We start from the raw sequence: 55,925 nt of genomic DNA on the forward strand, positions 1-55,925 counted from the left end.
GGGGGGGGCGTGGGGGGTGGGCTGGCGGCCGGCCCCCCCCCCCCCCCCCGCCCCACCGCACGCCGGGCGCACGCGCCGAACGCCGCTCCTTCTCCCACGGAGATCCATCAGAAGGGCCCTGGTCGTCGGCACGGTCGACCCGCTCTGCATCGAGCACAGCCCGTCCGGCGCGCGGCTGACCTTCTCCTCGCCCGCGAACGACCCGTCGTACGTGTCGATTCCGCTGCGCGAGCAGTGATCTCCGGCCGCTGCCGGGCGGATACGGCTCTGCGACATCTCCGCCGGCCCCGCTGACCCGACAGGACCCGACGGGACCCGACAGGACCGGTCAGGCCCGGTCAGGCCCTAGGGTCCGTGCGGGAACTCCCCGCCGGGCAGCAGCGCCCGCGGTTCGGCCCCGGGCCTGCGGCGGCGCGCGGCCGGGGGCGGGTCGTCAAGGAACATGGCGGCACTCCCCCGTCAGTGCGTGCGGAACCCGGTGTTCCGCAGCTCGATCAAAGGATCGATGACCATACGCAGCCCTACTCCGCTCTCCGCTGAGTCGTGGTTGCCGCAAACTATCCAGACACGATCGGAGTTGACTGACGACACGCACTTTTCGGGCATAAGCCGTATTTAACTCGATCTTAAGGCCAGGGCTTCACGCCTCCGCGACCTCCGCGTACAGCTGGGACAGTTCCGGGACCCCGCTGGCCGCCCACTCGTGCCCATCGGTCACGACGTCGAACTCCCGGCCCGAGGCCAGCCGTACCACCGGCTGACCGCTCGGCCAGAGGTTCCAGGCCGCGCCCTCGACGGTCCGCACGATGACCGTGCCCAGATAGAGACCGGCGTCGGTGCCGAGCCAGATCAGGGTCTCCTCGTCGTCACGCCAGCGCGGCAGCAGCTGATCGAGCGCCGCCAGCGACTCCGCGGAGTCGTCGAGGGTCACCCCCGCGTAGGCGGCCTGGCGGCGCAGCAGCTCGCATTCGGCGAGCAGATCACTGAGCCCCGCGAGATCCCGCACCCCCTCGCCGCCGGAGGCCACCGCCACCGAGCCGGAGTCGCCCTGGCGCTTGCGGTGCCTGCCGCTGAGGAAAGGGATGTTCATACCGCCAGCGTGTCATTCGTACCCCCGTACGCACCACAGGCGCGCGGATCCTGGCGACCGGTCGATTTCCCGCGCGCCCGGGGCATGGCGCGTTGACGCGTCCCGGACCGCTGCCTACGGTCGCGTTGCGCAGCCCGTCGCACCGCCTCCGACATGGCCGGAGGGGTGGCGCGGGGCCGGTCGCACAGTGCTCGGGAGGGTCGGTTGGCGGACCAAGAGGGTCGGTTGGCGAACCAAGGTGGGCGGCGGCCGGTGCCCCGGCGGGGACCGGCCAGGGCGTACGGAATCCCGCGCGGCGCGGCGCGGGGCGTCGCCGCCGCGCTGATCCTGGCCGGCGCCCTCGGGCCGCTGTCCCCGGCGTCCCCCGCGCGCGCCGCGAACGCGACCGGCTGTGCGACGACCGGTTCGCGGTGGACCACCGCACACCGTGACACGGGCGCGCTGCCCCTCGCTGAGCTGTTCGACAACGTCGCCGTCAGCGACGACGCCCGCCCCGCCGACGCCGACCTCGACGGCTCGGGCGCCTCCCTGTCCGCGCCCGACCTGGCGGCGGCGGGCTGGACGCCGGGCGCTGCGCTGACCGTGCAGGGCGCCCGGCTGACCTGGCCCGCGCGGGCACCGGGCACGCCGGACAATGTGCGCGCCGACGGCCAGTGGGTGCTGGCGGGGGGCCGCGGGGACGCCCTCGCCTTCCTGGTCGCCGGGACCGGCGGCGCCGACGTGAGCGGCAGCGGCCTGGTCGAGTACGCCGACGGCACCCGCGCCCCGTACGACCTCACCGCCCCCGACTGGCGCACCGGCCCGCTCGCCACCAAGGCCGTCGCCCTGCCGCACATCAACACCCCCGCCGGCCGGCTCACCGAGCAGGCCCGGCTGTACGTCGTGACCGTGCCGCTCGCGCCGGGTCGCGAGGTCGCCTCGGTACGGCTGCCGCAGGCGCCCGGCCTGCATGTCTTCGCCCTGTCGGTACGGGCGGCGGCGGACGGCTGGACCGGCTCCTGGGCCGCCGCGCCCTCCGGCCGGCCGGCCGTCGGCCCCTGGACGGACCGGACGCTGCGGCTGGTGGTGCACACCTCGGCGGGCGGCCCGCGCGTGCGGCTGCGCTTCGACAATGTCTTCGCGAGCACGCCGGTGCGGATCGGCGCGGCCACGGTGGCGGTCCAGGCGGCGGGCGCCGAAGCGAAGGGCACCCCGACGCCGGTGACCTTCGGCGGATCGCCGGATGTCTCGCTTCCGGCCGGAGCGCAGGCGTACAGCGACCCGCTCCCTTTCACCGTCCCCGCGGACACCAACCTCCTGGTCAGCTTCCATCTGCCCGGCACGGTGAGCGCGGCGCCCGGTCACCGGCTGGCCGTACAGCGGTCGTACGTCGGCGGCGGCCCCGGCGACCGCACGGCCGACGGGTCGGGGGCGGCGTACACCGCGGCGATCAGCAGCTGGCCGCTGCTGACCGGGGTGGAGGTGGGCGGCGGGCCGGGGTCGCTGGTGCTGCTCGGTGACTCGATCACCGACGGCGACCGCTCCACGGCCGACGCGAACCGCCGCTGGCCCGACGCCCTGGCCGACCGGCTGCTGGCACAGGACGAGGTGCCGCGCTTCGGCGTGCTCAATCAGGGCATCGCGGGCAACCGGGTCGGCTCCGACCGCTATCCCGGCGACGGGATCTCCACGGACGGGGCCGGGGTCAGCGCGCTGCACCGGCTGGACCGCGATGTGTTCGCCCAGCCGTCGGTGCGTACGGTGATCGTCCTGCACGGCGTGAACGATCTGCTGTCCGGCGGGAGCGCGGCACGGCTGACCGCCGGGCTGCGGGAGATCGCCGACCGGGCGCACCGCCGGGGGCTGCGGGTGCTGGGGGCCACGCTCCTGCCGTGCGGTGGCCGCAGCGGCTGCACGGCGGCCGTGGACGCCGAGCGGGCCGCCGTCAACGACTGGATCCGCGGCGGCGGGGTCTTCGACGCCGTGCTCGACTTCGACGCGGTGATCCGGGACCCGCTCCGGCCGGAGGCGATGCTGGCCGCCTACGACAGCGGGGACCATCTCCACCCCGGCGACGCGGGGCTGGCGGCAATGGCGGAGTCGGTGGATCTGGGGCTGCTGTGACGGCCGGGGCGCGCGTCGGGCGGGCTTGGCGGGCGCGTCGGACGGGCCGACCGGGCACTAAGACGGCTGGACATCGAGGTCCACCACGACCGGGGCGTGGTCGGAGGCGCCCTTGCCCTTGCGCTCCTCCCGGTCGACGTAGGCGTCGGTGACGGCCTTGGCCAAGGGCTCGTTGCCGTAGACCAGGTCGATGCGCATGCCGCGGTTCTTGGGGAAGGCGAGCTGGCGGTAGTCCCAGTACGTGTACGGGTGGTCGTACTTCAGGGGGCGCGGGACGACATCGGACAGGCCCGTCTCGCGCAGGGCGGTGAGGGCGGCGCGCTCGGCGGGGGTGACATGGGTGGCGCCCTCGAACGCGGCCACGTCGAAGACGTCGTCGTCGGCCGGTGCCACGTTGTAGTCCCCGAGGACGGCGAAGGGGCGGCTGCCGTGGGCGTCCTGGGTGACGGCGGCGCGCAGGGCCTCGAACCACTGGAGCTTGTACGCGTAGTGCGGGTGGCCGACCTCGCGGCCGTTGGGCACGTACACCGACCAGACGCGGACGGGGCCGCAGGTCGCGGAGATCGCGCGGGGTTCGTGCTTGCCGTCGTAGCCGGGGTCGCCGGGGAGTCCCCTGACGACGTCCTCGATGCCTACCCGGGAGAGCACCGCCACGCCGTTCCATCTCCCGTCGGCGTGCACCGCCGCCTCGTAGCCCAGCTCGCGCAGCCGGTCGAACGGGAACTGGTCCTCGGCGAGCTTGGCCTCCTGGAGGCACAGCACGTCGGTGCCGCTGCTCTCCAGCCAGGCGAGGAGCCTCGGCAGGCGGGCGGTGATCGAGTTCACGTTCCAGGTCGCGATGCGCATGTTCCACAACCTACCGGGCGGGTCTGACAACGCCGTCCCGCCCGGCGCGCGGCCCGCCCGGCCGGGGAGCACGGCTCACAGGTCGGCGAAGGCCCCCGACGCCAGCCGCAGATGCTCGGAGCCGCCGAGCCGGCCGATCTGGTTGTCGTAGATCGGGCGGGCGAGGTCGGTGAGCAGGGCGTCGTGGATGTCGTAGACGCGCCGCGGCCCGACCTCGCGGACGTAGTCGATGACCTCGGAGATCTTGTTCCAGGGTGCCTGCACCGGGGCGAGGAGGGTCTCCACGGCGTGGTCGGGGACGGTGAGGGCGTCGCCGGGGTGGAAGATCCGTCCGCCGTCCACCAGATAGCCGACGTTGGTGATGCGCGGCAGGTCGGGGTGGATCACGGCGTGCAGTTCGCCGTGGACCTGGATGTCGAACCCGGCGGCGGTGAAGGTGTCGCCGTGTCCGACGGTGTGCACCCGCCCGGGGAACGCCGCCGACAGCTGCTCCGCGACCGATCTGAGCGTCCAGATCTCCGTGCCGGGACCGGTCTCCAGGGCGGCCCTGAGCCGTCCCTCGTGGAAGTGGTCGGGATGCTCGTGGGTGACCAGGATCGCGTCCGCGCCGACGGCGGCGTCCTCCTCGCTGAACCCGCCCGGATCGAGGACGAGCGTCAGCCCGTCCTTCTCCAGGCGGACACAGGAGTGCGACTTCTTCGTGAGCCTCATGCGGCCATCCTGCCGCCGGGCGCCGACGGCCGCACAAGGGCCCGCTGATTTCCGCCCTCCCTACTCCGAGGGGGTCGTCTCCTCCCGGATCACCTGCTGGGCCACCTTGAAGGCGCTGTTGGCGGCGGGGACCCCGCAGTAGACGGCGGCCTGGAGGAGGACTTCCTTGATCTCGGCCGGGGTGAGGCCGTTGCGCAGGGCGGCGCGGGTGTGGAAGGCGAGTTCGTCGAGGTGCCCGCCGGCCACGAGCGCGGTGAGCGTGATGCAGCTGCGGGTACGGCGGTCCAGGCCCGGCCGGTCCCAGACCTCGCCCCAGGCGTAGCGGGTGATGAACTCCTGGAAGTCGCCGGAGAACTCGTCGGCCCGGGCCAGCGCCCGGTCCACGTGCGCGTCCCCGAGCACCTCGCGGCGCACCTTGATCCCGGCGTCGTACGGGTCCGGCCGGCCGCCCGCGCGCGGGGCGGGTACGGGGGCGGGGGCGATCTCGGCGACCGGCGCGCTCGGCGCGGGCGCGGCGAGCGCCGGTTTGACGGGGGCCGCCGGGATGGCGGTCTGCCCGGTGTCGTGCGGGTGCTGCCAGGCGGTGGAGAAGTGCCGGACCAGCAGATCGGTCACGGCGGCGGGCTGCTCGACCGGGACCAGGTGCGAGGCGCCGGGGACGACCGCGAGGCGCGCGTCCGGGATCCCGGCGACCAGCGTGCGGGCCTCCGCGGGGCCGGTCACCTGATCGTCGGAGCCGACCAGGACCAGCGTCGGGACCCCGACCCGGCCCAGCTCGGGCCGTACGTCGAAGGTGGCGAGCGCCTCGCAGGCGGCGATGTAGCAGCCGGGGTCGGTGGTGCGGACCATCTGTACGGCCCAGTCGGTGATCGCGGGCTGCGCGGCGGCGAACCCGCCCGTGAACCACCGGTCGGGCGAGGTACGTGCGATCGGGTCGAGCCCGTTCGTCCGTACGATCACCCCGCGCTGACGGAACTCGTCCGCCGTACCGAACCGCGGGGACGCGGCGATCAGCGCCAGCGACGCCAGCCGCTCGGGATGGCGCAGCGCCAGCTCCACCCCGACGGCACCACCGAGCGCGCAGCCCGCGTATCCGAACCGCTGCACGCCGAGCCCGTCGAGCGTGGCGAGGAGCCGGGCCGTCAGCTCGGTGACGGAACCGGCGGGATGGGCGGGGGCACCGCCGTGACCGGGCAGGTCGTAGCGGAAGACCCGCCACTGCTCGGCCAGCTCGGGGACCTGGCGATCAAACATGTGCCACGTAGTTCCCAGAGAGGGTCCCAGGATCAGGACCGGCGCCTCCTCCGGCCCGTCAAAACGGTATTGCAGGGTGTTGCGTGGTGTCTCGCTCACCCGTCCGAGCCTCTCATCTGTCACGAGATGTCACATAGCCGGGGTGAATCTAGCGGGCCCGGTCCCCCTCCCGCCAGGTCGCTCGGCCGTCACGAACGCACGGCCGGGGGTGCCCGCGAGGTGCTGGGAGCCGGAGCCGCTGCGATGGGTGCGGGGGCCGGTACGGGTGCGGGTGGGGGTGGTGCAGCGATAATGGGGCACATGTCCCAATACACTGCGAAAAATCCGCATGGGCCGTCCACTCTGACGGTCAAGGGGAGGGACGTACGGCTGCGCACCATCGGGTTCGTGGTGCTCGCGGCCCTGGCGATCTGGTTCATCGCCGCGAACACGAAGTCGGTCACGATCCGGCTGTGGATCCCGACCGTCACGCTTCCGCTGTGGAGCGTCCTCACCGTCACCCTCATCGTGGGCATCGCCCTCGGTCTGCTCATGGCCCACCGCCGGGCGCGACGATGAACGCCCGGTAAGGCCCTCCGGGGGATGGCATGAAAGCAGGGCTCGCAGGCGTCAAGGAAGCGGTCGCGGACAGGACGGGCCTCGCTCTGTGGCTGTCCCGTCTGCTGCCCGCCTACCTGATCGTCCTCGGGACCGTCGTCCAGCTGTTCACACCGCCGTACCTGTCCGGGACCCCGTTCTTCGTCTCGGCCCCTCTGATGGCGGCACCGCAGTTCTCCTTCTGGACGACGGTGGCCTACGGCGCCGCCTCGATGCTCGCCGCCACTCTGCTGGACCTGGGCGCGGGACAGGTGTGGGAGTCGGCGGGCGTCCAATTGCTGGTGACCGAACTCGCCACCATCCTGTTCGTCACGGCCATCGCCGCGCTGCTGAACACCGTGGTCCGGCGGGGCCGCCGCCAGCTCGCCACCGCGCGCAGCCTGTCCGAGGCGGCCCAGCGGGCCGTACTGCCCACCCCCGCCGAACGCATCGACGGACTGCGCGTCGGCACCCGCTACGAGGCCGCCGAGCAGGAGGCGCTGATCGGCGGGGATCTGTACGGCGCCCGGTCCACCCCGTACGGCGTACGGCTGGTGATGGGCGACGTACGGGGCAAGGGGCTCGGCGCGATCGAGGCGGTGTCCGTACTGCTCGGCGCGTTCTGGGAGGCGGCACACACCGAGGCGACCCTCACCGGGGTGGCCACCCGTCTGGAGCAGGCGCTGGCGCGCGAGGGCGCCCGCCGCAGCGGCATCGACGACACCGAGGGCTTCGCCACCTGCGTACTGGTCGAGATCCCGCCCGGTCACCAGGTGCTGCGGCTGGTCAACTGCGGCCATCCCGTGCCGCTGCTGCTCGGCGGCGACGGCTCCGTCCGCACCCTCACCCCCACCACGTTCTCGCTGCCGCTGGGCCTCGCCGAACTCGCGCCCGACGGCCGCCACCCCGACGAATGGGATTTCCCGCCGGAAGCCACCCTGCTGCTCTACACCGACGGCCTGTCCGAGGCACGCGACCTGTCCGGAGCGTTCTACGACCCGGCGGCCCGCCTCCAAGGCCGCACCTTCCCCTCACCCAACCGTCTCCTCGACACCCTGGTCACCGACGTACGCGACTTCTGCGGCGGCCCGGCCACGGACGACATGGCCCTGCTGGCCGCCCATCGGCCACGGCCGCATCGGGGGGCTCCGGGGTGGGGGTGAGGGAATGGGGGTGAGGGAGTGGGGGTGGGCGAACGGGGGTGGGGGGAGGTGAGGGGGTCGGGGAACGGGTGTGAGCGGGCGCAGGGCTTGGGGCGGGTGGATGGGGCGTGGCCCCCTTGCCGGTCACGGGGGCGGCCAGGGGGTCGTGACGGGACTCCAGGGCCAGGACTCCAGGGCCGTGAGTCTGTCCTTGCGCGTCTCGGCGTCGCGCCGCGTGTTGGCTCCGCGGCGCCGCAGGCGGGCGGGGGCGCGAGCGAAGACGTGGGCCTGCGGGGCGCCCCTCGCGGCCGACCGGCTGTCGCCCACCTGCCGCGCTCCGTCCTCCGCTGCGGCGGGAGTCTCAGCCGGCCCGAAGCGTGCTCGCCCGGCCCCCGGTGTCCGGCGCCGGGAGGGCGAGGCGGCCTCCCGGCGCGGGCGGGCGCCCGGCTTCGTCGCGGCGGCGGGTGCGGCTGAGCGGAAGGGCCGGGCCCGGCTACTGCCCGCCGAGGCCGGTGAGGGCGCCCACCGGGTCCAGGTCGGGGGTGCCCCGGGGCCACCAGTCGTCGGCGCCGGGCTCCGACTCGTAGGCGTACCACAGCCCGTCCCGGCCGAGTCTGAGCTGGACACGGCCGCGCGGGTGGGTCAGGCGGTTGCGCCAGGGGCGGAAGGCGGGCAGGTCGGCGGCGAGGAGGAGCGGGCGGGCCCGGTCGAAGCGCCCGGCCGGTGGATCCCACGGCTCTTCGAGCACGGCGAGCCCCTCGAACCCGCCCTGCCGCCACGCCGCGACCGCGCGGGCCAGCTCCGCCGACGTACGCCCGGCGGCGGACGCGAGCGACGAGTACAGCGCGCGGGTGCTCGCCGTGAGGCCGGACCCCGGGCGGGCCGCCGCGAGCCGTACCGCGTCCTGCCACACCGTCAGGTCGGCCACCGGATCGCGTCCGGTGGCGAGCAGTGCGTACGCGCGGGCCGCCGCGTCGGTCGCCAGCTGGTCCAGCGCGAAGGGGTCGGGGCCGCCCGGGGACGCCGGATAGGCGGGCGGCTGCCCGGGATGCGGCGGGACGGGCAACGGCGGCGGCAGCGGCGGGAGCGCCCGGCGGGCCAGGGCCTCCGTGGCCCGTACGCCGGGCAGCGGGGCCGGTTCGCGCTCCTGGGCGGCACGGGCGGCGCGGGCCGCGCTGCGGCGGGACAGCGCGTCCAGCACCTCGCGCTCTCCCCGGCCGCGCAGCAGGAGCAGCACGAAAGGGTCGGCGTCGAGCAGCCGGGCCGTCTGGTAGCACAGGGCCGCCGCGTGTTTGCAGGGGTGCGCCCGGTCGGGACAGCTGCACTGCGGTTCGAGGTCCCCGGCGGCGGGCAGCAGCCGGACCTCACCTTCCGCGAGGGCGTGCGGCATCTCCTTGTCCAGCAGCGCCGCGATATGCGCCGGCCGCTCGGCCGCCGCGTCCAGGAACCGCTCCCAGTCCGCGTCCTCCAGCGTCCGCAACCTCACCTGCACGCGGTACGGCCGCTGCCGGCTCCCCTGCACATACGCCAGCACCAGGCCCGGCGTCACCGTGATGGCGTCCACATGGCCCCGCTCGGCATAGCCCCGTCCCCGCGCCAGCCGTTTCGCGTCCAGCGCGCCCTCCTCCAGCGCCGAGACCCACGCGTTGCCCCACCAGGTCCCGGCGAAGCCGCCATCATCCACCGGCCGCGGTGGCAGGGCCGGGAACGTCCGGCGATGGTCACCGTCGCGGCGAGGCGAGGCCATGGAGGGGGTGGAGGGAGCAGAGGGGGTGACTGGGGTGGAGGAGGAGGTGACTGGGGTGGCTGGGGTGGACGAGGACGTGGCTGAGGTGGAGGGGGTGGCTGAGGTGGGCGAGGACGTGGCTGAGGTGGAGGGGGTGGCTGAGGTGGACAAGGACGTGGCTGGAGTGGAGGGGGTGGGAGGAGGCTCGGGGGGCAGGTCGGTGGGGTGGTGTGGGGCGGCGGGGGGCGCCGGGGCGGGGTCCTTGCGCGAGGGCGTCAGCAGGCGGGAAATGGCGCGGTGAGGTGCGGGGTCGGCGCCCTTCGCCCGGGGCTCGGCGGACCCACCCCCGGCGGTTCGCTGAACAGCGCCCGTGCGTTTCGTCCGGTCGACGGCCTCGCCCTCCGTGGCCCGCTCCTCGGCGAGCGCCAGCCGCAGCGCCTCGCGTGCGGCTTCGGAGGGCCGGGTACCGCCGGGCCGGGGCACGGCGGGCGCCTGCGCGGCCGTACCGGACGGGGCGCCCTGCTGCGGCCGACCGCCCGGCCCCTCACCCGGCTCACCCTCCACGTCGTCCCCGGCGCTCTGCGCCCGCCGCGCGGACACCGCCTCCCGCAGTGCCGCCCGTGCCGCGTCACCGGGGCGGGGTCCGGGACCGCCGGGCCGGGGCGGCCGGACTCCCCGGACGCCCTCCGCCGCGTCGTCGCCCCGCTCACCGTCACCGCTCCCCCGCTCCCGCGCGGCACGCAAGGCACGGCGTGCGGCCTCGGCGGGGCTGGACCCGGTCGGCCGGTGCGCCTCGGTCGGCGCCGCGCCTTCGATCCGGGCGGTCTCCTCAATCCGGGCCGCTCCCTCGATCCGGGCGGCCTCCTCAATCCCGGGCGCCCGCTCGCCAATCCCGGGCGCTCCCTCGATCCGGGCCGAGTCCGCGGTGCGAGCCTCCGCCCGCCTCGCCTCCTCCGCCCGCGTCATCCCCTCTGCGCGAGCTGCCTGCTCCGCCCCGGCCACCCCCTCAGCACCAGCCGCCGTCCCCGCCCCCGCCGCCTCAGCACGAGCCGCGTCCCCCGCCCAGGCAGCCCCCTCCGCGCGCGCCACCTGCTCCGCCCGCGTCACCCCCTGCGCACAAGCCGCCTCCTCAACCCCCCACTCCTCCACCGCCCACTCCCGCCTCCCCCCGCTCATGACTCCCTCCGCAGGGACACCAGGTCGGACAGCTCGCGGTCCGTCAGTTCGGTGAGGGCGGATTCGCCGGAGCCGAGGATCGCGTCGGCCAGGGCCCGTTTCGCGGTGAGCATCTCGGCGATGCGGTCCTCGATGGTGCCCTCGGTGATCAGGCGGTGGACCTGGACGGGCTGGGTCTGGCCGATGCGGTAGGCGCGGTCGGTGGCCTGTTCCTCGACGGCCGGGTTCCACCAGCGGTCGAAGTGGACGACATGGCCCGCGCGGGTGAGGTTGAGGCCGGTGCCCGCCGCCTTGAGGGACAGCACCAGCACCGGGGTCGCCCCGCTCTGGAAGCGGTCCACCATGCGCTCGCGCTCGGGTACCGGCGTACCGCCGTGCAGCAGCTCGACGGGGATCGCGCGGGCGGCGAGGTGGGTGGCGATCAGCCGGGCCATGCCCACGTACTGGGTGAAGACCAGCGCCGAGCCGTCCTCGGAGAGCAGCGTGTCGAGGAGTTCGTCCAGGAGGGCCAGTTTGCCGGAGCGGGCCGGCAGGCGGTCCGTCGCGGCGGCGTCCGGGTGCGTCTCCTTCAGATACAGCGCGGGGTGGTCGCAGATCTGCTTGAGCGCGCCGAGCAGCTTCAGCACCAGGCCCCGCCTGGCGATGCCCTCGGCGGTCTCGATGGCGAGCAGCGACTCCCGGACCACCGCCTCGTACAACGCGGCCTGTTCGCGGGTGAGGGGTACGGGGTGGTCGGTCTCGGTCTTGGGGGGCAGTTCGGGGACGATGCCGGGGTCGGACTTCTTGCGGCGCAGCAGGAACGGGCGGACCAGGCGGGCGAGGCGCTCGACGGCCTGGTCGTCCTCGCCGTTCTCGACCGCGCGGGCGTGCCGGGCGCGGAAGGACTTGAGGGGGCCGAGCAGTCCGGGGGTGGTCCAGTCGAGCAGGGCCCACAGTTCGGAGAGGTTGTTCTCCACGGGTGTGCCGGTGAGGGCCACGCGCGCGGGTGTGGGGATGGTGCGCAGGGCCTTCGCGGTGGCCGAGTAGGGGTTCTTCACATGCTGGGCCTCGTCGGCGACGACCATGCCCCAGCGGTGGGCGGCGAGCGTGGTGGCGGCCGAGCGCATGGTGCCGTACGTGGTGAGGACGAAGCCGCCGGTCAGGTCCTGAAGGGTGCGGTCGGTGCCGTGGAAGCGGCGGACGGGGACGCCGGGGGCGAAGCGGGTGATCTCGCGCTGCCAGTTGCCGAGCAGGGAGGCCGGGCAGACGACGAGGGTCGGTTCGGTGCGGGCCCGTTCGAGGTGCAGGGCGATGAGGGTGACGGTCTTGCCGAGGCCCATGTCGTCGGCGAGGCAGCCGCCGAGGCCGAGGGATGTCATGAGGTCGAGCCAGGCCAGCCCGCGCAGTTGGTACTCGCGCAGGGTGGCGGCGAGACCCGGGGGCGGCTCCGCCGGACGCACGCCGGTCGTCAGGCGGTCGCGCAGGGCGGCCAGCGCGCCGACCGGGACCGCCTCGACGCTCTCGCCGTCGACCTCCGCGCTGCCGCTGAGGGCGACGGACAGCGCGTCGACCGGGTCCAGCAGGCCCAGTTCGCGCCTGCGGGCCTTGCGGACCAGGGCCGGGTCGACCAGCACCCAGCTGTCGCGCAGCCGGACCATCGGGCGGTGTGCCTCGGCCAGCAGGTCCATCTCGGCGTCGCTGAGCGGGTCGCCGCCCAGTGCCAGCTGCCAGCGGAACTGGAGGAGTTCCCCGCTGTCGAAGAAGCCCGTGCCGTCCGTCGCCGAGCCGGGCGCGGGGCGCACCACGGCCGACGCGGTGAGGTCCTGGGCCAGGTCGCGGGGCCAGTGCACGGCGACCCCGGCCGCCGCGAGGCGGGTGGCGGCGACGCCGAGCAGATCGCCCAGTTCTTCCTCGGACAGGGCGAGGACGTCGGGTACGTCCCGCTCGGTGAGCCGCTCCATGGGCGGCCATACGCGGGCCGCGCGCCGGACCGCGAGCGCCGCGTCCACCCGGGAGCGGGGCCCGAAGGCGTCGTCGGCGTCGCCCGCCCACAGCGCCGCCGCGTCCGCGACCAGCGTGGGATCGGCCAGGCTGTGCACCTGGACGACGGCGGCGCCCGCACCCCGCGCGCGGGCGCCGCCGGAGTGCCCGCCCTCCCCGCTGTCGAAGAGGTCGTACGCCGACAGGTCCAGGCGCAGGGAGATCCGGACGCCCGCGTCCATCCCGGCGGCGACCTCGGCGGCCCAGTCGCGGGCGCCGGGCAGCTGCTGCGGGCGGAGGTCGGCGAAGGGCTTCCCGGCCGCGTACGGGGCGGCGGGGGTGCGGGGCAGGGTGTCGGCGACGGCGTCGAGGAAGGCCCGCATCAGGTGTTCGGGCTCGGGCAGCCGGAGCGGGCCGGGGCCGGGCAGCGGGACCGCGTGGCCCTCGTACGGCAGGGCCGCCGCCACCGCGCGCAGGTGGGCGATGTCGGCGGGGTCTAGGGGGCCGGCCCGCCAGGCGTCGTGCCCGGTGGCGGTGAGGCCGGGCAGCAGCCTGCCCCGGGCGGCGAGCCGCAGCGCGTGCAGGGCCGCCGCGCCCCAGCAGGCGGTGGCCGGGTGGGCGGCGGGGTCGCGGCGGGCCCGCACCAGCAGGGGCAGCGCCTCGCCGAGGGGGAGGGTCAGCGCGGGCGCGCGCCGACGGCGTACCGACGCTCCGGACGAGCCATGGGGGCGGACGACCGTCAGCTCCACGGTGTGCGGGCCGGGGCCGGTCGGCCCGACGCCGTGCGACCCGGAACCGGTCGGCTCCGCACTGTGCGGGCCGGGGCCGGTGAGCCCGACGCCGTGCGAGCCAGGTCCGGTCGGCTCCGCACCGTGCGACCCAGGGCCGATCAGACCGACGCCGTGAGGGCCAGGGCCGGGCGCCTCGCCGTGCAGCCCAAGACCGGGCGGAGCCGCACCGTGCGGCCCCGGGCCGGTCAGACCGACGCCGTTGGGGCCAGGGCCGGGCGGAGCCGCACCGTGCGGCCCAAGGCCGGGCGGAGCCTCCCCGTCGGGGTCCCAGAAGGCCATCCGGCCCTCGCGGGGCAGCGGCGCGGGCAGGAAGACGGCGGCCAGCCGCACGGACACCCCGTCCACCCCGTCCTCGGCCGTTCGCATACGTCTGGTCACCTCCCGCCCGTCTGTCGGATCACTTGTCTTCGACTCTACGGGCGGGGTCTGACAATCGGCCCCGGCGACGGGCGCCCGGCGCCGTTCAGGGCGTGGTGCGCGACACCAGGTAGACGAACGGGTTGTTCGGCTCGGCCAGGCTGACCATCACGTCCTGGGTGGGATGCGGGTCCTTCTGGTCGTGGACCAGGCCGTACCAGGGGCCGGTGGTGTCGAAGTCCCAGCCGACGACTTCCTGGTCGCGCTCGCTGATGGTGATCCGGTTGCGCTCCAGTTCCACCCGGCTGGTGCCCATCTCGCGCAGGAACTCGTCGAGGTTGGCGTTGGGGGTCTGGAACTGGACGTAGAGGCGGCTGGTGCGCCAGTTGTTGGTCTCGTAGTAGGCGACCTTGCCCGCGGGGCGCGGGATGGGGACCTCGTAGAGGCGGATCTGCACCTTGGACGGCCAGTCGAAGGTCAGGCCGGTCGCGGCGTACTTCTCCTCCTTCTTCTTGCCGCTGTCGCGGCTCTGGTTGGCGGAGATCACCAGATAGCCGGCCGGGATGCCGATGAGCAGCACGATGATCATCAGGGTGAACGCGCGGCGGCGGATCATGTGGCGGCGGCCCTCGGGCGGGCCCGGCGGTTCGCTCGGCGACATGGCCTCGCGGGCCGGCCCTACGGGCGACATGGTCACAACGACTCCCCTGGGGTGCGCCGGGCCTCCGCGTACCGCTCGTAGCGCTCGTAGCGCTCCACCCGGCGCCGCTTGGCCCGCCGGAAGCGGCGGGCGACCAGCCGGGCCAGGTCCGCGGCGCCGACCATGCCGGCCTCGGGGCCGAGCTGGGCCCGTACGATCCGGGCCTCGGGCCGGTAGCCGCGGCCGGTGAGGTGGCGCTTGAAGGCGTCCCGCGCGGGGACGATCAGCAGATCGTCGGCCGCGGAGACCCCGCCGCCGATCACGAAGCACGACGGGTCGAGGGCGGCGGCGAGGTTGGCGATGCCGACGCCGAGCCACTGGCCGATGTCCTGGAGCAGCTCGGTGCACATGGCGTCGCCGTCGCGGGCCAGCTCGGTGATCATCGGACCGGTGATGTCGGAGATCTGCCCCTTGACGTGCTCGATGATCCCGTACGCCACCGGGGAGTCGGCGGCGGCCAGCTCGCGGGCCTCTCTGACCAGGGCGTTGCCGGAGCTGTACTGCTCCCAGCAGCCGCGGTTGCCGCACGGGCAGCGGTGGCCGCCGGGCACGACCTGCATATGGCCGAACTCGCCCGCGACCCCGTACTTGCCGCGTTTGACCTGGCCGTCCTCCAGGATCGCGCCGCCGATTCCGGTGCCGAGGGTGATCATGACGAGGTGGTCCTCGCCGCGTCCTGCGCCGAAGCGCCATTCGGCCCAGGCGGCGGTGTTGGCGTCGTTGTCGACCAGCACCGGGACGGACAGGCGGCTGGCGAGGCGGTCCCGGAGGGGCTCGTTGCGCCAGGACAGATGGGGTGCGAAGAGCACCCGGTTGCGCTCGGCGTCGACCCAGCCGGCCGCGCCGATGCCGACCGCGTGCACGTCGTGCCGGTCGGAGAGGTCCAGGACCAGTTCGACGATGGTGTCCTCGACGACTCTGGGGCTCTTGGACTTGTCCGGGGTCTCCGCGCGGAGCTTCTCCAGGATCTGGCCGTCGGCGTCCACGACACCGGCCATCACCTTGGTGCCGCCGATGTCGATGCCGACCGTGGGGACGCGGGGGGCGGTGAGGTGCGAGCGGCGTTCGCGGGTGCCGACCGTGCGCAGGGCGGGGGCACGCCGGGAACCGATGGGGGCTCCGCCGACCCGGGTGTTGGTCAGGGCCCTCGGGAAGGCGAGGTCGCGGTAGGTGCTCATCGGGGCCGATTCTGCCGCACGGGGGCCTTCGGCGGCGAACGGGGCGCCTTGTCGCCGGGGGTGGTTCGGTTTGTCGGCGGGTGCGGTTCGGTTCGTCGGCGGGTGCGGGTGGGTCGTGGCTTGTCGCGCCGTTCCCCGCGCCCCTTTAGGGGCGTCGCCCTGGCCGGCGTGCCGCGCGGAGCGACGTCCGGGGGCGCCTCAGCGGTGGGGTGGAGCGGTTCGGCGCGGCGGGTGCGGGCCCGTCGTGGCCGGTCGCGCAGTTCCCCGCGCCCCTTCAGGGCGCTGCCCGGGCCCCCCGTTTCCCACTGTCCGCACCCGTTCTCCATTGCGCGCGCCTATGGATTCTTCAGTTGTTGTTCCAGGGCTGTCAGGGCGTCGCCGCCTGCCATTTGTGTGGTCAGGGTGGGGAGGGTGATGGCGTTGTGGTCGTAGGTGCCTGTTGTTCTGCCGTGTCTGAGGAGGGTGAAGTGGTTGCCCACCAGGTACGCGTGGTGGGGGTTGTGGGTGATCAGGACCACACCCAGGCCGTGGTCGCGGGCCGCCGTCACGTATTTCAGGACCACCCCGGACTGTTTGACGCCGAGCGCGGCCGTGGGTTCGTCCAGGATGAGGACGCGGGCGCCGAAGTGGACCGCGCGGGCGATGGCCACGCACTGGCGCTGGCCGCCGGAGAGGGTGCCGATGGGGCGGTCCACGTCGGGCAGGTCGATGCCCATGCGGAGCAGTTCCGCGCGGGTGGTGCGGCGCATGTGCTCGACGTCGAGGCGGCGGAAGGGTCCCGTTCCCTTCCGTGGCTCGGAGCCGAGGAAGAAATTGCGCCATACGGGCATCAGGGAGACGACGGCCAGGTCCTGGTAGACGGTGGCGATCCCGCGGTCCAGGGCCTCGCGCGGGGAGCCGAGACGGGTCTCCTCACCGTCGATGCGCAGGGTGCCCCCGTCGTGCCGGTGCAGCCCGGCGATGATCTTGATGAGGGTGGATTTCCCGGCGCCGTTGTCGCCCAGCACGCACGTGATCTCCCCGGCGTGGACCGCCAGGGAGACATCTTCGAGGGCGCGGACGCCGCCGTACTGCTTGCTGACGCCGGAGAGTTCCACGAGGGGCGTACGGCGGACGGTCGACGGCGTCACTTGGTGGCCTCCGCGCGCTTGCGGACCCAGGCGTTGAGCAGGGTCGCGAGGAGCAGCATCGCGCCCAGGAAGAACTTGAACCAGTCGGGGTTCCACTCGGCGAACACGATGCCCTTGCTGGTCATGCCGAAGATGAGCGCGCCGACCGCCGAGCCGACGGCGCTGCCGTACCCGCCGGTGATCAGACAGCCGCCGATGACGGCCGCGATGATGTAGATCAGCTCGTTGCCGACACCCTCGCCGGACTGGACGACGTCGTACGAGAAGAGCAGATGCTGGCCGGAGATCCAGGCGCCGAAGGCGACGCCCATGTAGAGGCCGATCTTCGTCGCGCGCACCGGGACGCCCACCGCGCGGGCGGCGTCCTTGTTGCCGCCGACCGCGAAGATCCAGTTGCCCGCGCGGGTGCGCAGCAGGATCCAGGAGGCGAGGGCGACCAGGCCGAACCACCACAGGATGGTGACCTTGAAGGCGACTCCGCCGATGGTGAGGGTGGACGCGAACAGGTCGTGGGCGGTCGGGAAGCCCTCCATGTCGGCGATGGATTTCGTCGAGACCGTGCCGCTGATCAGCTTGGTGAAGCCTAGGTTCATGCCGGTCAGCATCAGGAAGGTGCCCAGCGTGATGATGAAGCTGGGCAGGTTGGTGCGGGTCAGCATGAAGCCGTTGAAGGCGCCGATGGCGAGGGTGAGCAGCAGCGACACGCCGACGCCGACCCAGACGTTCGCGGTCAGCTGGTAGCTGAACATCGAGGAGATCAGCGCGGAGGACGTCACCATGACGCCCGCGGACAGATCGAACTCGCCGCCGATCATCAGCAGCGCGACGGGGACCGCCATGATGCCGATGGTGGAGGACGCGTACAGGACCGTGCTGAGGCTGGCGGCGCGCAGGAAGCTGTCGGCGGTCAGCGCGAAGAAGACGAAGACGGCGAGCGCGCCGACGACCGAGCCCAGTTCGGGGCGGCCGAGCAGGCTGCGCAGGGGGGACGGCCGCCGATACCTTTCATCGCCGAGGACGTCCATGGGCGCGCTCATCGGGTGCCCCGCTTCGTGTACTCCGCCAGCTCGGCCGCCTGGTCCTTCGTGATGATCTGCGGGCCGGTCAGCACCGGCTTGCCGCCGCCCAGCACATCCGCGTTGTACCGGTACAGCCAGAGCAGGTCGACCGCCTCGTAGCCCTGGAGGTAGGGCTGCTGGTCGACGGCGAAGCCGAGGGTGCCGTCCGCCAGGAGGGCGGCGACCTTGGCGTTGAGGTCGAAGGTGTCGATCTCGGCGCCGCTGTCCGCGCCCTGCTTGGCCTTCACGGCGGTGTCGGCGTACGGGGCGCCCAGGGTGACCACGGCGTCGATGGCCCGGTCCGTCTGGAGCTTGGCCTCGATGGCGGACTGCACGTCCGGCATGCTCGTGCCAGTCACATACAGGTTCTGCACCTGGCCGTCGAAGGTCTCCGCGAGGCCCGCGCAGCGCTGCTCATGGCCCACATTGCCCTGCTCGTGCAGCACACAGACCGCCTTCTTGCGGCCCCGCTCGTTCAGCTCCTCGCCGACCGCCTGCCCGGCGACGGTCTCGTCCTGCCCGATATGGGTGAGCGCGCCGAACGCCTTGGACTCCGCCGACCCCGAGTTCACCGTGACCACGGGGATACCGGCCGCCACCGCGCGGGCGACCGCCGCCTTCATCGCGTCGGGCTTGGCCAGGGTGACGATGATCCCGTCGACCTTCTTGTCCACGGCCGCGTCCACCAGCTGCGCCTGCTGCTGGGCCTCGTCGTCGTGCGAGTACAGGAAGTTGATGTTGTCCTTGGCGGCGGCCTCCTCGGCGCCGCTCTGCACGATGTCCCAGAAGGTGTCGCCATCACCCGAGTGGGTGACCATGGCGAACGTCCAGCGCGGCGTGGTCACCGCCGACGTCCCGCGTTCGGCCGCGGCCTTGCGGGCGTCCTCGGCGCGCTTGCCGCCGGTGCTGCTGCATCCCGCCAGGGACGCGCACAGCGTCCCCGCCAGCGCGATGCCTACCCAGGTCCGAAACCGTGCCACGAGGCGGTGCCCTTCTTGCCGTGTTCTGCGTACGCGAGGGGCCGGTGACCTCACCGGCTCCGAATGCCCGATTATCGAACACGGGGATCGTGCCCCCGACCGCCGGGCGGCGCGACTCGATCACATTGTCCGGACAATAGGACAAGCCAACCGAGCCGAACGTGCCGAACGGGCCGCACGGGCCCTCACGGCCTCACCAGGAGCTGGAACTCGAAGGAGTAGCGGGCCGGGCGGTAGGTGTGGGTGCCGTACTCCACCGCGCGGCCGGTGTCGTCGAAGGTGGTGCGCTGCATGGTGAGCAGCGGGGCGCCCGCCGGCTCGCCGAGCCGTTCGGCCTCGTCGGCGGTGGCCGCGCGGGCCCCGATGGACTGCCGGGCGCTGTGCAGGGTGATCCCGGCGGACCGCATCAGCCGGTACAGCCCGGTGGCCTCCAGCTGGCCGGTCTCCAGGTCCAGCAGGCCCGGCGGCAGGAAGTTGCACAGGTACGCCATCGGCTCGCCGTGCGCGAGCCGCAGCCGTTCGACATGGTGTACGTCGCTGTCCTCGGGGACGCCGAGCGCCGCCGCCACCTCGGCCGGGGCCGCGACGACGGTGTTGACCAGCACCTTGGTCGCCGGGCGCTGACCGGCCGCCTCCAGGTCGTCGTAGAGACTGCTCAGCTCCAGGGGGCGCTTGACCTGGCTGTGCACGATCTGGGTGCCGACCCCGCGGCGGCGCACCAGCAGCCCCTTGTCGACCAGCGACTGGATGGCCTGGCGGACCGTCGGCCGGGACAGGCCGAGCCGCCCCGCCAGCTCGATCTCGTTGCCCAGCAGGCTGCCCGGGGTGAGCGCCCCGTGCTCGATGGCGGCCTCCAGCTGCTGGGACAGCTGGAAGTACAACGGCACCGGGGAGCTGCGGTCGACACTCAGGTCGAGCCGTACGGTCGGGTCCACATCTGGTTTGGGCACGGCTTGAGCGTAGCTCTGTGACCGGTTGACGGGAAGCTGTGTGGTTCGGTTGTCCGGACATACGGATTGACAGCGGGGCCGGTGGGCCTCACTTTGATTCCATGCGCATCGGCGTCATCGGTACGGGCCGCATCGGCACCATTCATGCGAACACCCTCAGCCGTCACCGGGAGGTCGGTTCACTGATCCTGACGGACGCGGATCCCGCCCGTGCGCAGGAGTTGGCGCACCGGCTGGGCGAGACGGCCGCGCCCGGCGTGGACGAGATCTTCCGCTGGGGCGTGGACGCGGTGGTGATCACCACGGCGACCTCCGCGCACGCCGAGATGATCGGCCGGGCGGCCCGCTCCGGGCTCCCGGTGTTCTGCGAGAAGCCCATCGCGCTGGACCTGCCCGGGACGCTCGCCGTGATCACCGAGGTGGAGACGGCCGGGACGATCCTCCAGATGGGCTTCCAGCGCCGCTTCGACGCCGGGTACGCGGGCGCCCGCGAGGCGGTACGGTCCGGGCGGCTGGGCCGGCTGCACACCGTACGGGCGATGACCTCCGACCAGGCGCCGCCGCCCGCCGCCTATCTGGCGGAGTCCGGCGGCTTATACCGGGACACGCTGATCCACGACTTCGACGCGGTGCGCTGGGTGACCGGGCGGGAGGTCGTCGATGTGTACGCCGCCGGGTCGGACCACGGGCCCGCGCTCTTCCGTGAGCTGGGCGACCTCGACACCGCCGCGGTGCTGCTCACCCTGGCGGACGGCACCCTCGCGACGGCCACCGCGACCCGGCTCAACGGCGCCGGGTACGACGTCCGCATGGAGCTGGCCGGTGAGCTGGACCAGATCGCCGTCGGCCTGGACGACCGGACGCCCATCGCCTCCACCGAGCCGACCGGACCACCGCCCGCCAGTAAGCCCTGGACCACCTTCCTGGAGCGCTTCGGCCCGGCCTACGAGGCCGAACTCGCCGCCTTCATCGAGGTGGTCCGCGGCGAACGCGCCAACCCCTGCGACGGCCGCGAGGCGATGCAGGCCCTGCGGATCGCCGAGGCCTGCGACCGCTCCCGCCGGGAACACCGCCCGGTGCGGATGGGGGAGATCCTCGGGGGGCCCGAGCCGGTGTGAGCACAGTGTGAGGGCCCGGTGTGAGTGACGGGCGGGGCTTGCGAGGTCCGTGGTGGGGCCGGCAACCCGTGCCGCCCGCTACCAGCGCACCGGCAGGCTCCGCATCCCCCGTATCAGCATCCCCGGCAGCCACTCGCCCGGTGGGCCGTCCAGGGTGAGGCCGGGGGCGCGCTCCAGGAGGGTGCGCAGGGCGGTACGGGCCTCCAGGCGGGCCAGCGGGGCGCCCAGGCAGAAGTGGATGCCGTGGCCGAACGCCAGATGGCCGCGGGTGTCGCGCTGGATGTCGAAGCGGTCGGGGGCGGGGAAACGGTCGCCGTCGCGGTCGGCCGCGGTGAGCCCGATCAGGACCGCCTCGCCCTTCTCGATGGCGACACCGCCGACGTCCAGCGGCTCGGCGGCGAAGCGGAAGGTGGCGTTCTCCACCGGGCCCTCGTAGCGCAGTGTCTCCTCGACCGCCCCGTCGAGAAGGCTCATGTCGGCGCGCAGGGCGGCGAGCTGCCCGGGGTGGATGAGCAGCGCGTGCACCCCGTTGGTGATCAGATTGACCGTGGTCTCATGGCCGGCGACCAGCAACAGATAGGCCATGCCGCGCAGTTCGGCCACGGAGAGCCGGTCGCCGTCCTCGGCGGTGGTGCGGAGCAGGTCGCTGAGCAGATCGTCGCCGGGGCCGGTGCTGCGCTTGTCCTCGATCAGCTCCGTCAGATACTCCCCCAGCCGGGCCACCGCCCCGTACTCGCTGTCCGCGTCGGTCGGCGCGACCGTCTCCGTGGACAGCCGGCGGAACTCCGCGCGGTCCATCTCGGGGATGCCGAGCAGCTCACAGATCACCGTGATCGGCAGCGGGAAGGCGAACGACTCCACCAGATCGGCGCGGCCCAGCGGCAGCATGGCGTCGAGGAGCTGGTCGGTGATCTCCTGGACGCGCGGGCGCAGCCGCTCCACCCGGCGCGGGGTGAACGCGCGGGAGACGAGGGAGCGCAGCCGGGTGTGCTGGGGCGGGTCCGTGGCGAGCAGGTAGTCCCCGATCAGGTCGACGTCCAGGAAGGTCAGCCCGATCCGGCTGCCGTCCTTGGCCAGCCGCTGATCGGCGAGCGCCGCGCGGGCCTCCTCGTGCCCGACGACCAGCCACGCCTCGTAGCCGCTGTCGACACCGGGCGGGCGGACCCGGTGCACGGGCCCGCGTGCGCGCAGTTCCGCGTACACCGGATGCGGATCCGTCCGGAACGACTCGCCCTACTCCCCCAGGTCGATCACTTCCACCATCACAGCCCCCCGTCGCCGTCGACTGTTCCCCGCTGTTCCCCGCTGTTCCGCGTGGTTCCCCGTTCACAGCTTCCAACGGACGGGAGTTCCCTTCGGTGCCCGGATCGCTGCCCGGTCGCTGCCCGGTCGCTGCCCGGTCGCTGGCCGGATGCGGGCCGGCCCGGACAGGAGCCCGGACGGTCCGAGCCGCCACCGCCCCGCCGTCAGTTCCCGCCCGGCCCCTCCTCGGCCCCGTCGAGCAGTCCGGCGTCGTGGGCGAGCAGTGCGATCTGTACCCGGTTGTTCAGGTCGAGCTTGGCGAGGACGCGGGAGACATGGGTCTTGACGGTGGCGACGCTCATGTAGAGGCCGCCCGCGATCTCGGCGTTGGACAGGCCCCGGCCGACGGCGACGGCGACCTCGCGCTCACGGTCGTTGAGGGCGGAGACGCGCGCACGCGCGCGTGCCCGGCGGTCGTCGCCCGTCGTTCCGGCCGCGTGCTGCATCAACTGGCGGGTGACGGTCGGCGAGAGCACGGGATCGCCCGCCGCGACCCGGCGCACCGCGCCGAGGATCTCGGCGGGCGGAGTGTCCTTGAGGACGAATCCGGCGGCGCCCGCGCGCAGGGCGCGCAGTACCTGTTCGTCCGCGTGGAAGGTGGTCAGGACCACGACCTGGGGCGCGTCCTGGCGGGCCCGCAGCCGCGCGGTGGCGGTGAGCCCGTCCACGGCCGGCATCCGGATGTCCATCAGGACGACGTCCGGTCGCACCCGGTCCACCAGCGCCTCCACCTCCGTGCCGTCGGACGCCTCCCCGACGATGTCGATGTCCTCGGCGCCGCCCAGCATGAACGACAGTCCCGCGCGGACGAGGGGATCGTCGTCGACGAGGACCAGTCTGATCGCAGTCATGGCCCTACGTAATCACGTCGGCGCCCGCCCCCGGACGGCCTCCCGGACAGCCTGCCCGACAGGGGTGGGGCGGGATCCCTCCCGTACGTCACGCCCCCTCCCCCCGCACCACCCACGGCAGCCACGCCCGTATCTCGAAGCCGCCCCCGCCGCCCCCGCCCCCCTGCGCCCCGGGGCCGTGCTCCAGGCGCCCGCCCGCCAGGATGGCCCGCTCGGTGAGGCCGATCAGGCCCTGTCCCGAGCCGGGGACGGGCGGGACCTCGCCCTCGGGGTCCGGATTGTGCACCTGGACGGTCAGCCCGTCACCGGGGCCGCCGGTGACGGTCACGGTGACCTCGGTGCCGGGCGCGTGCTTGCGGGCGTTGGTGAGGCCCTCCTGGACGATGCGGTAGGCGGTCCGGCCGACGGAGGCGGGCACGGTGTCGGAGTCGGTGACCCGCTGGTGGAGATGGACCTTCGCACCGGCCTCGCGGGACTCGGCGACCAGCGCGTCCAGCGCGGCGAGGGTGGGCTGGGGGCGGCCGGACTCCTCGGAGTCCCCGGCCCGCAGGACGCCGATGATCTCCCGCAGGTCCTGGAGCGCCTCATGTGCGCTCTCCCGGATGACACCCGCCGCGCGGGCGACCTCCGCGTGGGGCGCGTCGGGCCGGAACTCCAGCGCGCCCGCGTGCACGCTCAGCAGGGTGAGCCGGTGGGCGAGCACATCGTGCATCTCGCGGGCGATGGACTCCCGGGCCAGCCGCTGGGCCCGGTCCGCGCGCAATTGCGCCTCGCTCTCGGCGTGCCGGGCGCGGTCGCGCAGGCTCAGCATCAGCTCGCGCTTGGACCGGGCGAGCCGCCCCCAGCTGATGACCCCGAGCACGAGCACCACGGAGAAGCCGACGGCCACCAGGTAGGGCATGTCGGGGTCGGGCCGCGCCCAGTAGAACAGCGGGGCCTGGAGCAGACCGATGCCGCCGATCCAGGCCACGTACCGGAACGGCCGGTGCACGGCGACGGTGAACAGGGCGACGAGGGAGGCACCGCCGGCGGTGCTGGAGGCGAGGCCGGCGACCAGCAGCGCGATCGCGAGGCCGACCGGCCAGCGGCGGCGCAGCCAGATGGCGGCGCAGGCCAGCGCGCCGACGAGCTGGTCCAGACCGGCGGCCTCGGGCGAGAGGCCGTAGCCGCTCAGGTTGTCCGCTTCCAGCGCGCCGATGAAGGCGGCCATGAGGAACAGGGCGAAGTCGACGACCCAGTCCCGCGCGGTCCGGCGCGGACGTCCCGACCTGCCCGAACGGGGGGCGTCCGGGTCCAGCTCGTGCACGACGGCGGACGGGAGCTGCCAGCGGCGCCCCTTGAACGAGTACCCCGACGGCGGCTGTGCCGCTCCTTGAGCCTGACCCTTCACGGTCGATAAATCTACGCAGTACGGCGCCCCGGCACCGCCCCGCGCGGAAGATCCCCGACCAAAGTCGCGGCCCCCGAGACTTTCGGCGCACTCCGAGCGGCGCACGGCAGACTTCCGTCGCCAGGCTCCCGCCCGGCGGCCGATGCGCCCGCCCCGGACCCGGCGGGAGGCTTGAGGCCATGAAGCGGTTGCTGGAGATTCTGGGATTGCTCGCCCTGGTGCAGGGCGTACTGGCCCTGGTGCAGCGGTTCACCGGCTGGGGCGGCGGAGTGGTGCACCGGTTCCTCGACGGCTACGAGGTCTTCGGCGGCGTCGTGCTGATCGTCTTCGCGTTCGCCCTGTTCGCGGCGGCGGAGAGCCGCAAGTCCCGATGAGCGGGGCACGGGGGGCGGGACGGGGCTCGATGCGGGGAGCGGAACGGGGCGCGATGCGGGGAGCGTGGGTCGCGGGTCACCCCCGGCACCTGGCAGGACACCCCTCGCTCCGCGGCGTTCGGTGGGGGGAGCCGCGGGGCGAGGGGCGCGGTGTACGGGCCTGCGGTCGCGCGTTCGTGCAGGGATCAGCCCACAAGGCGGATCAGCCGATCAAGCGATCAGCAGTCGTAGTCGATCAGGTCGAACGACACATAGTGGTCGGCGGTGTAGTAGTCCTCCTCGTGCTGCACACCGGTGACGACCCGCTTCGCGCCGCGGGTGGAGGAGCCGGGGGTCTCGACGGTGTACTCGTGGTAGTAGCCGGCCGACTGGATGGGCAGCAGCCGTTCCCGGTTCTGGAAGACGGTGCCGTCCTGCGGGTAGGGGAACGGCCCGCCCCGGGCGATCAGGTCGAGCGTGTCGTACGCCTGCGACGGCAGGTCGCCGTAGCAGATGCTGCCGTACGCCGTGGGGGCGGCGGTGGCGGCGGTGGCGGTGTGCGCGGTCACCGAGCCGCCGACGAGGAGCGCGGACAGCAGGGCCGCCGCGACGCCGAGGCGGGAGGTTCGTGGGGGGAATCTCATGACCTCATGATGACGCGCGTAGACGATGGCATGTCAATGACAAGTCGGCAGAATTTCCCGTCATGTCCCATGAGTTCTCCGGGTGTTAACGAAGCGAGCCCGCGCTACGCGTCCTCGGGCAGCGGGAAGTCGCCGTACTCCGGGCGCCCCGCGCGCTCGTACGTCTGGATGGACACCCCCTTCGACGTGATCTGTCCGCCCCCGTGCCGGAAGGCGGTCGGCAGCCCGCCCGGCGCGAACAGGCGGTGTCCCGCGCCGAGGACGACCGGGAAGGTCAGCAGATGGATGGCGTCGACCAGGTCCGCCGCGAGCAGGGACCGGGCGAGGGCCGCGCTGCCGTGCACCTGGAGTTCGCCCTCGGTGGACCCCTTCAGCGCGGTGACCTCCTTCGCGAGATCCCCGCCGATCACGGTGGTGCCGGACCACGCCGGGTCCTTCAGGGTCGCCGAGGCGACGTACTTGGGCAGGGCGTTCAGCGGACCCGCGATCGGGTCCTTCGGGTCGGTGACCCTGGGCCAGTACGCCGCGAAGATGTCGTACGTCCGGCGGCCCAGCAGGAACGCGCCGACGCGGTCGAAGACGTGGGCGATGAACACCCCGAAGTCCTCGTCGGAGTACGGGACGGTCCAGCCGCCCTGGGTGAAGCCGTCGCGGGTGTCCTCCTGTGTGCCGCCGGGGGCCTGGTGGACGCCGTCGAGGCTGACGAATGCGGTGAGAACCAGCTTGCCCATGGAGTGCCTGCCTGTGAGGGGAACGCGGTGTCCGTCCGCCGCCAGCGCGAGGGTGCCGTGCCGGGTGGGATGGAGGGCATGACGAACGAACTCAATTCTCAGGACGTCCCGCGGAGCGACCTTCCGAACGCGCCCCGGAGCGTCTCTCAGAGCGTCCCGCAGAACGCCACTTCCGGCATGTCGCAGCCCGGTCAGGACTCCGGTCAGGACTCTCTGGCGGGCAGGAAGGCGCTGGTCACCGGCGGCAGCCGGGGCATCGGTGCCGCCACCGCGCTACGGCTCGCCCGCGCGGGTGCCGATGTGGCGATCACGTACGTGAGCCGCGAGGACGCCGCCGACGACGTCGTACGGGCCGTCGAGGCGCTCGGGCGGCGCGGGGTCGCCCTGCGGGCCGACTCCGGGGACCCGGCCGAGTCCGCCGGGGCGGTGGACCGCGCGGCCGAGGCGCTCGGCGGGATCGATGTGCTGGTGAACAACGTGGGAGTGGGGCTGCTCGGCCCCCTGGAGAGCCTGTCGCTCGCGGACGTGGAGCGGGTGCTCGCGGTGAATGTGCGCGGGGTGTTCCTCGCGTCGCAGGCCGCCGCCGCGCGCATGGGGCCGGGCGGGCGGATCATCACCATCGGTACGTGCATGACGCAGCGCGTGCCGGGCGCCGGCGGGACCCTCTACGCCATGAGCAAGTCGGCGCTGGTGGGGCTCACCAAGGCCCTGGCGCGCGAGTTGGGGGCACGCGGGATCACGGCGAACATCGTCCATCCCGGGCCGATCGACACGGAGATGAATCCGGCGGCGGGGCCGATGGGCGCGGACCAGTCCGCACTGACCGCGCTGGGGCGGTTCGGATCGGCGGAGGAGGTGGCGGGGACGGTCACCTATCTGGCGGGGGCCGCGTATGTGACGGGGGCGGAGTTCTCCGTGGACGGGGGGCATGCGGCGTAGGGGCACGCACCGGGGGCACGCACCGGGGGCATGCGCCGGCCGCTGACCGCCGGCCGCTGACCGCCGGCCGCCACTCCCTAGCCGCTAGACGGGACCGGCGGGAAGGAGCCCCGTACCCCCTCCCCCGGCCCGCCCCGCCCATCTCCTCAGCCCCCCAGCTCCCGATGCCGTGCCGCCAGGCGCTCCGCGCCCTCCGGGGTCAGTGAGCCGTGCAGGCGCAGGCGGGAGATGCCGCCGTCCGGGTAGATGTCGATGCGGGCGTGGGTGGCGGCGGGGGCCGGGGTGGGCAGGGTGAAGCGGTGGTTGGTGTCGGGCTGGAGGCGGGTGCGCGGGAGGATCTGCCGCCAGCCGCCAAGGTCGCCGCCGTCGCCGTCCTGGCCGTCCTCCCGGCCCTCGCCGTCCCGCACGGACAGCGACGCCCAGCCCGCGCTGTTTCCCTTGAGGTAGGCGGTGTCGATCTCGATGGCGCGGATCTCGGACTGGGCGGCGAGCCGGTAGCGGATCCAGTCGTTGCCCTGGTCGCGGCGGCGGCGGGTCTCCCAGCCGTCGTCCATCTTGCGGGAGCGGCCCGGCTGGATGGTGTTGGTGGCCGGTGAGTAGAAGCGGTCCGAGGCGTCCTCGACCTGGCCGCCGTTCTCCAGGGCCACCACGTCGAAGGTGGTCAGCGCCGCCAGCCAGGCCGGGTCCGGGACGACCTCGCCGTGCACCCGCAGCCGGGCGATGCCGCCGTCGGGGTGCTGGTGCACCCGGAGATGGGTGAAGCGCTGCCGCGGCGCCACCGCGAAGCCGTTCGCCGCGTGGCCGCCGACGGGGGTGCGCGGCACCAGCGTCGTCCACGTCACGTCGGCCGCGAGCAGGTCCTCGGGGGACGGGAAGCCGGGCAGCGAGGTGCCCTCGATCGACACCGACTGGGGATAGTTGCCGCGGAAGTGGGCCGTGTCGACGACGATCCCGTGGATCACCCCCGGGGCGCCGAGCCGGACCAGCGCCCAGTCGTGGTCGTCCGGGGCGGGCCAGGGGTGCTCGGCGGACACCCCGCGGCGGCGCCTGGTCTCCCAGCCGTCCATCACCTTGCCCTTGTGGCCGAAGTGCTCGGGGTCGAACGCGGCCCGCTCCGGCACCAGCAGATTCTCGCGCTGGGCGAAGAACTCGTCGTTGGCCGCGATGACCCCGGCCCCCAGCCGGCGATCGGCGAGATTGGCGTACGGGGTGAAGGGGAAGTCGGCGGTGCGGTAGTCCGCGTACGGGTCACCGCCGCCGTAGGGGTGCGCGTCGCCGGTGAAACTGGGGATCGCCGTCACGGTGATCGTGTCTTCCTCTCGGGGTCGATGGGTGGGGGTCGGCAGGCGCCCCCTGGGGTCGGTCAGCCGGTGGTCGGGGTCAGCGGCGGCCGTCCCCCTGGGCAGGTCAGCCGGTGGCCCAGGCCAGTCAACCGGTAGACCGGGCCAGTCAACCGGCAGACCGGGCCAGTCAACCGGTGGGCCGGTTCAGCAACCGTCCCCTCGGCCCGCTGAACTCGCCGTCCGCGAAGACGCGTTCACCGCGCAGCCAGGTGGATCTCACCACGCCGTACAGCGTGCGGCCCGCGTAGGCGGTGACCCGGTTACGGTGCTGGAGGGCCGCCGGGTCCACGGTGAACGTCTCCTCGGGCGCGAGGACCGCGAAGTCGGCGTCGCGGCCGGGGGCGATGGCACCCTTGCGGGCGTCCAGGCCGACCAGGGCGGCGGTGCGGGCGGACATCCAGCCGGCCACGTCCGCCAGGGTGTGGCCCCGGCTGCGGGCCGCCGTCCAGACCGCGGGCAGGCTCAGCTGGAGGCCGGAGATGCCGCCCCACGCGGTGGCGAAGTCGGCGGTCTTGAGGTCGGCGGTCGACGGGGAGTGGTCGGTGACCACACAGTCGATGGTGCCGTCCGCCAGCGCCTGCCACAGCAGATCCTGGTTGGCCGCCTCACGGATGGGCGGGCAGCATTTGAACTCGCTGGCCCCGTCCGGCACTTCCTCCGCCGTCAGGGTCAGATAGTGCGGACAGGTCTCCGCGGTCACCCGCACGCCCTCGGCCCGAGCCGCCGCGATCAGCGGCAGCGCGTCCGAGGAGGACAGATGGAGGATGTGCACGCGCGCGTGCAGGCGTTTCGCCCGGTCCAGGAGGACCGCGATCGCCGTGTCCTCGGCGTCGCGCGGGCGGCTGGCCAGGAAGTCGGCGTACCGGGGGCCACCGTGCTGCGGGGCCGCCGCCAGCCGGTGCGGGTCCTCGGCGTGCACGATGAGCAGAGCGCCGAGACCGGCCGTCTCCGCCATGGACCGGGTCAGTTCGTCCGGGCCCAGGTGCGGGAACTCGTCGACGCCCGACGGCGACAGGAACGCCTTGAAGCCGAAGACCCCGGCGTCGTGCAGCGGGCGCAGCTCCTTGACGTTGCCGGGCAGCGCGCCGCCCCAGAAACCGACGTCGGTGTGCGTCTTGCCGGCGGCCGTCTCCCGCTTCACGCGCAGATTCTCGACGGTGGTGGTGGGCGGGAGGGAATTGAGCGGCATGTCGACCAGGGTGGTGATGCCGCCGGCCGCCGCCGCGCGGGTCGCCGTCCAGAAGCCCTCCCACTCCGTGCGTCCGGGGTCGTTCACATGCACATGGGTGTCCACCAGACCGGGCAGCAGCACGTCATCGCCGAGCTCCTCGATCCGGGACACCCCGTCGGAGGACAGCGGAGCGTCGTAGGGCAGTACGGCGGTGATCGTGCCGCCCGTGACCGCGACGGTCGCGGGGCGCGTCCCCTCGGGCGTGACGACGCGCGTGGAGCGCAGCAGCAGTTCGGCGGTCGAGCGCGGCAGTTCGGCGTCGGACACCCAAACCCCTCTCCATTCAACGTTTTGTTGAACCTGCTGCTGGAGTCTTCACTCCCGCCGAAGCCCAGTCAAGAGGCACACTTCTCCACAGTGCACCCCCGGAACCCCCCTGGACGTTTCCGCAAGGCGGAATTACACTTCCGGCAAGCAGAACCGGGCTGCGCATCCGCGGGCAGTCGACAGGACCGCCGGGTAGGCTTCTGCCTTTCCTGCCCGCCCCGAAAGGAACGCGCCGTGCCGTCGTCCAGCGCCAGCGCCAGCACCACCGACTCCGCCAAGTCCACCCCCAGCGGCGGCGTCCAGTCCCTTGAGCGCGCCTTCGACCTGCTGGAGCGGATGGCGGACGCGGGCGGCGAGGTCGGCCTGAGCGAGCTGTCCGCGAGCAGCGGGCTGCCGCTGCCCACCATCCACCGTCTGATGCGCACCCTGGTGGCCTGCGGATACGTACGTCAGCAGCCCAATCGGCGGTACGCGCTCGGCCCGCGCCTGATCCGCCTGGGCGAATCGGCGTCCCGGCTGCTCGGTACCTGGGCCCGCCCCTATCTCGCCCGGCTGGTCCAGGAGACCGGCGAGACGGCGAACATGGCGCTGCTCGACGGCGACGAGATCGTGTACGTGGCGCAGGTGCCGTCCAAGCACTCCATGCGGATGTTCACCGAGGTGGGCCGCCGGGTGCTGCCGCACTCCACGGGCGTCGGCAAGGCCCTGCTGGCCGGTTTCCCGCCGGAGGAGGTGCGCGCGCTGCTCGCCCGTACGGGCATGCCGGCCGCGACGGACAAGACCATCACGACGGCGGACGGGTTCCTGGCGGCCCTGGAGGACGTACGCCGGGCGGGTTACGCCATCGACGACAACGAGCAGGAGATCGGCGTGCGCTGCCTCGCCGTGTCCGTGCCGGACTCCCCCACCGCCGCGGCGATCTCCATCTCCGGGCCCGCGGGGCGGGTCACCGAGGACGCGACCGAGCGGATCGTGCCGGTGCTCCAGCAGACCGCCCTGGAACTGTCCCAGGCCCTGGCCAGCTCGGGCAGCTCAGGCATCTGAGGCGCCCCCCCCTGAGGCCCCCGCGCCCCCACGCCCCCGGACACACCCACACCCGCTCCCCCGGACACCCCGCACCCGCTCCCCCGAACTCCCCCGCGCTCACACCCTCGGCGTCCCCCCGAACAGCTCCACCGCCGCCCTCACCTGCCCCAGCCTCCTCGACAACGCGCTCACCGAGCCGATCGCGCCCGCGATCAGCAGCAGCGAGCGGCGCAGCCGTGCGGGCTCGGGAGGCCCGTGGGTGAGCATCGCCGCCAGTGCGGCGAGTTCGTCCTCGGCGATCGGCCGGTCGGGGAACTCGGCCGGATGCGCGGCGAGTTCACGGCGCAGCCGGGACACCGCCGCCCCCAGCTCCGCCACCCTGGGATCCACACCAGCGTCCGACACACCACTGTCCGACACACCACCGCCTGACACGCCGGTGCCGGACACTCCACCGCCTGACACCCCACCGCCTGACACCCCACTGCCGGTCGCCGGCATCTGCCCCAAGCCGTTGAACACAGTTACCCCCTTGCGCACGCACCCGTGCGCTGCCCCTTCGTGTTCCCGCTCCGCCGCCCCGTCGCCCTGCCACCCCGTCGCCCGCCGACGGTGAAGGCACCGGGCGGACGCCGGGTCAGTAAACGCCACCCGGCACGGCGCGCGCCACCACGCAGGCCGAAATTCAGTCCGCCGTGCGCGCCCCCTGCGCCTGCGGAACGCCCGGTTGACTCCCCGCGCGCGCCCCGCGCACCCGGAGCGGGTATGCAGGACCCATGACGGATCATCACGGGCTCCCGGTCGCCGGTCTGCTGCTCGCCGCCGGGGGCGGTCGGCGGCTGGGCGGACGCCCCAAGGCACTGCTCCGGCATCGAGGACGGCCGCTCGTCGAGCACGCGGTGCGCGTACTGCGTACGGCCGGCTGCGACCGTGTCCATGTCGTCCTGGGCGCGCAGGCGGCTGCCGTACGCGAGCGGGCTCGGCTCGATGGATGTGTGCTGGTGGACAATCCCGCGTGGGAGCGCGGCATGGGCTCCTCGTTGCGCGCGGGGCTGGCGTCGCTGGACGGGACCGGTGCGGGCGCCGCGCTGGTCCTCCTGGTCGACCAGCCCGGGATCGGGCCGGAGGCGGCCGGCCGGGTGCTCAGGGCGTACACGGGCACCGGCTCGCTCGTCTCGGCCGCCTACGACGGCGTACGCGGGCATCCGGTGCTGTTCGGGTCCGAGCGCTGGGCCGGGATCGCGGCGAGCGCGACCGGGGACCGCGGGGCGCGGGCCTATCTCCAGGAGCACGCGGGGGAGATCACGCTCGTGGAGGTGGGGGACGTGGCCCGCGCGTACGACATCGACACGGAGGCGGACCTTGCCCAGCTGGAGGAGTGACACCTGCCGGGAGGGATTGCCTGGAGGGATGACACCCGCCTGGAGGGTAATGACACCGGGAGTGAGCGGCGTGGCACCCAGCGCCATCTTGGCTCGAACCCGTGATTCTCGACATCGACAGACCGTTGAACTTCCACCATGAGGAAACTAGTATCCACTGTTCAGAAGCGCCCGACGGTTCGTCCGGGCGTCCGTCGCCCCATTTGCCTGCATTGGCACGCGGTGCCAGGGGCGTGGCGGCCCTGCACAGGGTTCGCTGAAGTAGCTCGCTGAAGTAGCTCGCTGAAGGAAGTGACAGATCATGTCCGCACCAGCGCCGTCTCCGCTCGCCATCGTCGACGCCGAGCCCCTGCCCCGGCAGGAGGAGGTCCTCACCGACGCGGCGCTCGCCTTCGTGGCCGAGCTGCACCGCCGGTTCACGCCCCGGCGCGATGAACTCCTCGCCCGCCGGGCCGAGCGGCGCGCCGAGATCGCCCGCACCTCGACCCTCGACTTCCTGCCGGAGACCGCCGCGATCCGCGAGGACCCCAACTGGCGGGTGGCCCCCGCCCCGGCCGCGCTGAACGACCGCCGGGTGGAGATCACCGGCCCCACCGACCGCAAGATGACCATCAACGCCCTCAACTCGGGCGCCCGGGTCTGGCTCGCGGACTTCGAGGACGCCTCCGCGCCGACCTGGGAGAACGTGGTCCTGGGCCAGGTCAATCTGCGGGACGCCTACACCCGGAACATCGACTTCACCGACGCGGGCTCCGGGAAGTCGTACGCGCTCAAGGCGGACGCGGAACTGGCCACCGTCGTGACGCGCCCGCGCGGCTGGCATCTGGACGAGCGCCATCTGACCGACGCGGACGGCACCCCGGTCCCCGGCGCGCTGGTGGACTTCGGGCTGTACTTCTTCCACAACGCCCAGCGGCTGATCGACCTCGGCAAGGGCCCGTACTTCTACCTCCCGAAGACCGAATCGCATCTGGAGGCCCGCCTCTGGAACGAGGTGTTCGTCTTCGCGCAGGACTACGTCGGCATCCCGCAGGGCACGGTCCGCGCCACCGTTCTGATCGAGACGATCACGGCGGCGTACGAGATGGAGGAGATCCTCTACGAGCTGCGCGACCACGCCTCCGGGCTGAACGCGGGCCGCTGGGACTACCTCTTCTCCATCATCAAGAACTTCCGTGACGGCGGCCCCAGGTTCGTGCTGCCGGACCGCAACGCGGTGACGATGACCGCCCCGTTCATGCGCGCGTACACCGAACTCCTGGTCCGCACCTGCCACAAGCGCGGGGCGCACGCGATCGGCGGCATGGCGGCGTTCATCCCCTCGCGCCGGGACGCCGAGGTCAACAAGGTGGCCTTCGAGAAGGTCCGCGCCGACAAGGACCGTGAGGCCGGGGACGGCTTCGACGGCTCCTGGGTGGCCCACCCCGACCTGGTGCCGATCGCCCTGGAGTCCTTCGACGGGGTTCTCGGCGACCGGCCGAACCAGAAGGAACGGCTGCGCGAGGACGTCGACGTCAAGGCGGCCGACCTGATCGCCATCGACTCGCTCACCGCCAAGCCGACCTACGCGGGCCTGGTCAACGCGGTGCAGGTCGGCATCCGTTACATCGAGGCGTGGCTGCGCGGCCTGGGCGCGGTCGCCATCTTCAACCTCATGGAGGACGCGGCCACCGCCGAGATCTCGCGCTCGCAGATCTGGCAGTGGACCAACGCGGGTGTCGTCCTCGACACCGGCGAGAAGGTCACCGCCGAGCTGGCCCGCAGGGTCGCCGCCGAGGATCTGGCCGCCATCCGCGCGGAGATCGGCGAGGAGGCGTTCGCCGCCGGTCACTGGCAGCAGGCCCACGACCTGCTGCTGACCGTCTCCCTGGACGCGGACTACGCCGACTTCCTGACCCTGCCGGCGTACGAGCAGCTCAAGGGCTGAGCACTCAACCCGGCCGCACAGGCCGGCTCACCCCTCGCCGGCTCACGCCTCGCCGCCCCTGTCCGAGTGCCCCAGGGAACGCCCCGGGGCCACCCGGTCACGCACCAGCCTCTTCACCGCCGTGGGCTCGGGAAACCCCTGCTCACGGCGGTCCCACACCACCTCATCGGCCACCCGGACCACGAACACACCGCCGGTGCCGGGCCTGAGCGCCAGCTCGGTCAGCTCGGTCTCGAAGGTGGTGAGCAGTTCCTGTGCCAGCCAGGCGGCGCGCGGCAGCCAGCGGCACTGGGTGCAGTACTCGATCTCCACACGGCTCATCGCGGACGCACCGCCCCTTTCTCTTCCTCATCGGTCGGTGGTTCCCCGTGCAGATCGGGAACCCGTTTCAGCCACTGCGGGCGCCCCCGCTGGGTGCGCGCGGCCCGCTGGACCTCTTCGGCGGCGATCTCCTCCCGGGTCGGGAAGCCGGTGGGCAGCCACTGCGCGGAGGCCCGCACGCGCGCGTGCAGGAAGGCGACGTACGCCTCCCTGGCGGCGTCCGGCGTCGCGAACCCCGGCTCGTCCGCCAGCCAGCCGTCCGGCACCTCCGCGACGATCCGCCGCAACAGCCCCTCGGTCACCTTCGGCGCCAGCTCGGCGTCGGCGGCCCGCAGGTCCGGGGCGTAGCGACCGAGGGCGTGATGCCGGAAGTCGTACCGCTTGGCGGGGTCGGTGCCGTCCCAGCGGTGGTGGAAGACCAGGGCGGCGCCATGGTCGATCAGCCACAGCCGCGGCGGTACGGTGCCGAGGGTCGGCCAGATCATCAGGTTGGAGCTGTGGATCGTACGGTCCACGTTCACGGTGAGCGCGTCCAGCCAGACGATCCGGCCCGCCTCCCGCGACCCGACCCGAAACGTCTCGGCCACCTCGGGGGTGAAGTCCCGGGCGCCCGGCAGCAGGTCCATGCCGAGATTGACGCCCGCGCTGGCGCGGTGCAGCTGCCGCACCTCCTGGTGTACCTCGTGCGCGGCGATCACCGGATCGAAGCGCACCAGCACCAGCTCGGGAAACCGCAGCCCGAGCGCCCGCGCCAGCTCCCCCACGATCACCTCGGCGACCAGCGCTTTACGCCCCTGCGCGGAGCCGGTGAACTTCACGACATAGGTGCCGAGGTCATCGGCCTCCACGACGCCGGGGACGGAGCCGCCGGAGCGCAGGGGTTCGATGTAGCGGGTGGCGGTGACCTCTCTCAGCATTTCCCCAGGCTATACGGGGCTACCGGCACGGCCCCGGTCGGCGGGGTCCCGGCGGCGGCCGGCGTGAGTGCCTCCTGGTTTCTCGTCAGGAGGCACTCACCTCGTGGCTCAGGTTCCTGCGACACCCCGTCGGGCGTGCCGGAGCCGGCAGCGACGCGCGCCCCGCAGCAGCAGGCCGAGGACCAGTGTGTTGACAAGGGCGGCGATGACGGCGCCGAGGACCGAGAGCACGACGAGCATGCCGTTTTCGCTGATCCCGAGAGCCTCGGCTGCGGGTATCAGGGCGACGCTCACGAAGGCCATCAGGGCGAACACCACCGGCGAGAGCACCACGCTGGACGGCAGTGTGAGGACCACCAAGGCACCGGACAAGGCGCTGACGCCGTCGGGGTCGGCCAGCGCGGTGGCGAGGGCGGCTGCGCTCACTGTCGAGACGTAGGCGAGGCGTATCCGGTTCTTTCTCTGCACTTTCTTCTCCTGTTGCTACGGAGGGTGTTCAGACTTGGTACTGACGATCTTCTTCAGGTTCGCTCCAAGTTTGGCCCAGTGGTAGGAGGCGGCTATCGAGTTGATCCACGCTGGAACGAACCACGCGATCCCGCCGGTGTGTCCTCGGATCTCCAACGGTGTCGGCCGGCTAGCCGTCGCCGTATCTGCTGCGGGCCGGGAGCGGCCCTCCCCCGGGGGCCGCTCCCGGCCGTCTTCGCTCGCCCTACCAGCCGGTCAGGTCGACCAGGAGATCGCAGTGGGGGTCGCCGGGGGACGGCCGCTGGTACTGCTCTTCCCCGAGGAGGCTGGGGATGGAGGCAATCAGCGCGGTGGACAGGTCGTCGAGGCGGATGTCGACGCCGATGACGCCGGGGCGCTCGGGGCGCTGCACGTACAGACGCAAGGTGGCGTGACCCAGGATCAGGAAGCCGATCAGGAACGGGTTCTCATCTTCACCGGAGTCGGACAGGGCGCGCAGGACGGTGAGCGCCTCGCCCTCTTCGGGTTCCGGGTCGGGGGTGATCTCCGCGGGGCGGAGGCGGATGACGGTCATGCCCATGGCCTCGCCGATGTCGCCACTGCCGTAGAACTGGGCGTCGGCCAGGACGGTGCGCAGGATGCCGGGAATGTAGTAGGGGGCGACGCTGTCGTGGGGGATCTCGTAGAGGAAGGTCGCACCGCCTCCGCCGTCCCGGCCGTCTCCGGTCTCCACGGCGACGCGGACGGCGCCGGGGGCGGGCAGGACTCCACGCAGGCGCCACCCTTCGGCGAAGGGCGCGTGGAGGTGGTACAGCAGCAGGCGGGTGACAGACGCCTGCTGCTCTCGGTCCTCGGGGTCGGTCACTGGTTCATCCATGCGGGACACTTGTTGTTCGACTGGTTGCGGCAGAAGGCGTTGACGACGCCGATCTTCTGTCCCTGACCGGCGTCGTACTTGCCATCCTTGGTCTTGCGCGTGTATTGGACGATCACGACGAACTTGACCTTGCTGCGGCCTGTCTTGACCGCGACGCCGTCGTACTCCAGCCGACCGTGCCCGTCATTGCGGTCGACCTTGTCCTTGAGGGCCGCGTTGAGGATCGCGCACTTCTTGATGTTGTGCCGGTGGGTGAAGTGGTTCCAGCCGAGCTTCGGGTTCCCGTAGCGGGTGATGATCTTGCGCCCGTCCTTGTCGGTGGACGTGCAGCGGGCTCTCTTGTCGAACGAGTCCTGTTGCGCCGGAAGGGGCACGGCCTGCGCGGCCGGCGAGGTCCCGGACAGAAGAGCTGCGGTGGTCAGAGCGGTGACTGCCAACGAAATGGGCTTCTTCACGGCGCGATCATGACACGCATCCCAAACCGCACACAGCACCCTTCCAGAACATACTCACCAAGACCCAACAGAAGCCATAGAAGGGATCATATGAGGGTTCCGTTGCCGGTGGAGAAGCCGCGATTGCCACTCCGCACGACCGCCGTGAACGCCGGCCGGCTGTCCGGCCCGCTGTCCGGCCGAGGGATACAAGCGCGCACACCGACCAAGCGTGACGGCCGTCGGCCGCCCCGGGCCGCGCCAGGTCAAGGGACCCTAAAATCAACGGAATTGGTCTAGCCCATTTCTGGGTCGCCCGCCAGGGGTGGGAGGCCGGCGCGGCGAGAAGGGCACGGTATTGGTGTAGTCCAATCCCGCACGGCCCTCATTGACGTGTGTACGACAACTGGTTTCTCTGGTCGGCACTGGTCAGCACTGCCCCAGCACACGTGTCCGACGCCGGTCTCGGCGTCTCGGGCAGGTGCGCGTCATGCGACCGTCCCGTCATCGGGCGTCGCCGCACGGACACGCGACGCGGGATGCCGTCCCGCCTCCCTACCCCAAGGAGAGCCGTGTTCAGCAGATCCGGATCCAGAGCCCAAGCCAGAACCAGAACCAGAACCAGAACCAGAACCATCAGATTCTTGGCACCGCCGAGGCGGCGGCTGCTCGCCGCGCTCACCGCGCTCGTCCTCGCCCTGGGTGGGCTCATCGGCGTCGCCACGCCGTCCCAGGCGGCGGGCGCCCTGACCGCCTCGTTCACCAGTTCCGACAATGGCCCCTGGTGGCGCGGGACGCTCGTCGTCCGCAACAACAGCGCCGCGCCGGTGACCGGCTGGACCCTGGAGTTCGACCTCCCGGCCGGGGTCACCATCAGCCAGCACTACAACGGGACCGCGACAGTGAACGGCTCCCATGTCACCGTCACCAACGCCCACTACAACGCCACCGTCCCGGCGAACGGCAGCACCGAGCCGTACAGCTACTGGTTCGTCGCCACCGGCCCCATCACCGCGCCGACCGGCTGTCTGATCAACGGGGACAAGTGCGACGGCAGCCCCGCCGTACCGCCCGCCGCCCCGACCGGGGTGGCCGTGACCGGCACCACGGCCCGGACGGTGAGCCTGAAGTGGAACGCCTCCACCCGAGGTGACTTCCCCGTGGCCGGATACGAGGTGCTGCGCGGCGACACCGTCGTGGCCGCCACCGCCACCACCTCCGCCACCGTGAACAACCTGACCCCGGCGACCGGCTACAGCTTCACCGTCCGCGCCAAGGACACCCGGGGCAACCTCGGCACACCGAGCGCGCCCATCACCGCCACCACCGTCGACCCGGCGACCGACCCCGTCCCCCCGACCGCCCCCGGCGCCCTGCGATCCACCGCCGTCACCTCCAGCACCGTCGCCCTGGCCTGGAACGCGTCGACCGACAACAACGCCGTCGCCGCCTACGACGTCTACCAGGGCACCACCCTGGTCGCCACCGTCCCGGCGGACACCCTGACCACCACGGTCACCGGACTGTCCCCCGCCACCAGCTACGGATTCACCGTCAAGGCGCGGGACGCCGCCGACAACGCCTCCCCGGCGAGCAACACCCTCACGGTCACCACGCACGAAGCCGTCGGCAACGGCGGTTACGCGACCGTCGGTTACTTCGTCCAATGGGGCATCTACGGCCGCCAGTACAACGTCAAGAACCTGGACACCTCCGGCGCCGCCGCCAAACTGGACGTGATCAACTACGCCTTCGGCAATATCGACCCCGTCAACCTCACCTGCCTCAACGGCGTGGTCAAGGGTGTCTCCGGCAACCCCCAGGACCCCAACGAGGGCGATGGGGCGGGCGACGCCGAGGCCGACTACGGCCGTGCCTTCCCCGCCTCCCAGTCCGTGGACGGCGTGGCCGACGACGGCTGGGGCAAGCTGCGCGGCAACTTCAACCAGCTCAAGAAGCTCAAGGAGAAGTATCCGCACCTGAAGATCGTCATCTCGCTCGGCGGATGGACGTTCTCCAAGTACTTCTCCGATGTCGCCGCGACCCAGGCCTCGCGCGAGAAGTTCGTGAAGTCCTGTGTGGACATGTACATCAAGGGCGATCTGCCGCTGTACAACGGCGCCGGAGGACCGGGTGCCGCCGCCGGGATCTTCGACGGGATCGACCTGGACTGGGAGTGGCCCGGCTCCCCGGACGGTCACCCCGGCAACCACTGGAGCACCGCCGACAAGGCCAACAACACCGCCCTGATCGCGGAGTTCCGCAAGCAGCTCGACGCGCTCGGCGGCGACCACAAGCTGCTCACCGCGTTCACCCCGGCCGACCCGGAGAAGATCGACGCCGGCTGGGACATCTCGAAGATCTTCGACGATCTGGACTACGCCAACGTCCAGGGCTACGACTTCCACGGCGCGGGCAGCGACAACTCCTGGGAGCCCGGCCGCACCGGCCACCAGGCCAACCTCTACACCGACGCCCAGTCGCCCTACCCGAACGACTTCAGCATCGACAGTGCCGTGAAGGCATACACCGACGCGGGGGTCAGTCCACGCAAGCTCACCATCGGCTTCCCCTTCTACGGCAGAGGCTGGAAGGAGGTCGCCGACGGCGGCGTCAGCGGCGAGTGGCAGACCGCGAACGGCGCGGCCCCAGGCCAGTTCGCGGAGGAGGCCGGTACTCGCGGCTACCAGAATCTGATCACCAGCTATCCCGGCATGACCGTCGTCCATGACGCCCAGTCGATCTCCACCTATGGATACACGGGCAACAATGGCACCTGGTGGTCCTTCGACGACACCTGGTCGATCGGGAAGAAGACGGAGTACATCAAATCGAAGGGGTTGCTGGGCGGCATGGTCTGGGAGATGTCCGGTGACACCCCGACCGGCACCCTGATGAACGCCCTGGACGCCGGACTCCAATAACGCCCCCGGCCGGTAGAGAGGAACACTCGCTCAGCCCGTGCGCGGAGTGCGGGCTGAGCACCCGGGGCGTAGCGCACTTGCCCAGGAGGCCGACCTCCGGTCGAGCGTGCTCAGTGCGTCAGAAAGAGCTTGAAGGCGATGATCAGCAGGCCCAGCAGCAGGTTGACCGACGCGGTGGTGACCATCAGCCGCCGGGACGCGCCCGCCCGGTGTGCGGCGGCCACCGACCAGCCCACCTGCCCGGCCACCGCGACGGACAGCGCCAGCCAGAGGGCGCCCAGCACATCGAGGCCCAGGAGGGAGCTGACTGCCACGGCAAGGGCCGGGGGGACGGCGGCGTTGACGATCGGCCACTCTTCCCGGCACACCCGGAGCACGACATGACGGTTCAGCGCCTGTTGCGCCAGGCGGGCCCCGAACAGCTGGGCATGCACATGCGCGACCCAGAACACGCCGCCGGTGAGCAGCAGCAGGAGCACCAGCTCGGCGCGGGGGAACTCGCCCAGGGAACCGGCGCCGATCACCACGGAGGCCGCGAGCATGGATCCGTACACGCCGCCCGTGTAATCCGCCCGCTTGCGGCGCTCGGCCGGACGGGTCCTCGTTCTGGGCACCGATGACTCCCTCCCCCGCTCAGCCCCCGCCGCTCCCCTCATCGCAGCGGATGCACGCGCCCCGCGCCTCACCCGCCACGGGGGAAGATGTCACCGGTGACGCTCGGCTGTCAGCCCCCGACCGTCAGCCCTCGGACGGCGGATCCGCCAACCGGTCCGCCAGCGGATTCACCGGCAGGTCCGCCAGCGGATTCGCCAGCGCGCGGTACCGCGCGTCCGCCCCGTCCGCCCGTGTCCAGCGCAGCAGCAGATTGGTCTTGGCCGGGAGGGTGGGCGCGGCCAGCAGGGCGGGGATCTCCGGGAGGGCGTGGCGGGCCAGCTCGCGCCGGAGCGCGGGCCACGGGGTGAAACCGGGGTGGCGTTCGGCGAGCGCGCCCGCGACCTCCAGCAGATGGTTCACCACCAGGCAGTACACCAGCCGCTCCCACCCGGCCGCCCGCCCCACGTCCGCGACCAGCTTGACGCCCTCGGCGTCCCGGAACAGCGCCCGTACGGGCGTGCCGTCCGGCGCGCAGACGATCACCGCGTTCTGGAGGTGGGCCTCCAGGACCACTCCGTGCGCGGCGAAGGCCGTCAGCGCGGGCGGCACCACCTGGGCCAGATACGCCTCCCACCAGCGCCCGGGATCGGTGGCCCCGGCGAGCGGACTGCCCTCGAAGCCCTCCACCAGACCGGCGGCGAGATACGCCGTCCCGCCGGGCGGGAGCTGCCCGCGCAGTCCGTCCCGGGTCATGACGGCGAGTTCCTCGAAGGCGAAGTCGGCGGTCCGGTAGCCCCGGTCGCTGAGCCAGCCGCCGCCGGATCGCTCCAGCGCCCGGGTCGCCGCCGCGTCCGTGCGGCGCAGTTTCAGCAGGTCGTGGCGCCACAGCCGCCGTACGTCGTTGGTGATGCGCACGTCCAGGCTGAACTTCAGGAACAGATCCGCCCCGGGCTCGTACACCGTACGGATCGCGGCCGTCGGCCAGACCGGCGAGGGAGTGGTCCCCAGGCGGATCAGCCTGCCGTCCGCGAACGCTGCGGCGAGCCGGTCGCCGAGCAGGGCGAGCTGCCAGGGGTGGGCCGGGAGCAGCCGGTAGCCGGGCGGGGCCGTCCCGAGGGCGTCCAGCGCCGTCGTGTCGCCCTCCTCCACCACCGCGTCCTCGCGTAGACCCAGCAACGTCAGAGGGAAGCGGGCGTACGCCTCGGGCGCGTACGGCAGCCAGCCGGACGGCGGGCCGCCGCCGCGTGCCTTCGGCGCCGGGTGGTGGGGGTGACCGGTGACCAGGGACTGCTCGGAGAGCAGGTAGGGGTCGGCGGGGGGTACGGCACGCGCGCGGGCGGCGAGCAGCGCGGCCAGCGTCTCGCGGCTGTCGCGCATCTCGGCGGGCAGTTCGTGGTTGGCCAGACCGGTGAGCCGGGTCAGCTCCTCGCCGACCAGTTCGACCAGCCCCGTGAACCCGAGGGCCGTCCAGCGGTCGGAGGCCCGTACCTCCGGCTCGGCGGGCCGCCGCGTGCCGCGCACCCGCAGGAGGCGGCCGGTGCCGGGCAGACGGTACGTCGGACGGGCGAGGTCCCCGACCCCGACCCCCTCCCCGACCCCCACCGGGGGCCGTACCGGCTCCGCCACCTCCCGCAGCAGACAGTTCAGCAGCGGCGCGGCAGCGTAGGCGTCGGCCAGGCCGCCGATGTCGGCGTCGACGTCGTTGTCGGCGTCGGTGTCGGCCGGGGCGGCGGCGCCGGTGGGTGGGGGGATGAGGTCCACGCGTTCCACTCGTTCCCTACGGTTCATTCGGGCGGGGACGATCAGTATCTCTCGCGGATCCGATCGGGACCGCCCCGTTCGTACCGCTCTCGTACCACTCTCGTACCGCTCTCCTACCGCTCTCCTACCGCCCTTGTACCGCTCTCGTACCACTCCTACCGAAGGTAGACCCCCCGTGTATCCACCCCCCGCAGCCGACACCGAGGTCGCCGGTGAGCTGGCCGCCGTCCGTCCCGGACTCCTTCCCGGGTTCGCGGCCGGACTGCCCGGCGCCCGCGCGGCCGTACTGACCCGGCTGTGGCGTGCCCTGACCCATGAGCCGCTGCCCTGGATCGAGCGCGTCGAGCACCTCCAGCACCTCGAAGGGGGGCCGTCACCCGACACCGTCACCCTGCGCCTGCGCGACGGACGCCGACTGCACGGCCCCGTCCCCGACCCGTACGCCACCGACGCCTACGTCACCGTCGTCCACCTCGACGCGCGCCCGTACGACGATCCGGCCCAGCTGATGGCCGCCCTCGGCGTCCCGCACGGCTCCGGCCTCGCCGCCGAACTCGCCCACAGCGTCGCCTCACTGGCCCTGTCCCGCGCCGCGCAGGAGCCGGAGCAGGGGGCGCCCCCGACCCGGGAGTGGGAGTGGGAGTGGGAACAGCGGATCGTCGACGGGCACCCGTACCACCCCAACTGCCGGTCCCGCCCCGGCTTCTCGGTGGCCGAGCAGCTCGCGTACGCGCCCGAGCACCGCCCGCTGGTGCGGCTGGGGCTGGTGCCGGTCCCGGCGGACGGGTGCCTGGTCGCGGGCGACTGGCCCGGCGGCCTGCGGGACGGCGGCAAGGTGCTGATCCCGGTCCACCCCTGGCAGGCGGCCCATGTCCTCAAGCGCCCCTTCGACCGGGAGCTGGGCGCCCACCCGCTGATGTCCCTGCGCACACTCGCCCTCCCCGGCGGACCGCACGTCAAGACCGCGCTCAGCGCCCGGCTGACCTCCTCCGTACGGGACATCTCGGTGCCGTCGGTGACCTCGTCGGCGCTGCTGTCGGCGTTCGCGGAACGGCTGGCCGCCCGCCTGGACGGCCTCCTGCACCTCACCCGCACCCTGGGCGCGGTGACCGACGGCACACCCGAACTGGCCGCCGTCCTACGGGAGTCACCGCAGGTGTACGCGGGAAGGGGCGAGCGGGTCGTCCCGGTGGCGGCGCTGCCCCTGACCGGCCTCACCCAATCCCCCGCCTGGCTCACGGACTTCGCGCGTCTCACGCTCACCGTCGGCCTGCGGCTGCTGGAACTGGGCGTCGCCCTGGAGGCCCACGGCCAGAACCTCCTCGTCGTCCTCTCCCCCACCGACGCCCCGCTCCGCCTGGTCTACCGGGACCTCGCCGACATCCGGGTCAGCCCGGCCCGGCTGGCCCGGCACGGCATCGAGGTCCCGCCGGAGCTGCCCGTCCGCATCATGACGGACGATCACGACGCCCTGCGCCGCAAGCTGTTCGGCTCTCTGGTGGCGGGCACGCTGGCCGCGACGGCGGGCTCCGGCACCGCGCTGGGGGCGGCGCTCGAACCCGTCGTACGGGAGTTGCCGCGCACCGCCGACACCGCCGCGCTGCGGGAGGCGCCGATCCCCGCGAAGGCGCTGACGCTGATGCGGCTGACGCCGGAGCGGCAGGGGGACCTCTGGGCGGAGCTGCCGAATCCTTTGCTCTAGCCCCCGCCACATTGCCTTGACATGACCCGGCGTCAACCCCACACCCCACCCACCGTTTTGGAGCCGCGCACCTGGGATCAATAAGATCCGCCGATGATCACAAGACAACGGCCGGCGGTGGGCGTGTGCGTCCTGCTCGCCGCGCTGCTGGCCGGGCTGACGTTCCCGTCCACGGCGCTGGCCGACGAAACGGACGAGACCACGGCCACCGCGCCCAAGGTCAATCTGGTGCTGGACGTCAGCGGTTCCATGCAGGAGCGGGACATCGACGGACAGTCCCGGATGGCCGCGGCGAAGCAGGCGTTCAACGAGGTGCTGGACGCCACGCCCGAGGATGTCCAGCTCGGCATCCGCACCCTGGGCTCCGACTACCCCGGCGACGACAAGCAGCGCGGCTGCGAGGACACCGCGCAGCTCTATCCGGTCGGCCCGCTGGACCGGACCGAGGCGAAGACGGCGGTGGCGACCCTCGCGCCGACCGGCTGGACCCCGATCGGACCCGCGCTGCTCGCCGCCGCCGACGACTTCGAGACCGGCACCGACGGGACCGGCGCCGACACCGGCTCGAAGCGGATCGTGCTGATCAGCGACGGCGAGGACACCTGCGCCCCGCTGGACCCGTGCGAGGTGGCCCGGGAGATCGCGGCCAAGGGCATCGGCCTGACCATCGACACCCTCGGCCTGGTGCCCAACACCAAGATGCGGCAGCAGCTCAGCTGTATCGCGGAGGCGACCGGCGGCACGTACACCTCGATCGAGCACACCGACGAACTCACCGACCGGGTGAACCAGTTGGTGGAGCGGGCGGCCGATCCCGTGGTGACCCCGGTGGCCGTGGCGGGCGCCGACCGCTGCGCCGAGGCGCCCGCGCTGGAGTCGGGCCTGTACACCGACCGCCAGGACTTCGGGCAGGCCCGCTGGTACCGGGTGGATGTCGAGCCCGGCCAGGAGCTGCGCGCCTCGGTGAGCGTGGCGGCGGACAGGGCGGTGAACCCCGATTACGGGGTGCTGCTGCGGGCGGTCACGGCCTCGGGCCGGGAGATCGTGCGCGGCGAGGCGGCCGGGACGGGCCGTACGGATGTCATCTCGACGGGCCTGCGCTACCCGAAGGCGGAGAGCGACGACGACGGCGATGAGACGGCCCCGGCGGAGACGGTCTGTCTCCAGGTCACCAGTTCCTTCACGGCGGCTGGCGGGGTGCAGACCACGCCGGGGCTGCCGCTGGAGCTGACGGTCGACGTGGTGGACGGGCCGTCACCGGCGACCGACGTGGCCGCGTTCGGCCTCGGGCGCGGCTGGTGGCTGCTGGCCGCGCTGATACTGACCGGTTTCGTCGCGGGTCTGCTGTGGGGCTGGATCTCCCGGTGGCGGGTCGCGGTCTGGAGGACGAGCTGATGACGCGTATGCGTAGCGCACGGGTGCCGAGCGGGCAGAGGGTTCCGCGGGTGCAGAGGGTTCCGCGGGTGCTGAAGGTCCTGACCGGCGCCCTGCTGGCCCTCGGCCTGGCGGCGGCCCCGGCGGCGGCCGACACCACCCCCTCCGCGACCCCCGCCGAGGACTCGGGGACAGGACCGACCACGGCGGGCACGTCCTTCCGCACGGCGACCGAACTCGACCAAGGCGAGACCGGCACCGCCGACGCCTCCGCGGGCGACTACCTGTACTGGTCCTTCCCGGCCGACTCGGGTCAGCGCCCGACCGTCACGGCGACGGTGAAGCTGCCCGGGTCGCATGCCGCCCAGACCTGGCAGATCGATGTGTACGACGGTCTGCGGCGCCGTCAGGCGTGCCAGTACGGGGCGCAGACCCGGACCGCGGCGGCGGGTGCGGCCTCCGTGGAGCTGGCGTGCGTGCTGCGGACGGTCCGGGCCTGGTCCGAGCCGTGGGCCGATGACCCGCTGCCGGGCACGTACTACGTCCGGCTCACCGCGCTGGGCGTGCCGACGGCCGATCTCGGGCTGCCGGTGAGCACCGAGGTGCGGGTCGACGCCAAGGACATCGGGGGTGCGGCGGCGGTGGACGGTTCGCTGGCGGAGCCGCTGGTGCCGGGCGTGGCGGTCGCCGTCGAGCAGTCCGAGGAGGACTCGACGGCAGGGGCCGTGCTGTCGGCGATCGAGCCGGAGGACGGCTGGGCGTCGGGCTGGTGGTCCGACAGATGGGTGTGGACCGCGATCGGGGGCGCGCTGGCGGCGCTCGCGGGGATCGGCGGCTACGCCCTGACCCGGGGTTCGGGACGCCCGCCCAGGCCCTGAGACACCGTCATGGACGGCAGAAGGCCCGCCCAGGTGCGGGCCTTCTGCCGTTCTCACACCCTCCCCGCCTCCCGCAACACCTTCGCGAGGGTCCCCTCCCCCGTGACGTCGATCCGCCCGTCCCGTACGGCGTCGGCGACGCTCAGTTGCCCGCGCGCGATGGCCGTCCCGGTGAGCGTGTCCAGCTCCAGCAGGGCGTCGGGTTCGACGGGCGCGGCCCCGTACCCGTACATGGCCCCATCGCCACCCCCACTCCCACCCCCATCGCCATCGCCATCGCGATCCCGCCCGGCGTACACATGAAAGACCCCCTCCTCCAGCCGCACCTCCACCAGCCCCTCCCCCTCCAGGGCCCGCAGCAGCGGCAGGGCGAACCAGTGCGCGCGGACGGCATCGGTGGCCCGCCGCTCCCCCAACTCCCCTTCCCCCCACTCCCCCAGCGCTTGGAGCACCGGCAGCAGGCGGCGCCCGCGCGGGGTGAGTTCATAGACGTACGCGGCTCCCGGCGGCGGCAGTCTGCGTCGCTCCGCCAGCCCGTCCCGTTCCATGTCCCGCAGCCGGGAGGCGAGGACGTCGGTGCTCACGCCGGGCAGGTCCGCGTGCAGGTCCGTGTAGCGGCGCGGACCGGCGAGCAGTTCCCGGACGATCAGCAGGGTCCAGCGGTCGCCGACGGCGTCCAGCGCGCGGGCTGCGGAACAGTACTGGTCGTAGCTACGGCGTGGTGACATGGGACGCAGTCTAGACATGTAGTTGGACTTTCCAAGCTGCCACTTGGTAAAACCAAGCATCACGCACAACCAAGCATCACGTAAAACCAGGCATCACAAGTTCCGGAAGTTCGGAAGTTCCCGGAGGGTCGTCGCATGGAGTTCCGGCAGTCGAGCAAGCTAAGCGAGGTCTGTTACGAGATCCGTGGCCCGGTGATAGAGCAGGCCAACGCGCTGGAGGAGGCGGGCCACAGCGTGCTGCGCCTCAACACCGGCAATCCGGCGCTCTTCGGTTTCGAGGCGCCGGAGGAGATCGTCCAGGACATGATCCGGATGCTGCCGCAGGCCCACGGTTACACGGACTCGCGCGGCATCCTCTCCGCCCGCCGCGCGGTCGCCCAGCGCTATCAGACGCTCGGCCTGGAGGTGGACGTCGAGGACGTGTTCCTGGGCAACGGTGTCTCGGAGCTGGTCTCGATGGCCGTACAGGCGCTGCTGGAGGACGGCGACGAGGTACTGATCCCGGCGCCGGACTTCCCCCTCTGGACCGCGGTGACGACCCTCGCGGGCGGCAAGGCGGTGCACTACCTCTGCGACGAGCAGGCGGAGTGGTATCCGGACCTGGACGACATGGCGGCCAGGATCACCGACCGCACCAGGGCCGTGGTCATCATCAACCCCAACAACCCCACGGGCGCGGTGTACCCCAAGGAGATCGTGGAGGGCATCCTCGACCTGGCCCGCCGCCATGGCCTGATGGTCTTCGCGGACGAGATCTACGACCAGATCCTGTACGACGACGCGGTGCACCACTCGGCAGCCGCGCTGGCCCCGGACCTGGTGGTCCTGACCTTCTGCGGCCTCTCCAAGACCTACCGGGTGGCAGGCTTCCGCTCAGGCTGGCTCCTGGTGACGGGCCCGCGCCAGCACGCGAAGAACTACCTGGAGGGCCTGACCATGCTGGCCTCCATGCGGCTGTGCCCCAACGCGCCCGCCCAGTACGCCATCCAGGCCGCGCTCGGCGGACGCCAGTCCATCACCGACCTGACCGCACCGGGCGGCCGGCTCCACGAGCAGCGAAACGTGGCCTGGGAGCGGCTGAACGAGATCCCGGGCGTGTCCTGCGTGAAGCCCAAGGGCGCGCTGTACGCGTTCCCGCGCATCGACCCGGCGGTCCACAAGATCCACGACGACGAACGATTCGTCCTGGACCTCCTGCTACGCGAAAAGATCCAGGTCGTCCAGGGCACCGGCTTCAACTGGCCCACCCCGGACCACTTCCGCATCCTGACGCTGCCGCACGCGGAGGATCTGGAGGCGGCGATCGGGAGGATCGGGCGGTTCTTGAGCGGGTATCGGCAGTAAGGCTCAGCAGCGGTGCTCAGAGCAGCCATCGCTGATTGGCGCCGCCGTGCCAGTCCCATTGGATGATGGGAACTCCGTCGTCCTTTCCCCAGGCCCAGACGTCGACGGCCTTGCCCGACCCGACGTTGATGATGCCGTAGCCGCCGTCCACCCGGATCGGACGGACGTAGAACAGCTGATTGGCGCCGCCGTGCCAGGGCCACTGAATGATGCGGGCCCCGTTCTCCCTGGACGCCTTCTCCACGTCCAGCACCTTTCCCGAGTGTTCGGCGACGATCCGGAACACGTCCCGGGTGTCGTCGCTGCTCAGCTCTTCGAGGAGGAATCGCTGATTGGGGCCGCCGTGCAGCCCGAACTGGCAGAGCTGCACACCATTTTCGGTGGAGGCCCACGGTACGTCGAGAACCTTCGGCGAGTTCATCGAGGTGATCGGTGCCGCGCCCACCCGGAACCGGCGGCTCTGGCCGTCGGCCGTCTGGACGACCGCGCGTCCTTCGCCGTCTCCGGAGACCCCGATCCGCTTGCCCGAGTGGACGGCCGTGATCAGCCCGTCCGCGACACGGAAGCGCTGGTTGGGGCCGCCGTGCCAGTCCCAGACGATCAGGGGCGCTCCGGCGTCCTGCGACGCCTGCACAACGTCCCACACTTTGCCGTTCGCCCAGTCGGATCTTATGCGGAAGGTGCCGTCGGCAAGAGGCTCCGCCTGCCAATGTGCGGAGTTGAAGCCCTGCAATTCATGCATGGTGATTTCAGAGCCGGACCTCTGGCCGATGACTGTCACGGCCAGCTGGGATTTCCGCTCGATGATGGAGACTCGCATCATCCTTCTCCTTGAACCGAGGAGGCCGGTGAGGCTTGCTGGAGCACACTCCGTTTCAGCATGACACCCGAATCACTTCAGAGCGACTTCGCACCAGACGGTCTTGGTGTAGGGGTCTCCGCAGGTCGTCCCCCAGTGGGTGGACAGCACCTCCACCAGGACCAGCCCCCGCCCGGACTCCGCGTCCGCCGCGACCGGCGGGAGGGTGCCGGGGGTCGGCGGTCGGCGTTCGGGGCGGGCGTCGGTGACTTCGATACGGAGGGTGGGGTCCGCCGGGTAGAGGGTGAGGGTCAGCCGGAACTGGCGCCCTCGGTGCCGACCGTGTGTGATCGCGTTCGCGGCGAGTTCGGCGACGAGCAGCGCGGCTGTGCGGCTGGCCTCGGTGTCCGGGGCCCAGCCCCAGGCGAGGAGCTGCCCGATCGCACAGTGCCGGGCGAAACGGGCGCCACGGGTGGTGGCCGGGAGACGGGTGCTGTAGCGATGGGCTGGCGCCGTCGCGGGGGGAATATCGGCGTTCATGTGACTCAGAGTGGTCATGTGTCTCTACGCTGGCCAGTAACGGCGGCAGTACACAACGTCACTGTCCGGGTCGTGTCCGGGGGCTGCCCGGGCGGCAAGGCGTTACACAGTGCAGCACAGGGAAGTTGGCGCTCGGAAAGGTCAGGGCATGGGTGACAGGGTTGAAACGTCGAAGGTGGCCGATGACGAGGAGTCCCTAGCGGTACTGCGAACGATCGGGCGGTTCATCAAGGCCTTCCGAGAGCGGAGCGGACTCACACAGGCGGAGTTGGGCAAAGCGGTCGGGTACAGCGAGGAGCAGGTGTCGTCCATCGAAAGGGGCAGGCGCGCTCCGAGCGTGAAGTTCCTCATCGAGGCCGACCGGGTGTTAGGAGCGGATGGGCTGATCGCGCGGCTGCAAGAGGATGTCGAGCAGGTTGAGTATCCGCAGACGCTCCGGCATCTGACCAGGTTCGAGGCGGACGCGGTCGAGTCCTATGCCTACACCAACAGCGTCGTCCATGGTCTGCTCCAGACTCCGGAGTACACAAGGGCTCTGTACGCGATGCGGCGCCCCCCGTTCACCGAAGAGGAGATGAAGCGGCTCGTAGCCGCGCGGCTGGCTCGTCAGAAGATGTTCGACCGGCAACCGGAGCCGGTCTTCAGCTTCATTCAGGACGAGGTCACGCTCCGACGCCCGCTCGGGGGCCGGGCGGTGATGCGGACCCAGCTCGAACATCTGTTGGAGATGGGGGAGCGGCGAAATGTGGACATCCAAGTCATGCCGATGGATGTGGAGGAGCATGCCTCAATCGCGGGAGCCATTCGGTTGCTGCGGCTCACCGGAGGGGCCACGGTGGCGTTCCAGGAACTGCCGGTCATCGGCCGCATCTTCACACAGCCGAAGAAGGTACGGCCCCTGGAGATCCGGTACGGCAACGTCCGTGCCCAAGCCCTGGCGCCCCGTGATTCACTGGCGTTTATCGAACAATTGCTGGGAGAGACCTGATGACCAATACCGCGCTGAAGTGGTTCAAGAGCAGCTACAGCGAGAACGAAGTCTCGGACTGCGTAGAGGTCGCCTTCGCCTCCCAGACCATCCACGTTCGCGACTCCAAACGCATAGAGGGCGAACGCCTCGCCTTCGCCTCCGACCACTGGGCCGCGTTTCTCACGTACGCCGCCAATCGCTGACGTACGACTCACAGCTGCCCCCGCATCCGGTTCCGTACCGGGCCGCGGGGGCATCTCTGCCGACCGACCCCGGTGATGAGTTTTCGCGCCCGCAGCCGTCACACCTATGACGGGACACAACGCGGCGGCGGAAGGATGACGTGATGGGTGCGGATACGCGGCTGGAGGAGCTGGGTGTGAGCGGGATGGGCGAGGTCGACGAGCCGGTGTTCTCGGCGCTGGCGGAGCGGCATCGGCGGGAGCTGCACGTGCACTGCTACCGGATGCTCGGGTCGTTCGAGGACGCCGAGGACACCGTGCAGGAGACGTTTCTGCGGGCCTGGCGGCGGCGGGAGACCTTCGAGGGGCGGTCGACGTTCCGGGCCTGGCTGTACCGGATCGCCACCAACGCCTGCCTGGACCTGCTCGCCAGGTGCCGCCCGGAGCCTGCGACCGGCGGCGAGGTGCCGTGGTTGCAGCCGTACCCGGACCGGCTGCTCGACGAGCTGCCCGCGGGCGGCGCGGACGAGCCGGAGGCCGTCGCCGTGGCGCGGGAGACGATCGAGCTGGCGTACCTGATCGCGGTCCAGCACCTCGCGCCGCGCCCGCGGGCCGTGCTGATCCTGCGGGACGTGGTCGGCTGGCCGGCGAAGGACGTCGCAAAGCTCCTCGGGGACTCCGTCAACTCTGTCAATAGCGCGCTCCAGCGGGCCCGCGCCGGCCTGCGCGAGCACCTGCCCGCCGAGCGGCAGGACTGGACCGGCGGCGAACAGGACGCCGGTACGCGCGAGCTGGTGCGCCGCTACACCGACGCCAGCGTGGCCACGGACATCAGCGGCCTCACCGCGCTGCTGCGGGACGACGTCCGCTGCTCGATGCCGCCCACGCCGGGCCTGTACGTCGGCCGCGACGCGGTGGTGAAGGACTGGGCCGAGAGCGGCTTCGAGGGCATGAAGGGCCTGCGCCCCGTCCTCACCTGCGTGAACCGGCAGCCCGCCGTCGCCTTCTACCTCTGGCGCGAGCGGGAGGGCGCGTACCTGCCGCTGACAATCGACGTCCTGCGCGTCACCGGCGGGGCGATCACCGAGATCGTCACGTTCCACGACGACCGGTTCCCGCGGCTCGGGCTGCCGGAGCGCCTGCCGGCGGACGGCACGGAGTAGTGCGGCTGGAGCCGCACGACGGCGGGAGTGCGCGTCCTCACCCCAGGGCCAGGACCGTGACCCGCCGGTCGACACACCCGTACGCCGGTCGCCGACTGACGGAGGAACGACATGAACAGCAGGAGTGACGCCGGTGCCGTCGCGGGCCCGGCAGTGGGCGCGGCCCGCCGCACCCACCGACTCCGCGGGCTCGCCGGCACCGGCTTGGTCGCCACCCTCGCGGCGATGGCGGTCACCACTCTCGCCGCGGCGCTCGCCCGGGCCGTTGGTGTCGACTTCGACGTCCCCGCTGGTGGCGAGACGATCCCGCCGGCCGGGTTCGCCGTGGTGACCGGCTTCTTCTCGGTCGTGGGCATCGTCATCGCCGTCGCTCTTCTTCGCTGGAGCGCTCGCCCCGCCGAGCGGTTCCTGTGGACAGCGGTGTCACTGACCGCGATCTCGATGATCCCGCCCCTCCTCGCCGGGGCGAACACCGCCACCACGACCGCCCTCCTCGGGCTGCACCTCGTTCCGGCGGCGGTGATGATCCCCACCCTCGCGCGGGGCGTGCGCGAGCGGTGCCGTACCGGGCGCGGGGCGTCGCTGTGACGCCTTCAGACCACTACCGCACGACCGATCAGCGTCCCGATGTGCCCTCGCGTCGGCGCCTCCACCACTCGCACTTCCACTTCCCGAAATCCGGCCTTGATCAGGAGGCTCTCCCACTTCCGGAGCGTGTAGCTGTAGCGGTACGTGTACATCGCCTTGCCTGCGAGTCCCCCCTTGTACATTCCCTGCGGTCCGTACGCGCCGGGAATGGCCGGCGGATGGGAGAAGACAAGGACACCGCCGGGGTTCAGCCGCGCCGCGATCAGCGGGAGGAGATTGACCGGATCGGTGAACCAGACGGCACCGAACATCGAGAACACGGCGTCGTACGTCTCGGTCGTCTCGGCCAGGTAGCGAAGCACCTCCGCACACACGAACCGGACCCCCAGGGGGCCCCATCGTTCCGTGGCGTTCGCCACCATGACGGGCGACATGTCGACGCCCGTGGTCTTGATCCCCTGCTGGGCGAGGTACGCGAGGGCACGGCCCGTGCCGCAGCCCACTTCGAGGACGGACTCGGGGGCGCCGAGAAGTTCGGGGCCCGGCCCGTGCCCGGCGTACTGCGTCCAGCGGAAGACGGGGTCCGACTCGTACACATCCTTGCGAACGCTCTCGGCATAGGTGTCCCAGAGTTCACGTTCGGCGTCGATGTCATGGCGTGCGGGCAATGGATCGTCCTTCATCTGCGGGCGGGTACGGCACTGCTGCGCCCCCGGCCCTCGGAATGAGAGCAGGGGCAGAGGGCTGGAGGGTCGGTTCAGTGGCTGTCGGGGACCTTGTCGTCGCACGGCGAGCAGTCGGACGCGTCGGTCGCCCACAGTTCGTCGTCGACGGCGAACCCGCTCGCGCGGATGAGTTCGGCCGTGCGGGCCACCACGCCGTCACGACGCCTGGCGATCAGCGGGGCGTGATGCTTGTACCGGCCGCCGTTGTGGGCGTCGCACAGGGCGAAGTACAGGGGGGTGTCCAGGATGAGTTGATGAACGCCGATGTCCACGGTGTAGCCGACACCCATGTCTCGGCCGGGATTCTCCATCGCGGTGATGACATAGGCGATGCCCTGCCCGAGAATGCGTTCCGCGAGGCTGCGCACGGCCACGCTGTCGCGGAGAAGGAGACGCACCTCCCGCTCCCACAGATCGGGCACGCCCACGTCCGCCACGAGTCGGGGAACGCGTTCTTCCAGCGCGTTCAGGATGGTGCGCGGATCACGGGTCCGCATCTCGACTGCTGTGCTCATCGTGCAAAACCTCCTGCTGTCCCGGAAAAGCCTGGACCTCCTGAGCCCGGTGGTCCGTTGGCAAGCAATGTTCCCGGGAACCTGACGATCACGGTGAGATATGCCCGTTGTGGACTAAAGACCACCGCCTGAATATCCGCGCCCACTGAACCAGCAACTCCCTGGCATTGTCACCGAAAATGGCGTGCGACGCATAGCCGTCGAACCGGGCCACGAGTGATTGAACGTCTTTCGATCCCCTGAACACGGCGGCGCCCAGGTCCGTCTCAATGGTTGCCAAGCGGTCGTCATACACCGTGAACGTGCTCAGTGGAGTGCTGCTGAACTTCCTGTCCATCGGCAGCACTCCGATCCGGACATTCCCCAGTCGCGACACGGAGACCAACCGGTCGATCTGAAGGGCCATGGCATCTGCAGATACGAGTGGATACCTGACGGCTTGCTCGGTCAGGATGAACGTGAAGTGTTTGGACCGGTCGAGCAATACGGCTTGCCGGTCGACTTTCATGCCGACGGCCTTGGCCTGCTGCGTAGGCGGCGTGTCGGCGATGCTCTCCCTGATTTATTCCGGCGTCGCCAACAGGCCCGTGGTCATGGAGAGAAGAAAGTACCGGAATTCTGTGGTGGCTGCCTCGACCCCCGCCAGTTCCAACTGCTTCTTGTCCAGTCCCTTGCGGTGCAGGGCCCTGCGGTCCTGCCACTCCGTCTCGGTCACGCGGGCCAGGGCCATGACCTCGGCCGCAACAGCCGGGGTCGCTCCCAGCCCCCTCAAGATCTGTTCGACATCCACAAGAGACGGACGAACCCTGTTGCCCTCAATACGACTGATCTTGGACTGCGACATATTGCAGCGCACAGCAAGCCGGGCCCCTGAGAGCCCGGCTTGCTTGCGAAGATGTCTGAGCATGGCGGCGAGTTCCAGCCCGGACTGATCGAGCCGATCAGGCTGGATGACCACCGTTCACGTACTCCTCGAAGGACACCGACTCCGCGATTGCGGTGCGCTGGTACTCGATGAAGGGGGAGACGTCTCCTTCGAGTAGCTCGCGGTTGATCTGAGTCCCGTCCGCCTCATAGTTCATGAGGACTACCTCTGTCTGGTCGAACATCCAGAAATCTTGAACCCCCTCAAGGGGATTCGGTCGGTTGGTCACGTCGAGGATGCGAATGTTGTCGCCCGCTTGGACGTGCACCCCGTAGTAGCGACTGAACTCGAACCGCAGATAGTCGGAGAGTGGTCGTGTGACGATGTGCACACGGCCGTTGCGCTTTCCCTCGGCTCGCTGGCGCGAGACGCGTTCGGTGTACGCGGAAGCCAAGTAGGGAGTCAGCACCCGCCCCTCACGGAAGGCGGAGAAAACTTTTGCCTCCTGCGGTACGAGGTACTGCGGAAGGGTTTCGAGCCGCCATGCTTCGTGTGTGATCCCTGCGAAACGGCGACTCCAGTCCTCACCATCCAAGAGCACGTACAGCCTCCCTCAACGTCTCCTCCGGAATCTCCACGAGCCCTTCTCCCGCCGACGGGTTGAACGCGTGGGAAACGTCGCCCTGAACCAAGAACGACCCTGTCGCCGTGCGGTAGACATTCGGGCAGTCCTCTCCTCCGCAGGTGCCGCCGTTTCCGTTGCCGGTAAGCCGGGTCAGTTGCTCACGAGCCATCGTCGAACCCCCATCCATCCGGGGCCGGTCAGCCCCCAGTGACCACGACCGTACGGGGGGTGCCGACCTGGCGTCCATGCAGGTACGCGACTATGCGCGTTGTCGCATAACTCCGTTAACTCCGTCTGGCCGGAGGGTGCGCCGCCGAGCGCCGACGTACGACACCACACGCCCCGCATCCGGTTCCGTACCGGGCCCGGGGCGTCGTCGTCATAGCCTGAACGCATGGGT

The 55,925-nt window shown here is 71.9% G+C and carries 55 protein-coding genes (1 of these 55 cut by a window edge); 19 read left to right on the plus strand and 36 right to left on the minus strand.

Going from position 1 to position 55,925, the window contains the following annotated elements:
* Positions 1–640: 640 nt before the first annotated feature.
* Positions 641–1,090 carry a DUF6278 family protein gene (locus ACFRFC_RS22985; RefSeq protein ID WP_382690379.1) on the minus strand — a complete coding sequence of 150 codons (450 nt, stop codon included), beginning with the start codon at positions 1,088–1,090 and terminating at the stop codon, positions 641–643.
* A gap of 252 nt (positions 1,091–1,342) precedes the next feature.
* Between ACFRFC_RS22985 and ACFRFC_RS22990 the strand changes: the two genes are divergently transcribed.
* On the plus strand, positions 1,343–3,193 hold the full coding sequence (locus tag ACFRFC_RS22990) for a GDSL-type esterase/lipase family protein (protein ID WP_382690381.1): 1,851 nt from the start codon (positions 1,343–1,345) through the stop codon (positions 3,191–3,193).
* Between the two features lie 57 nt (positions 3,194–3,250).
* Here the strand turns inward: ACFRFC_RS22990 and ACFRFC_RS22995 are convergent, their stop codons facing one another.
* From ACFRFC_RS22995 to pcaC, 3 genes are all read right to left on the minus strand, one after another.
* Positions 3,251–4,039, minus strand: coding sequence for an exodeoxyribonuclease III (locus ACFRFC_RS22995; protein ID WP_382690383.1), 789 nt, complete (start codon positions 4,037–4,039; stop codon positions 3,251–3,253).
* A 75-nt stretch (positions 4,040–4,114) separates the two neighbouring features.
* Entirely contained in the window at positions 4,115–4,750 is a 636-nt protein-coding gene (locus tag ACFRFC_RS23000) for an MBL fold metallo-hydrolase (protein WP_382690385.1), read from the minus strand.
* A 60-nt stretch (positions 4,751–4,810) separates the two neighbouring features.
* Positions 4,811–6,103 (minus strand): 4-carboxymuconolactone decarboxylase, encoded by a 1,293-nt coding sequence (gene pcaC / locus ACFRFC_RS23005; protein ID WP_382690387.1) that lies wholly within the window; start codon positions 6,101–6,103, stop codon positions 4,811–4,813.
* Between the two features lie 201 nt (positions 6,104–6,304).
* Here pcaC and ACFRFC_RS23010 point away from each other — a divergent pair, with 201 nt between their 5' ends.
* The gene (locus tag ACFRFC_RS23010; protein WP_382690389.1) at positions 6,305–6,562 is read left to right on the plus strand and encodes a LapA family protein; all 258 of its coding nucleotides are present in this window, start codon (positions 6,305–6,307) and stop codon (positions 6,560–6,562) included.
* Positions 6,563–6,591: 29 nt separating this feature from the next.
* Positions 6,592–7,743: a PP2C family protein-serine/threonine phosphatase gene (locus ACFRFC_RS23015; protein ID WP_382690391.1), complete on the plus strand. Its 1,152-nt coding sequence runs from the start codon at positions 6,592–6,594 to the stop codon at positions 7,741–7,743.
* A gap of 472 nt (positions 7,744–8,215) precedes the next feature.
* Here the strand turns inward: ACFRFC_RS23015 and ACFRFC_RS23020 are convergent, their stop codons facing one another.
* From ACFRFC_RS23020 to ACFRFC_RS23055, 8 genes are all read right to left on the minus strand, one after another.
* A complete protein-coding gene (locus ACFRFC_RS23020) occupies positions 8,216–10,414 on the minus strand; it encodes an SWIM zinc finger family protein (RefSeq protein WP_382690393.1) in 2,199 nt (732 codons plus the stop codon).
* Between the two features lie 206 nt (positions 10,415–10,620).
* Positions 10,621–13,740 carry an SNF2-related protein gene (locus ACFRFC_RS23025; protein ID WP_382690395.1) on the minus strand — a complete coding sequence of 1,040 codons (3,120 nt, stop codon included), beginning with the start codon at positions 13,738–13,740 and terminating at the stop codon, positions 10,621–10,623.
* 97 nt (positions 13,741–13,837) lie between these two features.
* Positions 13,838–14,422: a type II secretion system protein gene (locus tag ACFRFC_RS23030; protein WP_382690397.1), complete on the minus strand. Its 585-nt coding sequence runs from the start codon at positions 14,420–14,422 to the stop codon at positions 13,838–13,840.
* A gap of 2 nt (positions 14,423–14,424) precedes the next feature.
* On the minus strand, positions 14,425–15,609 hold the full coding sequence (locus tag ACFRFC_RS23035) for an ROK family glucokinase (protein WP_382690399.1): 1,185 nt from the start codon (positions 15,607–15,609) through the stop codon (positions 14,425–14,427).
* Between the two features lie 335 nt (positions 15,610–15,944).
* The gene (locus tag ACFRFC_RS23040; RefSeq protein WP_382690401.1) at positions 15,945–16,739 is read right to left on the minus strand and encodes an ATP-binding cassette domain-containing protein; all 795 of its coding nucleotides are present in this window, start codon (positions 16,737–16,739) and stop codon (positions 15,945–15,947) included.
* Positions 16,736–17,776: an ABC transporter permease gene (locus ACFRFC_RS23045; RefSeq protein ID WP_382690403.1), complete on the minus strand. Its 1,041-nt coding sequence runs from the start codon at positions 17,774–17,776 to the stop codon at positions 16,736–16,738. Before ACFRFC_RS23045 ends, ACFRFC_RS23040 begins: the two co-directional genes overlap by 4 nt.
* Positions 17,773–18,777, minus strand: coding sequence for a sugar ABC transporter substrate-binding protein (locus ACFRFC_RS23050; protein ID WP_382690405.1), 1,005 nt, complete (start codon positions 18,775–18,777; stop codon positions 17,773–17,775). Before ACFRFC_RS23050 ends, ACFRFC_RS23045 begins: the two co-directional genes overlap by 4 nt.
* Positions 18,778–18,962: 185 nt before the next feature.
* A complete protein-coding gene (locus ACFRFC_RS23055) occupies positions 18,963–19,712 on the minus strand; it encodes a GntR family transcriptional regulator (RefSeq protein ID WP_382690618.1) in 750 nt (249 codons plus the stop codon).
* A 116-nt stretch (positions 19,713–19,828) separates the two neighbouring features.
* On the opposite strand from ACFRFC_RS23055, the gene ACFRFC_RS23060 reads away from it, so the two are divergent.
* Positions 19,829–20,845, plus strand: coding sequence for a Gfo/Idh/MocA family oxidoreductase (locus tag ACFRFC_RS23060; RefSeq protein WP_382690407.1), 1,017 nt, complete (start codon positions 19,829–19,831; stop codon positions 20,843–20,845).
* Between the two features lie 78 nt (positions 20,846–20,923).
* Here the strand turns inward: ACFRFC_RS23060 and ACFRFC_RS23065 are convergent, their stop codons facing one another.
* The 3 genes from ACFRFC_RS23065 to ACFRFC_RS23075 form a co-directional block, all read right to left on the minus strand.
* Complete coding sequence (locus ACFRFC_RS23065; RefSeq protein ID WP_382690409.1) at positions 20,924–22,048, minus strand: cytochrome P450; 1,125 nt, start codon at positions 22,046–22,048, stop codon at positions 20,924–20,926.
* A gap of 263 nt (positions 22,049–22,311) precedes the next feature.
* A complete protein-coding gene (locus ACFRFC_RS23070; RefSeq protein ID WP_382690411.1) occupies positions 22,312–22,998 on the minus strand; it encodes a response regulator in 687 nt (228 codons plus the stop codon).
* Positions 22,999–23,086: 88 nt separating this feature from the next.
* Positions 23,087–24,388 (minus strand): sensor histidine kinase, encoded by a 1,302-nt coding sequence (locus tag ACFRFC_RS23075; protein WP_382690413.1) that lies wholly within the window; start codon positions 24,386–24,388, stop codon positions 23,087–23,089.
* A 179-nt stretch (positions 24,389–24,567) separates the two neighbouring features.
* On the opposite strand from ACFRFC_RS23075, the gene ACFRFC_RS23080 reads away from it, so the two are divergent.
* Complete coding sequence (locus ACFRFC_RS23080; RefSeq protein WP_382690415.1) at positions 24,568–24,762, plus strand: hypothetical protein; 195 nt, start codon at positions 24,568–24,570, stop codon at positions 24,760–24,762.
* A gap of 218 nt (positions 24,763–24,980) precedes the next feature.
* Here the strand turns inward: ACFRFC_RS23080 and ACFRFC_RS23085 are convergent, their stop codons facing one another.
* A complete protein-coding gene (locus tag ACFRFC_RS23085; protein ID WP_382690417.1) occupies positions 24,981–25,385 on the minus strand; it encodes a ribonuclease domain-containing protein in 405 nt (134 codons plus the stop codon).
* A 104-nt stretch (positions 25,386–25,489) separates the two neighbouring features.
* Positions 25,490–26,116 carry a dihydrofolate reductase family protein gene (locus tag ACFRFC_RS23090; RefSeq protein ID WP_382690419.1) on the minus strand — a complete coding sequence of 209 codons (627 nt, stop codon included), beginning with the start codon at positions 26,114–26,116 and terminating at the stop codon, positions 25,490–25,492.
* 177 nt (positions 26,117–26,293) lie between these two features.
* Here ACFRFC_RS23090 and ACFRFC_RS23095 point away from each other — a divergent pair, with 177 nt between their 5' ends.
* Positions 26,294–27,055: an SDR family oxidoreductase gene (locus ACFRFC_RS23095; protein WP_382690421.1), complete on the plus strand. Its 762-nt coding sequence runs from the start codon at positions 26,294–26,296 to the stop codon at positions 27,053–27,055.
* Positions 27,056–27,201: 146 nt separating this feature from the next.
* On the opposite strand, the gene alc is transcribed toward ACFRFC_RS23095, so the two are convergent.
* Positions 27,202–28,356, minus strand: a complete 1,155-nt coding sequence (alc, locus tag ACFRFC_RS23100; protein ID WP_382690423.1) for an allantoicase — start codon at positions 28,354–28,356, stop codon at positions 27,202–27,204.
* A 169-nt stretch (positions 28,357–28,525) separates the two neighbouring features.
* Positions 28,526–29,896 (minus strand): allantoinase AllB, encoded by a 1,371-nt coding sequence (allB, locus tag ACFRFC_RS23105; protein ID WP_382690425.1) that lies wholly within the window; start codon positions 29,894–29,896, stop codon positions 28,526–28,528.
* A 234-nt stretch (positions 29,897–30,130) separates the two neighbouring features.
* Here allB and ACFRFC_RS23110 point away from each other — a divergent pair, with 234 nt between their 5' ends.
* Positions 30,131–30,940: an IclR family transcriptional regulator gene (locus tag ACFRFC_RS23110; RefSeq protein WP_382690427.1), complete on the plus strand. Its 810-nt coding sequence runs from the start codon at positions 30,131–30,133 to the stop codon at positions 30,938–30,940.
* Positions 30,941–31,039: 99 nt separating this feature from the next.
* Here ACFRFC_RS23110 and ACFRFC_RS23115 read toward each other — a convergent pair whose 3' ends face one another.
* The gene (locus ACFRFC_RS23115; RefSeq protein WP_382690429.1) at positions 31,040–31,327 is read right to left on the minus strand and encodes a DUF5955 family protein; all 288 of its coding nucleotides are present in this window, start codon (positions 31,325–31,327) and stop codon (positions 31,040–31,042) included.
* A 371-nt stretch (positions 31,328–31,698) separates the two neighbouring features.
* Here ACFRFC_RS23115 and ACFRFC_RS23120 point away from each other — a divergent pair, with 371 nt between their 5' ends.
* Together ACFRFC_RS23120 and aceB are read left to right on the plus strand one after the other, a co-directional pair.
* A complete protein-coding gene (locus ACFRFC_RS23120; RefSeq protein WP_382690431.1) occupies positions 31,699–32,304 on the plus strand; it encodes an NTP transferase domain-containing protein in 606 nt (201 codons plus the stop codon).
* A 301-nt stretch (positions 32,305–32,605) separates the two neighbouring features.
* Positions 32,606–34,231: a malate synthase A gene (gene aceB / locus ACFRFC_RS23125; RefSeq protein ID WP_382690433.1), complete on the plus strand. Its 1,626-nt coding sequence runs from the start codon at positions 32,606–32,608 to the stop codon at positions 34,229–34,231.
* A 42-nt stretch (positions 34,232–34,273) separates the two neighbouring features.
* Here aceB and ACFRFC_RS23130 read toward each other — a convergent pair whose 3' ends face one another.
* The 5 genes from ACFRFC_RS23130 to ACFRFC_RS23150 all read right to left on the minus strand — a co-directional run bounded on the left by ACFRFC_RS23130 (position 34,274) and on the right by ACFRFC_RS23150 (position 37,269).
* Positions 34,274–34,552 carry a SelT/SelW/SelH family protein gene (locus ACFRFC_RS23130; RefSeq protein WP_382690435.1) on the minus strand — a complete coding sequence of 93 codons (279 nt, stop codon included), beginning with the start codon at positions 34,550–34,552 and terminating at the stop codon, positions 34,274–34,276.
* A complete protein-coding gene (locus ACFRFC_RS23135) occupies positions 34,549–35,469 on the minus strand; it encodes a HipA family kinase (RefSeq protein WP_382690436.1) in 921 nt (306 codons plus the stop codon). The genes ACFRFC_RS23130 and ACFRFC_RS23135 overlap by 4 nt, the downstream gene beginning before the upstream one ends.
* Before the next feature lie 108 nt (positions 35,470–35,577).
* Complete coding sequence (locus tag ACFRFC_RS23140; protein WP_382690438.1) at positions 35,578–35,937, minus strand: hypothetical protein; 360 nt, start codon at positions 35,935–35,937, stop codon at positions 35,578–35,580.
* Positions 35,938–36,181: 244 nt separating this feature from the next.
* Positions 36,182–36,814, minus strand: coding sequence for a hypothetical protein (locus tag ACFRFC_RS23145; RefSeq protein WP_382690440.1), 633 nt, complete (start codon positions 36,812–36,814; stop codon positions 36,182–36,184).
* The gene (locus ACFRFC_RS23150) at positions 36,799–37,269 is read right to left on the minus strand and encodes a hypothetical protein (protein ID WP_382690442.1); all 471 of its coding nucleotides are present in this window, start codon (positions 37,267–37,269) and stop codon (positions 36,799–36,801) included. The genes ACFRFC_RS23145 and ACFRFC_RS23150 overlap by 16 nt, the downstream gene beginning before the upstream one ends.
* Before the next feature lie 614 nt (positions 37,270–37,883).
* Between ACFRFC_RS23150 and ACFRFC_RS23155 the strand changes: the two genes are divergently transcribed.
* Positions 37,884–40,172 (plus strand): glycosyl hydrolase family 18 protein, encoded by a 2,289-nt coding sequence (locus ACFRFC_RS23155; protein WP_382690620.1) that lies wholly within the window; start codon positions 37,884–37,886, stop codon positions 40,170–40,172.
* Positions 40,173–40,282: 110 nt separating this feature from the next.
* Here ACFRFC_RS23155 and ACFRFC_RS23160 read toward each other — a convergent pair whose 3' ends face one another.
* Positions 40,283–40,828 carry a hypothetical protein gene (locus ACFRFC_RS23160; RefSeq protein WP_382690444.1) on the minus strand — a complete coding sequence of 182 codons (546 nt, stop codon included), beginning with the start codon at positions 40,826–40,828 and terminating at the stop codon, positions 40,283–40,285.
* Between the two features lie 82 nt (positions 40,829–40,910).
* Positions 40,911–42,536 carry an IucA/IucC family protein gene (locus ACFRFC_RS23165; protein WP_382690446.1) on the minus strand — a complete coding sequence of 542 codons (1,626 nt, stop codon included), beginning with the start codon at positions 42,534–42,536 and terminating at the stop codon, positions 40,911–40,913.
* A gap of 166 nt (positions 42,537–42,702) precedes the next feature.
* On the opposite strand from ACFRFC_RS23165, the gene ACFRFC_RS23170 reads away from it, so the two are divergent.
* The 3 genes from ACFRFC_RS23170 (at position 42,703) to ACFRFC_RS23180 (ending at position 46,481) form a co-directional block, all read left to right on the plus strand.
* On the plus strand, positions 42,703–44,229 hold the full coding sequence (locus tag ACFRFC_RS23170) for an IucA/IucC family protein (protein ID WP_382690448.1): 1,527 nt from the start codon (positions 42,703–42,705) through the stop codon (positions 44,227–44,229).
* A gap of 93 nt (positions 44,230–44,322) precedes the next feature.
* A complete protein-coding gene (locus tag ACFRFC_RS23175; protein WP_382690450.1) occupies positions 44,323–45,624 on the plus strand; it encodes a VWA domain-containing protein in 1,302 nt (433 codons plus the stop codon).
* Positions 45,625–45,632: 8 nt separating this feature from the next.
* A complete protein-coding gene (locus ACFRFC_RS23180) occupies positions 45,633–46,481 on the plus strand; it encodes a hypothetical protein (RefSeq protein WP_382690622.1) in 849 nt (282 codons plus the stop codon).
* A 53-nt stretch (positions 46,482–46,534) separates the two neighbouring features.
* Here the strand turns inward: ACFRFC_RS23180 and ACFRFC_RS23185 are convergent, their stop codons facing one another.
* A complete protein-coding gene (locus ACFRFC_RS23185) occupies positions 46,535–47,209 on the minus strand; it encodes a winged helix-turn-helix transcriptional regulator (protein WP_382690452.1) in 675 nt (224 codons plus the stop codon).
* Between the two features lie 135 nt (positions 47,210–47,344).
* Here ACFRFC_RS23185 and ACFRFC_RS23190 point away from each other — a divergent pair, with 135 nt between their 5' ends.
* Positions 47,345–48,553, plus strand: a complete 1,209-nt coding sequence (locus ACFRFC_RS23190; RefSeq protein ID WP_382690454.1) for a pyridoxal phosphate-dependent aminotransferase — start codon at positions 47,345–47,347, stop codon at positions 48,551–48,553.
* Positions 48,554–48,569: 16 nt separating this feature from the next.
* Here the strand turns inward: ACFRFC_RS23190 and ACFRFC_RS23195 are convergent, their stop codons facing one another.
* Both ACFRFC_RS23195 and ACFRFC_RS23200 read right to left on the minus strand, forming a co-directional pair.
* Entirely contained in the window at positions 48,570–49,376 is an 807-nt protein-coding gene (locus ACFRFC_RS23195; protein WP_382690456.1) for an RICIN domain-containing protein, read from the minus strand.
* 69 nt (positions 49,377–49,445) lie between these two features.
* Positions 49,446–49,892: an ATP-binding protein gene (locus ACFRFC_RS23200; protein WP_382690624.1), complete on the minus strand. Its 447-nt coding sequence runs from the start codon at positions 49,890–49,892 to the stop codon at positions 49,446–49,448.
* Between the two features lie 148 nt (positions 49,893–50,040).
* Between ACFRFC_RS23200 and ACFRFC_RS23205 the strand changes: the two genes are divergently transcribed.
* The 4 genes from ACFRFC_RS23205 to ACFRFC_RS23220 all read left to right on the plus strand — a co-directional run bounded on the left by ACFRFC_RS23205 (position 50,041) and on the right by ACFRFC_RS23220 (position 52,795).
* Complete coding sequence (locus ACFRFC_RS23205) at positions 50,041–50,880, plus strand: Scr1 family TA system antitoxin-like transcriptional regulator (RefSeq protein WP_382690458.1); 840 nt, start codon at positions 50,041–50,043, stop codon at positions 50,878–50,880.
* Positions 50,880–51,065 (plus strand): DUF397 domain-containing protein, encoded by a 186-nt coding sequence (locus ACFRFC_RS23210; RefSeq protein WP_382690460.1) that lies wholly within the window; start codon positions 50,880–50,882, stop codon positions 51,063–51,065. The genes ACFRFC_RS23205 and ACFRFC_RS23210 overlap by 1 nt, the downstream gene beginning before the upstream one ends.
* Before the next feature lie 143 nt (positions 51,066–51,208).
* Entirely contained in the window at positions 51,209–52,207 is a 999-nt protein-coding gene (locus tag ACFRFC_RS23215) for an RNA polymerase subunit sigma-70 (RefSeq protein WP_382690462.1), read from the plus strand.
* A gap of 111 nt (positions 52,208–52,318) precedes the next feature.
* Positions 52,319–52,795, plus strand: coding sequence for a DUF6069 family protein (locus ACFRFC_RS23220; RefSeq protein ID WP_382690464.1), 477 nt, complete (start codon positions 52,319–52,321; stop codon positions 52,793–52,795).
* Positions 52,796–52,800: 5 nt separating this feature from the next.
* On the opposite strand, the gene ACFRFC_RS23225 is transcribed toward ACFRFC_RS23220, so the two are convergent.
* The 6 genes from ACFRFC_RS23225 to ACFRFC_RS23250 form a co-directional block, all read right to left on the minus strand.
* Positions 52,801–53,463, minus strand: coding sequence for a class I SAM-dependent methyltransferase (locus tag ACFRFC_RS23225; RefSeq protein WP_382690626.1), 663 nt, complete (start codon positions 53,461–53,463; stop codon positions 52,801–52,803).
* Positions 53,464–53,552: 89 nt separating this feature from the next.
* Positions 53,553–54,035 carry a hypothetical protein gene (locus tag ACFRFC_RS23230; protein ID WP_382690466.1) on the minus strand — a complete coding sequence of 161 codons (483 nt, stop codon included), beginning with the start codon at positions 54,033–54,035 and terminating at the stop codon, positions 53,553–53,555.
* A gap of 88 nt (positions 54,036–54,123) precedes the next feature.
* Positions 54,124–54,597 (minus strand): Scr1 family TA system antitoxin-like transcriptional regulator, encoded by a 474-nt coding sequence (locus ACFRFC_RS23235; protein ID WP_382690628.1) that lies wholly within the window; start codon positions 54,595–54,597, stop codon positions 54,124–54,126.
* Positions 54,598–54,993 carry a helix-turn-helix domain-containing protein gene (locus ACFRFC_RS23240; protein ID WP_382690468.1) on the minus strand — a complete coding sequence of 132 codons (396 nt, stop codon included), beginning with the start codon at positions 54,991–54,993 and terminating at the stop codon, positions 54,598–54,600. It abuts the gene before it with no gap.
* Positions 54,977–55,501, minus strand: coding sequence for a DUF6879 family protein (locus ACFRFC_RS23245; protein ID WP_382690470.1), 525 nt, complete (start codon positions 55,499–55,501; stop codon positions 54,977–54,979). The genes ACFRFC_RS23240 and ACFRFC_RS23245 overlap by 17 nt, the downstream gene beginning before the upstream one ends.
* Complete coding sequence (locus ACFRFC_RS23250) at positions 55,485–55,694, minus strand: hypothetical protein (RefSeq protein WP_382690472.1); 210 nt, start codon at positions 55,692–55,694, stop codon at positions 55,485–55,487. The genes ACFRFC_RS23245 and ACFRFC_RS23250 overlap by 17 nt, the downstream gene beginning before the upstream one ends.
* 225 nt (positions 55,695–55,919) lie before the next feature.
* On the opposite strand from ACFRFC_RS23250, the gene ACFRFC_RS23255 reads away from it, so the two are divergent.
* Positions 55,920–55,925: the 5' portion of a histidine phosphatase family protein gene (locus ACFRFC_RS23255; RefSeq protein WP_382690474.1), read on the plus strand. 594 nt of this gene lie beyond the right edge of the window; only the first 6 of its 600 coding nucleotides appear in the window; its start codon is at positions 55,920–55,922; its stop codon lies off the right edge, out of view.

It is taken from the genome of Streptomyces sp. NPDC056734 (genome assembly GCF_042790455.1).
GTDB lineage: Bacteria > Actinomycetota > Actinomycetes > Streptomycetales > Streptomycetaceae > Streptomyces.

Excerpts from the sequence above, each read along its gene's own strand:
- ACFRFC_RS22985 (WP_382690379.1), bottom strand. The coding sequence starts at position 1,090 with ATGAACATCCCTTTCCTCAGCGGCAGGCACCGCAAGCGCCAGGGCGAC.
- ACFRFC_RS22995 (WP_382690383.1), bottom strand. The coding sequence starts at position 4,039 with ATGCGCATCGCGACCTGGAACGTGAACTCGATCACCGCCCGCCTGCCG.
- ACFRFC_RS23000 (WP_382690385.1), bottom strand. The coding sequence starts at position 4,750 with ATGAGGCTCACGAAGAAGTCGCACTCCTGTGTCCGCCTGGAGAAGGAC.
- ACFRFC_RS23010 (WP_382690389.1), top strand. The coding sequence starts at position 6,305 with ATGTCCCAATACACTGCGAAAAATCCGCATGGGCCGTCCACTCTGACG.
- ACFRFC_RS23015 (WP_382690391.1), top strand. The coding sequence starts at position 6,592 with ATGAAAGCAGGGCTCGCAGGCGTCAAGGAAGCGGTCGCGGACAGGACG.
- ACFRFC_RS23020 (WP_382690393.1), bottom strand. The coding sequence starts at position 10,414 with ATGACGCGGGCGGAGGAGGCGAGGCGGGCGGAGGCTCGCACCGCGGAC.
- ACFRFC_RS23025 (WP_382690395.1), bottom strand. The coding sequence starts at position 13,740 with ATGCGAACGGCCGAGGACGGGGTGGACGGGGTGTCCGTGCGGCTGGCC.
- ACFRFC_RS23030 (WP_382690397.1), bottom strand. The coding sequence starts at position 14,422 with ATGTCGCCCGTAGGGCCGGCCCGCGAGGCCATGTCGCCGAGCGAACCG.
- ACFRFC_RS23035 (WP_382690399.1), bottom strand. The coding sequence starts at position 15,609 with ATGAGCACCTACCGCGACCTCGCCTTCCCGAGGGCCCTGACCAACACC.
- ACFRFC_RS23045 (WP_382690403.1), bottom strand. The coding sequence starts at position 17,776 with ATGAGCGCGCCCATGGACGTCCTCGGCGATGAAAGGTATCGGCGGCCG.
- ACFRFC_RS23060 (WP_382690407.1), top strand. The coding sequence starts at position 19,829 with ATGCGCATCGGCGTCATCGGTACGGGCCGCATCGGCACCATTCATGCG.
- ACFRFC_RS23070 (WP_382690411.1), bottom strand. The coding sequence starts at position 22,998 with ATGACTGCGATCAGACTGGTCCTCGTCGACGACGATCCCCTCGTCCGC.
- ACFRFC_RS23080 (WP_382690415.1), top strand. The coding sequence starts at position 24,568 with ATGAAGCGGTTGCTGGAGATTCTGGGATTGCTCGCCCTGGTGCAGGGC.
- ACFRFC_RS23085 (WP_382690417.1), bottom strand. The coding sequence starts at position 25,385 with ATGAGATTCCCCCCACGAACCTCCCGCCTCGGCGTCGCGGCGGCCCTG.
- ACFRFC_RS23090 (WP_382690419.1), bottom strand. The coding sequence starts at position 26,116 with ATGGGCAAGCTGGTTCTCACCGCATTCGTCAGCCTCGACGGCGTCCAC.
- ACFRFC_RS23095 (WP_382690421.1), top strand. The coding sequence starts at position 26,294 with ATGTCGCAGCCCGGTCAGGACTCCGGTCAGGACTCTCTGGCGGGCAGG.
- ACFRFC_RS23120 (WP_382690431.1), top strand. The coding sequence starts at position 31,699 with ATGACGGATCATCACGGGCTCCCGGTCGCCGGTCTGCTGCTCGCCGCC.
- aceB (WP_382690433.1), top strand. The coding sequence starts at position 32,606 with ATGTCCGCACCAGCGCCGTCTCCGCTCGCCATCGTCGACGCCGAGCCC.
- ACFRFC_RS23130 (WP_382690435.1), bottom strand. The coding sequence starts at position 34,552 with ATGAGCCGTGTGGAGATCGAGTACTGCACCCAGTGCCGCTGGCTGCCG.
- ACFRFC_RS23135 (WP_382690436.1), bottom strand. The coding sequence starts at position 35,469 with ATGCTGAGAGAGGTCACCGCCACCCGCTACATCGAACCCCTGCGCTCC.
- ACFRFC_RS23145 (WP_382690440.1), bottom strand. The coding sequence starts at position 36,814 with ATGGATGAACCAGTGACCGACCCCGAGGACCGAGAGCAGCAGGCGTCT.
- ACFRFC_RS23160 (WP_382690444.1), bottom strand. The coding sequence starts at position 40,828 with ATGAGGGGAGCGGCGGGGGCTGAGCGGGGGAGGGAGTCATCGGTGCCC.
- ACFRFC_RS23175 (WP_382690450.1), top strand. The coding sequence starts at position 44,323 with ATGATCACAAGACAACGGCCGGCGGTGGGCGTGTGCGTCCTGCTCGCC.
- ACFRFC_RS23180 (WP_382690622.1), top strand. The coding sequence starts at position 45,633 with ATGCGTAGCGCACGGGTGCCGAGCGGGCAGAGGGTTCCGCGGGTGCAG.
- ACFRFC_RS23185 (WP_382690452.1), bottom strand. The coding sequence starts at position 47,209 with ATGTCACCACGCCGTAGCTACGACCAGTACTGTTCCGCAGCCCGCGCG.
- ACFRFC_RS23190 (WP_382690454.1), top strand. The coding sequence starts at position 47,345 with ATGGAGTTCCGGCAGTCGAGCAAGCTAAGCGAGGTCTGTTACGAGATC.
- ACFRFC_RS23195 (WP_382690456.1), bottom strand. The coding sequence starts at position 49,376 with ATGATGCGAGTCTCCATCATCGAGCGGAAATCCCAGCTGGCCGTGACA.
- ACFRFC_RS23200 (WP_382690624.1), bottom strand. The coding sequence starts at position 49,892 with ATGAACGCCGATATTCCCCCCGCGACGGCGCCAGCCCATCGCTACAGC.
- ACFRFC_RS23205 (WP_382690458.1), top strand. The coding sequence starts at position 50,041 with ATGGGTGACAGGGTTGAAACGTCGAAGGTGGCCGATGACGAGGAGTCC.
- ACFRFC_RS23210 (WP_382690460.1), top strand. The coding sequence starts at position 50,880 with ATGACCAATACCGCGCTGAAGTGGTTCAAGAGCAGCTACAGCGAGAAC.
- ACFRFC_RS23215 (WP_382690462.1), top strand. The coding sequence starts at position 51,209 with ATGGGTGCGGATACGCGGCTGGAGGAGCTGGGTGTGAGCGGGATGGGC.
- ACFRFC_RS23220 (WP_382690464.1), top strand. The coding sequence starts at position 52,319 with ATGAACAGCAGGAGTGACGCCGGTGCCGTCGCGGGCCCGGCAGTGGGC.
- ACFRFC_RS23230 (WP_382690466.1), bottom strand. The coding sequence starts at position 54,035 with ATGAGCACAGCAGTCGAGATGCGGACCCGTGATCCGCGCACCATCCTG.
- ACFRFC_RS23250 (WP_382690472.1), bottom strand. The coding sequence starts at position 55,694 with ATGGCTCGTGAGCAACTGACCCGGCTTACCGGCAACGGAAACGGCGGC.